Below are 57671 nucleotides of genomic sequence, written 5' to 3' on the forward strand. Positions count from 1 at the left end.
CTCCGGGGACGTGTTCCCCGGGGCGGCCGCCGTCGTCGGTCTTGTCGGCCTCACCGCGGTCGATTCGGCTTGCCACCGCAGTGCTGCAGACATTTCTCGCAGTGAAGTAGAGAGTTCGGGTGAGAAGGTTCCGGCTGGGCACCCGGTATGTGACCGGGGCTATCTTTTCGGTCGCGCAACGAACGGAAAGCGCTGTGAACTGCGGGTCTATAAATTAGGTAAGCCTTGGCGAACCTAGGTTAGGCTTGCCTCAATTCAAATGCTACTGTTCTGCCCATGCTCAGACAGCGCACAGGACCGGCTCGCGGAGCCGGCGCCCGCGGAACGTTTCGCCTGGCCGCAGCAGCGGTCCTCGTCGCCTCGCTGACCGCCTGCGGCGTCGCGGCCGGGGGCGGCGGAGACATGGCGAAGGTCTCCGGTATCCCGCTGGCCTCCGAGGTCACCGCGATCGATGATCCTCGTTCGTATCAGGGCGAACTATCTCTTCAGCTCGTCGACGACCCGGTGGCGCCGGTCGCGACCGACCCCGTGCCGCAGTTGCCGGCCGTGGTCACGGACAACCAGGGCACCGAGGTCGAGGTGGCCGACGTCTCGCGCATCCTGCCGTTGGACATCTACGGCACACTCTCGCGGATCGTCTACGAGCTGGGGCTCGGGGACAACGTCATCGGACGCGACGTCTCGTCCTCGTTCCCCGAGATCGCCGACCGTCCACTGGTCACGACCGACGGCCACCAGCTCAACGCCGAGGCGATCCTTGCGCTCAACCCCAGCGTAATCATCACCGACACCTCGCTCGGACCGTGGGATGTGGTGCTTCAGCTCCGGGACGCCGGAGTGCCCGTCGTCGTCGTCGACTCCCACCGTTCACCCGAGAACGTCGAGGCCCTCACCGAGGCTGTCGGCGCGGCGTTGGGCTTGCCCGACCAGGGGCGCGAGCTCGGCGCGCGGACCCGCGCGCAGATCACCGAGGCGGAGGAGTCGATCGCGACGATCACGCCGGACAGTGAAACCCGCCAGCTGCGCACCGTGTTCCTCTACGCCCGTGGCAGCGCCGGTGTCTACTACATGTTCGGCGAAGATAGCGGCGCCGACGCACTCATCACCGCCGCTGGCGGCTACGACGTCTCCTCGGAAGTCGGCTGGAAGGGCGCCAAGCCCGCCAACGACGAGGGGCTCATCGCCGCGCAGCCGGACGTGATCATCATGATGAACAAGGGCCTGGAGTCGGTCGGCGGAGTGGACGGGCTGCTCGAGAAGTTCCCGGCCATGGAACAGACGCCGGCCGGCGCGAACCGTCGGGTGATCTCGATGAACGACGACCTGCTGCTCTCGTTCGGCACCCGCACTCCGGCGGTGCTCAACGCGCTCGCCGTGGCGCTCTACGCCCCCGACGCGCTGTGACCGTCACCGAGGAGCGGCCCACCGCGGCACGCGCGGCGCGACGGTACACCACGGACGGTCCGGTCAAGGGGGCGGCGGGCTCGGCGAACCGGCTGCTCACCGGGGGACTCTTGGTTGCGGGCCTGCTGATTGCACTCCTGGTGCTCGCGGTGGTCGCCGCGGCCTCGGGGCAGCTCGCGATCCCGCCCGCGGAGGTGGCGTCGGGGTTCCTGCGGGGCCTCGGCCTGGACGTGGGGCCCGTCGAGAGCCACCCGCGCGCCGACGCGACGCTGTGGAGTGTGCGCTTCCCGCGTGTGGCGATGGCGATCGTCGTGGGGGCGGCCCTGTCCGTGGCGGGTGCGCTCATGCAGGGCGCGTTCGGGAACCCGCTCGCCGAGCCGAGTGTGGTGGGCGTGTCCGCGGGCGCCGCCGTGGGCGCCGCGTCCGCGATCGTGTTCGGACTGACCGCCTTCGGCGCGTGGACCAGTGTGCTGTGCGCGTTCGTGGCCGGCATCATCACCACGGCCGCCGTCTACCTTTTCAGCCGTAGTAACGGCCGGACGGAGGTCGTCACCCTCGTCCTGACCGGCATCGCCGTCAACGCGGTGGCCGGCGCCGCGCTCGCGTTCCTCATGTTCCTCGGCGACACCCAGGCGCGCGAGGAGATCGTGTTCTGGCAGCTGGGCAGCCTCAATGGCAGTCGGTGGGACCACGTGTTCGTGGTGGCGCCCCTGGCCCTGCTCGGGGTGCTGCTGGCCGCACGTCTGGCCCGCCCGCTCGACCTGTTGTCGCTGGGGGAGCGGCCCGCCCGCCACCTCGGCGTGAACGTGGAGCGACTGCGCATCTTCTCCATCGTGCTGGTGGGGCTGCTCACGGCCGCCGCCGTGAGTTTCTGCGGCATCGTCTCGTTCGTCGGACTGGTGGTGCCGCATCTGATCCGCATGGTCGCCGGCCCCGGGCACCGACTGTTGCTGCCGGCGTCCGCGCTGGGAGGGGCCGTCTGCCTGCTCGCCGCCGACATGGTGGCGCGCACCGCGGTCAATTACGCGGAACTGCCGCTGGGCATGGTCACCGCGGCGGTGGGCGGGCCGTTCTTCTTCTGGCTCCTCCACCGGACGCGCCGCACGGCAGGAGGCTGGGGATGAGTGCACAGGAAGCCCGGTCGCCGGTGCTTTCGGCGGAGGAGGTCACGGTTCGGATCGGCGGCCGGGTTCTGCTGGACAATGTTCGCCTGGATGTTCGCGCCGGCGAGGTGCTGGCGCTGGTCGGCCCCAACGGCGCCGGCAAGTCGACGCTGTTGGGCGTGGTCGCGGGCGACACGGAGCCCGCGTCCGGACGCGTCGTGGTGGACGGCCGGGACCTGCGCCAGTGGAAACTGGGGGACCTGGCGCGCCGCCGTGCACTGCTGACCCAGGCCAACTCGGTGGCGTTCCCGTTCACCGTGCGGGAAGTGGTGGCCATGGGCCGCGCCCCCTGGGCGGGGCATCCCGAGGGCGACGACGACGAGATGATCATCGACGAGTCGATCGCCGCCACCGACACCACGCATCTCTGCGACCGGACCTTCCCGACGCTGTCGGGCGGCGAGAAGGCTCGGGTGTCCCTGTCGAGGGCGCTGGCCCAGAGCACGGGCATCCTCCTACTGGACGAGCCGACGGCGGCCGTGGATCTGCGTCACCAGGAGCTCGTCCTGGGCCGGGCCCGCGATATGGCCGACGCCGGTGGCGCGGTGGTCGTGGTGCTCCACGACCTGGCGTTGGCGGCCGCGTGGTCGGACCGGATGGTGATGATCTCGAACGGTCGGGTCCGTGCGGAAGGGCCGCCCGCCTCGGTCCTCACCGCCGAGTTGATCGAAGAGGTCTACCACCAGGCGGTACTCATCCATCGGCACCCCGTGACCGGCGACCTGCTGGTCACGCCGGATCGACGCGGTCTGCGGCTGCCGGGATCCCAGGGGCTCGAGGTTCCTGTTCCCGATTCCGATCCCGCTCTCGTCAAGGAGTTCTCGTGACACACCCCAGAGTCCGTCCGGCGCAGGAACTGGCGCGCCGGCTCGTGGTGGCCGCCGTGGTGACGCTGTTCGGTGCCGGCATCCTGACCGTCGCGACCGCGGCGCCCGCGCAGGCCGCGGCCCGGTTGAGTGTGTCGAGCTCGCTGGGCGGTGCGGTCGCATCGAGTTCGGGTCCCACGACCTTCACCGTGTCCGGGTCCGGTTTCCAGGCCATCGACGGTGGCTTCGGTGGGGTGTACGTGGGCTTCGGCTGGGTCAACGGCTCCAGCTGGGGCCCGTCGAAGGGTGGAACCACCGGGAACGCCTACGACTACGTCCCCGACGATCAATCCAAGAACAACAAGGGCTATCAGGCGTTCGTGGCGTTCCCCGGCTCGTCCACGGCCGGGGAGGCCCAGGGCACGATGGGAAGTGACGGGTCGTTCCGGGTCCAGCTCACGGTTCCCGGCCCCACGTTCACCGGTGCCGGCGGCAAGCGCATTGACTGCCTCAAGATGACGTGCGGTTTCTTCACCTGGGGCGCGCACGGCGTGCGTAACGGGGCCAACGAGTCCTTCACGCCGGTGACGTTCCAGGGCGGGTCGGCACCGGCCGCCGACGAGGGGGCTGCGGCCCCCGCGGGCGAGGCGCCGGCAGCGCGGGCCGACAACGGCGGACAGTCCGGGCGCTCCGCCGCGGCCGGGCGGGCCTCGGGCCGGGCGCAGGGCTCGGTGTCGGTGCGAGGATCGGTTTCCTCGGGCTCCGCGGATGCCGGGGTGGGCCAGGCCAGCGGCGATGGTGACGCGGTCTCGCCTGAGGGCGAGGCCGCAGATGGCCCGGTGGACGCGACCGGCGGAACGCAACTGAGCGGGGCTGCCGTGGTGGAGGTCGACCGCAAGTCGGCCCGCCCCGGTGGTGCGATGGGCTTCGCCGCTGCCGGCTTCTGGCCGGGGGAGCAGGTGTACGTGGTGCTCGGTGAGGGAGACGCGGCGGTCGGCCCTGTGATCGCGGGCGTCGACGGCGAGGTCGCCGGCGTGATCGTTCTGCCCGAGGATCTCGAGCCGGGCACCCATGAGATTCGCGCGGCCGGTGCCGGATCCGCCCTGGAGGCCGAGGAGCGGTTCCCTGTCCGGGTGGCCATCGCCCCTGCGGCATCGTCCTCGGGGCTGCAGAGCTCGTTCAAGTGGATCTTCCTCGCACTGGCGGCGCTGATGTTGCTCGCAGTGGGCGCGTTGGTCATCAAGCGTCGCCAGGCGGCGGCCGATTCCGAGTCGCCGGATGGCGACAACGATGACGACGACAACAACGCCTCCGACCCGGATCTCCACACCAGGCCGGACGGCAGTCCCGAGGCTGCAGGCTCTGCATACGAGGCGTATCCGCCCACGTCGACCCCGTTCCCGCACCCGGCGATGGCCGGCGGCGCCGACAACTCCACGACCGAATTCGAGAAGAAGGATCTGCGATGAACCGGCAATCACAGTCGGCCCTTCGGCACGGCTTCGCCCTGGCAATGGTGCTTGCGCTGGTGCTGAGCGTGCTGCTCGGTGCCCCGCTCGCCCGGGCTCAGGACGGTGGTGACGGCACCTCAGCCTCTGAACTGAAGCTGGAAAACGCCGAACTCCGATGGGGACTGAACCGTGAGAGTGCGGGAATAAAGAACTTCATGGGTCACAACTTCTTAACCGCCGGAGATGCCACCGAGGTCATCAAGGGTGAGGCTGATCGCATCACCGCGACGGAGTGGAAAAACTCAGAAGGTGAAGTCCAGATCGAGAAGACCCCGGGGATCAAAGCCAATTGGCGCGATGCTGCTCCGGACAGTAAGACTTCGTCCGAAATGCAGTTCGTCTTCACGGGCGGGGAGGGAACCGTTGATCCGGACCAACAGACCGCTTCAGTGAAATGGACTGGAACTGCAAGCGTAATCTATTACTCGGGAATGTCTTTTTTCACAATTAGCGATCCGGAGTTGAAGATTGAAAAGGGGCGCGCAAAGCTGTCCGCAACCCTGGGCGGGGTGGCGTCGAGCCGAGATGGCGGGGTATGGAACCCCCTTCCTGACGAAGCTGGCGTTACGATAGCTGAACTTTCGTTAAAGGACTTGTTCAAAAAGGAGTCCGGGTTCTCGGTCGAGCCAGAATACTTTGGTGTCGTCTATTCTGCGGGCAACCAAACAGGCGGAGATTCCTTTGGGTCATTTCCGCCGGATTTTGTCGATTTCCTGCAGGAGGTCGGGATCGGCGACTACTTCTACTCGACAGGTCTGTCTGCCGATCCACGTAAGCCACCGTTGCCGCTCACAGTTAGCTGGGATTCAGACGACCGGACCGACATCGATGACGGCGGCAGCTCCAAGGGCATCCTCGGCCAGGTCTTCGACGACACGGTTGAGGACATCCTCCGCTCGGCCGGAACCGACGTCTCCGACACCGCCGCCGCCTGGATGGACGAGGCATGGAAGCCGCTCCAGCCAGGCGCGGCCAACGCTGACCAGGGGGCTCAGGGCGCCTGGGGTGAGACCGCGGTGGTCGACTCCACCGTTGACAGCGAGCTGGTGGTGGACGAGGAGTTCGCGTACGAGTACGAGGAGTACTACAGCGCTGGAACCCCGATGACCGCCGGCACGGTGGGCGCAGTGGCCGCGAACTCGAGCGGTGGTTCCGCTGGGGGCAGCACCCCCGCGGCGGCGAGCGCGGCGCCTACTTCTGTCGCGGACCCGGGCACCATGCCGGTCGCTGCGAACCTGCCGCTGACCGACGTCGTCTACTCCAACACTTCCGCCTCGTCAGACGCGGGAAACACCCTCCCACAGTGGCAATGGTGGGTCGGTGGGGTCCTGCTCGCGCTCGCGGCAGGCCTCTTCTACCAAGCAGTTCTCAGAAAGGACTGATGTGAAGTCTTCCTCCGATAGGTTCGCCCGCGCAGCTCGGCGGAGCACCGCGCTCGGCGCCGCCGCGTTGATTGCTGGCGTCGCACTGGCCCCCGCGGCCAACGCCGACAACGCGACCACCGGCACACTGGCGGACACGCTCCTGCAGATCATCGCCTCCGCCTCCGCGGCGGGCTCCGGCGAGGCCCCACAGGACGAATCTCAGCAGGCAGAGGGTCCGCGGGTGACCCTCTCGCAGTCGGTGATCAGCGCGAACGGCGAGCACGAGATCACCGTCACCGGGACTGGTTTCAAGGACGATTCGGTCGTAGGGGCCCGGCCGCCGCTCGCAGGCAAGGCCCCCGGTGTCTACGTGATCCTTGGTAAGTTCGCCGACGAGTGGAAGCCGTCCGAGGACGCAGCCTCCTCCGCTCGAAAGATCATCACGCAGCATTGGGCCGTCAACGCCGAGGACGTCGAGACAATCGGCGGTGCCGAGGACGGCGCGATCGTGCTGGGCGCCGACGGCAGCTTTACCGCGACCTTCACGGTGTCCAAGGCGCTTGTCGAGGACAAAGCTGGCGACGCTAACGGCAATCTCGGGATCTACACCTACGCAGGCAGTGGCGCGAAGCACGCAGCGTGGGAGACCTATCAGCCGATCAGCTTCGCCGAGCCCGCGACCAGTCCGCTCGGCAGTCTGACAGGGCTGTTCCCCATCTTCTGACCGGGACGCCGGTCAGATCGCACTCGGCCCCGACACCTCCTGAGTTGGTGTCGGGGCCGTGGTGTCTCTGCAGATAGTGGGTGGTGAAGGAACCAAGTACGACGACGACAACGCCCCGGGGCCGCTCACCGGACCCGGGGCGTTGCCTCGCGAAGCGTCACTTGACGCCGGCGGCCTCCAGGTCGAGGAAGATCCGGTGATTGAGGTCGAAGGCGCGGGTGGCGGCGTCGAGCGCCTCCTGTCGGTCCTCGTCGCTCAACGGGAGCGAGTTGAGCGCGCTGCGGTAGTTGTCCTTGTAGACCTTGGGCTTATCGATGTCGAACTCATAGAAGCTCAGTCCGTCCTCGAGCCCGTAGTGGCGGCGGACCATGGTCTTGATGATCTGCCCGCCCGACAGGTCGCCGAGGTAGCGGACGTAGTGATGCCCTATCAGCGCGGCCGCGTTGCCGGCGCATGCACTCAGTTCGGTCACGTAGTCCTCGACGGCGGGCACGATTGCCTCGAATGTGCGGCCCTCGACCCGATGGAACTCAAGGTCAGCTCGCAGCGCCGCCGTGCGGTCGAGCCGAGAATCGAGAATCGGTGTGATTCTTGGATCTGGGCCGACGTCTCGGCACGCGTTCTCCAGTGCCTCATAAACGAGCAGCGACTGCCGAAGGAGGGCCACCAGGCCGACCGGCGAGCCTTCCCCGCCCATCAATCGCGTGATGAAGGTGGCTGTCTCGGCGCGCTCATGTGCGTCCATCGTGGAATCGTGAAGCGCGGCGGACAGGGGGGCGGGAATTGTGGTCTCCATTGATTCTCCATGCTGGTGAGGTTTGCCTAATGAGAGTACTTCATCGGCGGCCATGAATCCATAGCGAAATTGCCGGTCGGAATCGTCGATCGACGGGTGTTCAGACAATATGGATCGGCCTCCGAATGGGGTGAATCCTCTCTCGAGTCCACTCCTCATTCGGAGGCCGTTCTAATTCGCGCGGAAAAGCGCGTTACGTCATTCGTCAGGCGTCAGAATCCAAGTGATCCGAAGATGGTGCCGAGCGAGCCGAAGATTCCGCCGCCGTTGTTGTCATCGCCGTCACCGTCGTTATCGCCACCGCCGTTATCGTCGCCGCCCGGCTCGGTGGTGCAGGACTCGGTCACGTTGAGGACGAGGGTGACATTGTCGACCTCCGCGCCCGCGCCGTAGAAGTCGCCCATCGCATCGTTGAGCTCTGCCGAGAGTAGGGCGTTGGTAGTCGTCACTGTGACCTCGCCGGCCCGCGTGAAGTCCTGGGCTGCATCGAGCGAGAAAGTAGCGCCGGTGCTCTGGGTGCCCTCGACCCACTCGAAGGGCGCCGTGGGGGTGAATCCCTCGGGCTTCTTGGCACGGTAGTCCACCTTGATCTCGCCGGCTGTGCCGTTGATCGCAACAGTGGGGTTGGACAGGGTCGTGTCCAGAACGTTCTCATGCCCGTGCATCCGGACGCTTCCGGTCCCGGAGGCCGAGGCGGAGCCGTCCTCGCCGATGGTGCCGGCTCCGTCGGCGATCGGCCACACGAACTGTCCGTCAGCGCCGCGCTCGCTGCCTTCGAAGGTGGTCCCGTCCAGCTCCCAGCCGCCGTGGGCAATCGGGCCAGCGAGGTAGCTGCGGAACGACTGCTTGACGCCCCACTTTATGGCGCCGCCATCGACGGAGTAGGTCACGTCCTCGGGGGCACAGGTGGCATCGTCAGCGACGGCGACGGCGGGGATGGCGAGAGCGGACAGGCCCATGAGGGCGGCCGAAGTCAGTGCGACGGCGCCGGAGCGAGAGGCGGAGCGGAGCATGGATGGATCCTTCGTGTTGGTCGTACCGGGCATCCGATGCGCCCGGATCGGCAACCTCAACTGAGGCGAGCCTAACCTTATCCATAGAAGGGGAGCCTAACCTTAACTAGCGATGTGCGATTTGCGACACATGGCGGTCTGGGCGGGGCGCATCCACGCGGGCCGAGAGATCGATTCGGTCGGCGTTTTGGCAGGTGGTCGGCATGAAACCCGCGCAGGAACGGACCGGCAGAGGAACCGGCCGCTGTCGAGAAAGATCCGCAGAAGTTACTCAACAGGGAGTTGCGAAAAAGTTGAAACTCTCGCGAATCCTGTTGAAGAATCTCCGTGCGAGCGGGCGCGGTGGCTGGGTGGTGGTGGCGGGTCAGTGGGCGGCGGCGACGCGCCCCATCCTCACGAAGGCTTCCGTGAGGATCTCCTCGGAGCACGCGAAATTGATGCGAACGAAGCCCTTGCCCTGGGCGCCGAACGCGGGCCCGGGGCTCAGCGCCACGCGGGCCTCGTCCAGGAAAAGAGCGGCCGGGTCGTCGCCGAGGCCCGGGTACGCGCGCAGGTCGATCCACGCCACGAATCCGGCGTCGGGCCGACGCCACCGGGCGCGGGGCAGGTGCTCGGCCAGCAGCCGCTCCATGAGGTCCAAGTTCGAGGCGAGCGCCGCCCGCATCTCGTCCAACCAGTCGAGGGAATCCACCAGTGCCGCCTCGCCGGCCAGCGCGCCGAAATGCCCGACCGCGCCCGACAGTGCCGAGCGCGGGACCGCGAACTTGCCGGGATTCCCGTTGATCACGAACGCGCACTTGAGCCCCGCCAGGTTGAACGCTTTGGACGCCGACGAGATGGCCAGCCCCACCTCGCGGGCGGTCTCGGACACTGCGAGGAACGAGCGGAAATCGACCCCGGGCATGGCCAGCGGTGCCCAGATCTCATCCGAGACCACCACGGCGTCGTACCGCGCGGCCAGGTCTGCGAGCTCGGCCAACTCGGCATCGGAGTGCAGCACGCCGGTGGGATTGTGCGGGTGGCTCAGCAGCACGGCACGTGCGCCATCGGCCAGGGCCCGCTCGATGCCGGGGAGATCGAGGCGGGGGTTGTCGTCGTCGTGGTCGATCAGCGGCACCGCCACCGGCGACATCCCCACCCGCCGGATCCACGGCCCGAACGGCATGTACACCGGCGGCGTGTACACGACGCCGGCGCCCACCGGCAGGGTCCGCGCCAGCGTCTCGCGCACCCCCACGCCCACGTCGTTGACCGGCACCACGGTCTCCTCGGGCACCTCGTAACCGAACCGCGAGTAGAAGCGCGCGCAGACCCCGGCGAACCGTTCGATCTCGGTGAAGTACCCGGTGTCCCCGTCGGCGACCGCGGCGGTCAGACGCTCCTGAATGGCGGGCGCGAGAAGCACGTCGGTCTCCGCCACGAACAGCGGCAACACGTCCTCCGGATAGGCCTGCCACTTCTGACTCCGCCGGTTGCGCAGCACGGACTCGGGAACATCCAGGGGAAATGGCACGTGGGGTCCTTTCGACCGGGGCGGGCAGGACCTCCAGGCTAGTTGCCGGTTCGCGGTCCGTCAGCTTCCGGGAATCACGCCCGGTGCCACCCACACGTCCGCGTCGTTGTACGGGCTGCCCAGCGGCATCATCGTGGAGTAGGTGGTCCCGGACCCGGTGGGGATGAAGATCCCGCCGGAGGTGTAGTCCCAGCCGTTGTCGATCGCGATCTGGTACCCGGCCCGGTAGGCGGCTCGCCCCCACGGGTCCGACGACCCGTTCCAGGCGTCGCTGAACAGGGAGAACCGTCGCAGTTCCACCGCCTGGCCGACTGGGCTGACCTGCCAGCAGCGGGTGCCGGGGACGGCCCAGTACCCGTCACACCACGCCGGTGAGTCGGCGGGGTCGTGCGACACCACCCGCATCGGAGTGGAGCCGAGCTGCCAGAACCCCGGATCGTCGAGGCCGACGGTGGCCTGGGTGCCCACATACTGCGCATCGGCGGGGATCGGTGCGGGCGGCGGGAAGGGTGGGCCCATCAGATCGGCCGGCTGCCCGGAGGCGGCGGGGGCGAGGCCCACCGCGAGGGCGAAGGCGGCGGCAGCGGTGCCGAGGGCGCGGGGTGTGAACCGTGGAGACATGTCCCCAGTCCACCACGACGGCGGCCCCCTCACGGCCCGAACGCGTCCAGGTGAGCACACCGTGACGGCGCCGTCATCGCCCGTATCGCCGGGGAAACAGCGGCTCCCTACTGTCAGCGGACACAGCGCGCCGGGACAGGCGCCGACGACGAGCGGGAGGGGTTGCGACATGACGCGTTCACACGTCATCGGGAACTGGGATCCGGAGGACACCGGCCAATGGGAGGCGGGCGGGCGGCGCATCGCCATGCGCAACCTGCGTTGGTCGGTGTTCGCCGAGCACGTCGGCTTCTCCGTGTGGACGCTGTTCGCCGTGCTGGTGCTGTTCATGCCCGAGGACGTCTACGGCCTCGGCGCCGCGGACAAGTTCCTCGTCTCCGCGGTGGTCACCCTCACCGGCGCGGTGTTGCGAATCCCGTACACGCTGGCCACGGCGGTGTTCGGCGGCCGCAACTGGACCATGTTCTCGGCGTTCGTGCTGCTCATCCCGGCCACGGCGATGCTGTGGATCATGGCCAACCCGGGCCAGCCGCTGTGGGCGTACCTGGCGGCCGGCGCGATCGCTGGCCTGGGCGGCGCCAACTTCGCCTCCTCGATGACCAACATCAACGCCTTCTTCCCCCAGGGCCAGAAGGGCTGGGCGCTGGGCCTCAACGCCGGCGGCGGCAACCTGGGCGTGGCGACGATCCAGGTGGTGGGGCTGATCGTGATCGCGCTGGCGGGTAACCGGTCGCCGCACTGGGTGATCGGCCTGTACCTGCTGCTGTTGGCGGTCGCGGGTATCGGCGCGGCGCTGCGGATGGACAACCTGCCGCACCAGCCGGTCGACGTGCAGTCCATGAAGGACGTCGCGCGCGACCGGGACGGCTGGGTGCTCTCACTCCTCTACATCGGCACCTTCGGCTCGTTCATCGGCTTCAGCTTCGCCTTCGGCCAGATGCTCACCATGACGTTCATCGGTAACGGTCAGACCCCGGGCCAGGCCGCCCTCCACGCCGCCCAGCTCACCTTCCTCGGCCCGCTGCTCGGCTCGCTCACCCGAATGGGCGGCGGCCGGCTGTCGGACCGGCTCGGCGGGTCGCGCGTGACGTTCTGGACGTTCTGCGCGATGGCCGTGACCACCCTGGCGCTGGTGTACACATCGACGCTGCAGGCGGGCGGCGACGGCACCCTGTCGGGTGGCGCGCTGGTCCTTTTCTTCGCTGCGTTCCTGACGCTGTTCGCACTGACCGGGGTGGGAAACGCCTCGGTGTACACGATGATCCCGGCGGTGTTCGAGGCGCGCAGCCGCGGCCTCGGACTGGTCGAGTCCGAGCGAGCCGCGTGGTCGCGAGCGCACGCCGGCGCGTTGATCGGGGTCGCCGGGGCGGTGGGTGCGCTCGGCGGATTCGGCATCAACATGACGCTGCGCGCGTCCTATCAGGCGTCGGGGTCGGCCACGACGGCGTTCGGGGTGTTCGCGGCGTTCTACGTGATCGCCGCGCTGGTCACCCGGGCCGTGTACCTGCGCCGGCCCGGGGTGGGCGAGGTGCCGATAACGATGACGACGACGACGCCGTCGACCGGGTCCCCGTTCGCCGGCGACGAACCGGCGGCGATTCGATGACGCGAATCGCGGAGCTGCCGACCACTCCCACCGAGCACACCCACTGCCCGTACTGCGCGCTGCAGTGCGCGATGACGGTCAACCCGCCCGCCGGGCACGCGCCCGCCCAGGTGAGCCCGGCGTGGTTCCCCACCAACCGCCGTGGGCTCTGCCGCAAGGGGTGGACGGCGGCCGAGTTGCTCGACCACCCCGACCGGATCACCACCCCGCTCGTGCGCGTGGGCGGTGAGCTCGAACCCTGCGACTGGGACACCGCGCTCGAGCGGGTCGCGGACGGCATCCGCCGTGCGCAGGCGACCGGCGGCCCGGACAGAGTGGCCGTCTTCGGCGGCGGCGGGCTGACCAACGAAAAGGCCTACCAGCTCGGCAAGTTCACGCGACTCGCGCTGGGCAGCCGGCTGATCGACTACAACGGCCGCTGGTGCATGTCGAGTGCTGCTGCCGCCGCCAACCTGAGCTTCGGCCTGGACCGGGGACTGCCTTTCCCGGTGACCGACCTTTCCCACGCGCGGGCCGTGCTGCTGATCGGCGCGAACCCCGCCGACACCATGCCGCCGTTCCTCCAGCACCTCGACGGCGCGGCCGCCGCCGGTGGCCTGGTGGTGGCCGACCCGCGGCTCACCGCGACCGCCCGGCGGGCCCTCGACGGCGGCGGGGTGCACCTTCGTCTGCGACCGGGCACCGACGCGTCGCTGCTCCTGGGGTTGCTGCACCTCGTCGTCGTCGGCGGACACCTCGACCCCTCCTACATCGCGGCACGCACCAGCGGCTTCGACGAGGCGTGGGGCCACGCTGCCGCGTGGCTTCCGGAGCGCACCGAACGGGTGACCGGCGTATCCGTGGCACAGCTCGAGCGGACCGTCGCGCTGCTCGCCGAGGGGAAACGGGACCACGGCGACCCGGCCTGCAGTGATCAGCGCTGCGACGCGCACGGCGGTTCATACGTCCTCACCGCGCGCGGTGCGGAACAGCACGCGGACGGCAGCTCCGTGGTGAGCGCGGCGATCGCGCTGGCGCTGGCGCTCGGACTACCGGGACGGCCCGGCAACGGATATGGCACGCTCACCGGGCAGGGCAACGGGCAGGGCGGCCGCGAGCACGGGCAGAAGGCCGACCAGCTGCCCGGATACCGGTCGATCACGGACCCGGCTGCCCGCGCGCACGTCGCCGACGTGTGGGGCGTGGACTCAGCGGAGATCCCGGGGCCGGGGTTGTCCGCATTCGAACTGCTCGACTCGCTCGGTACGCCCGGAGGGCCCTCGGCGATGCTGCTGCACGCCTCCAACCCGGTGGTCTCGGCGCCCGATGCGGACCGGGTCGTGGCCCGGCTGCGGGCGCTCGACACCTTGGTGGTGGCCGATTTCGTGCTCTCGGAGACCGCGGCGCTCGCTGACGTGGTGCTGCCGGTGACGCAGTGGGCCGAGGAGGAGGGCACACTGACCAATCTCGAGGGGCGCGTGCTGCGCCGGCGCCGCACCGTCACCCCGCCGGCCGGGGCGCGTGACGAGCTGTGGATCTGGCACGAGCTCGCCCGACGGCTAAGCCGCGGGCCGGAGCGGTTCCCGGTCGACCCGCGGGAGGTGTTCGACGAGCTCGCCCGCGCCTCCGCCGGCGGTCCGGCCGACTACTCGGCGATCGACTGGGACCGGCTCGATGCCGGCGAGGTCCTTCACTGGCCCTGCGGCACCGACTCGCCCGGCGGCACCCCGCGGTTGTTTCTCGACCGGTTCGCCACCCCCGACGGCCGTGCCCGCTTCGCGCTGGACGGCGTGCGGCCACCCGCCGAGCCGCCGGATACCGAGTTCCCGCTGCTGGGGACCACCGGCCGGCTACTGGCGCACTACCAGTCCGGCGCCCAGACCCGGCGCGTGACCGAACTCGTCGCCGCCGAACCGCGGATGTGGGTGCAGGTCCACCCGGTGGTCGCGCGGGCGGCGGGCCTGGACGACGGCGATCCCGCGCAGGTGGTGTCCCGCCGGGGGAGCGTCCGGGCCGTCGTGCGCTGCGACGAGGACATGCGCACCGACACCGTGTTCCTGCCCTTCCACTTCGGCGGCGACGGGCGGGCCAATCGGCTCACCCTGCCCGAGCTGGACCCGCGGAGCCGGATGCCCGAGTTCAAGGTGTGCGCGGTCCGGTTGGAGGCGGCATGAGCGCGCCGACGAAGCCGCAGCCGCAGGTGCCGAAGCCGGCGCCGACGCAGGTACCGACGATGGCGCCGAAGTCGTTGCCGACGCCGCAGTCGCCGCCCACTCGGGTCGTGGTGGTGGGCGCCGGGATGGCCGCCGCGCGCCTCGCCGAGGAACTGCGTGCGGGGCAGCCGGACCCGCGCCGGCTGGCGGTGACTGTGCTCGGCGCCGAACCGGAGGAGCCGTACAACCGGATCATGCTCACCCAGGCCGTGATCGCCGACCGCGCCCACCTGGCCCAGCTCAAGCCCGCCGGCTGGTGGGCCCGCTCGCACATCGGAATGCGTACTTCTACGTCCGTTGTGGCGATCGATCGGGTGGTGCGTCAGGTCGAGCTCGCCGGCGGCGAACGCGTGGACTACGACCACCTCGTCCTGGCCACCGGCGCCGCGCCCCGGATCCCGCCCATCGACGGCATCCGCGGGCCCGACGGTCGGCTGGCCGCGGGAGCGTTCGTCCTCCGGGACGCCGCCCACTGCCGCGAGCTGATCGCCCATCTGGCCGCGCACCCCGGCCCGGTCGCCGTGGTCGGAGGGGGTTTCATCGGTCTGGAAGTGGCCTGCGCGCTGGCCGCGGCGGGCCACGACGTCGTCGTCGTCCATCCCCGCGCGTGGCCCATGAACGGGTGCCTCGACGCCGGCGCCGGCGCGGTCCTCGTCCGCGCCCTGGGCGCGCTGGGCGTGCGCGTGGTGACCGGGGCGCGCGCCAGCAGGTGGGAGGGGGCGTCGCTCGTGCTCGACGACGGCGAGGTCCGCTGCAGCACAGTGGTTCTGGCCACCGGGTCGGCGTCTCGTGCCGAGCTCGCGCTGGCGGCCGGGCTCGAGGTGGGCGACGGCGTGGTGGTCGACGACGAGCTGGCGACGAGCGACCCCGCGATCAGCGCGATCGGCGACTGCGCAGAGCACCGGGGAGTCGTGAGCGGGCTGGTGGCGCCGGCGTGGGACCAGGCGGTCGTGCTGGCCGCGCGGTTGACCGGCTCCGATCCGTCGGCGCGATACCTGGGCGCAGCGTCCGTGACCAGGCTCAAAGCCGACGGGATTGACGTGGTGGCCCTCGGCGAGCTGGCCCCCGACCCGGTCGCCGCCGACACGGCGGTCACCACCATCAGCGAACCCGCCCGCGGCCGCTACGCTCGCGTCGATGTGGCCGGCGGACGCATCGTGGGCGCGGTGCTGGTGGGGCATCCCGAGCCGGTCGGCGTGCTGACCCAGCTGTACGAGAGCGCGCTACCGGTGCCCGACGACGTGGTGTCGGTGGTTCTCGGTCGGGCCGAGGCGGTCTCGGCCGCGTCCCCGGCGACCATGCCCGCCGGGGCCGTGGTGTGCCGCTGCAACGGGGTGAGCAAGGGAGACCTCGTGGCGGCGTGGCGGGACGGCGTGCGGGACCGGGCCGGGCTGGCCGAGCGAACGCGCGCGGGGACCGGCTGCGGCGGATGCTCGTCGGCGGTCGAGGGGATCTGCGGGTGGCTGCGCGAGGCCGGCTGAACTCGCGCAACATGGCGGCTGAACTCGCGCAACAGGCCGGCGAGTCGGGTGAAACACGGCGGAAATACAGGTGGGCCATGATGGGGGCGTGACCGACGCAGATGACAACGCTTCCGAGCCCCGCCGACCCGCAGCCGACCCGGTTGGCGAGCAGCCGCTGCTGGGGCGCACCATCGCTGTCACCGCCGCGCGGCGGTCGTCGGAGCAGCGCACCCTCCTCGAGCGTCGCGGCGCGACCGTGCTGCACGCGCCCGCGATGCGGATGATCCCGGTCGCCGAGGACCAACTGGTCCGCGAGGCGACCGAGCGCACCTTGGCCGCCCCCGCCGACATCATGGTCCTGACGACGGCGGCGGGGGTGCGCTGGTGGATGCAGGTCTGCGAGGAGTGGGGCCTGGCGGACGACCTGCTCGAGCTGATGGGCCGGATCCCGCTGTACTCACGCGGACCCAAGACCACCGGCGCGATCCGGGCCGCGGGCCTGCGCGAACACGCCTCCGCCGCCAGCGAGGCCAGCCCCGAACTGCTGGAGATGCTGCTCGAACGTGGTGTTTCCGGCCAGACGGTCTGCGTCCAGGTGCAGGGCGCCGGCTCGGGATGGAACCCCATGTCCGTCCTGCTCGACGGGCTGCGGACGGCGGGCGCAGAGGTGATCGAGGTGCCTGTTTACCGCTGGGAGCTGCCGGAGGATCTCGACGCGCTGGACGATCTCGTGCGCACGATCGCGCGGGCGGGCGTCGACGGCGTGACGTTCACCGCGGCGCCGGCGGTCATCGCCGTGCTCGAGCGGGCCGGGGCGATGGGTATTCACGACGATCTGCTGGACGCGCTCAACGGGCCGGTCGCGGCGCTGTGCGTCGGCCCGGTGACCGCGGCCCCGCTGATCGAGCTCGGGGTGGACTTCACCGCGCCGGACCGGATGAGGCTCGGCTCGCTCATGCGTCACACGACCGAGGTGGTCGCCGAGCTGACGGCGCCGATCATTGTCGCCGGCCACGAACTGTCGGTCTGCGCGGCCGCTGTGCTGGTGGACGGCCGCCCGGTCGAGATGTCCCCGGCGCAGTTGGCGCTGATGCGGGCGTTGGCCCGCCGGCCGGGGGCGTGCGTGAGCCGCGCGGAGCTGCTGGAGGCGCTCCCTGGCGACGGAACGGATCCGCACGCGGTGGAGACCTCGATGGGCCGATTACGCCGGGCGCTCGGCGTCGCGGACATGGTGTCCACGGTGGTCAAGCGAGGCTATCGCCTGAACATCTGATCGGCCGCCCGGCGGAAGGTGCCCCCCGAGGTTTGGTGGCACCACTGCGAGGAGGGGCCGGTTTTTTCGCCGTGGTGTCGGCGAGAATCGCAGTGATGTCGTCAAGGTGGAGGGTCGGCGCTCGCACCCCGGGTTCACGGCGGAGAGGCAGCGTATCCGTAGCTGGATGCGCTGCCTCTCGGCCGTGGTGGGCGGCGGAGTTCAGGGCACCGCCGCCCAGGGGAAGCGGCTCAGGCCGCGATGGAATACCGGACGGCGGCCTCTATCGCGATGACCACCGTGCCGTCACTGGCCACCCGGGCCGGGAAGACCGAGATGCCGCGCGAGGGGTCGTCGAGTCCGCGACCGTCCGCCAGTGCGTAGGCCTGCTTGCCGATGGGCGAGATCACCGCGGGAACACCGGCGCGGTCGCCGACCAGGCCGCGGCTCATCACAGCGGCGCGCGCGACCGGGTCGATGTTGCAGAGGGCGTGAACCTCGCCGTCGACCAGGTACACCGCCACCTGGCGACCGTCGGGCAGCAGCGCGGCGACACCGCGCCCGCAGAGGAGGCGGTCGACCGGGCAGACCGGGATCTCGATGGCGTCGCGGTCGGCGCGGTCGGCGCGGTCGGCGGGGTCGGCGGACGCGGCGGTGATGCGGCGTAGGGAAGTGGTCATCGGGAGTCTCCTCGGGTAGTCGGGGGATCGAAAGTCAGCAGCGGGCGGCCATGGGGCGTGCGGCCACCGCGCGGGCGGCCGCGGCCCGGGTCGTCTCGGGCGGGAGCCGCAGGTCAGGTCAGGCGGGCGCCGGCATGGCGGGGGAGCCGAGCAGTACCGGCACCTTGCGGCCGCCGCGCTGTTCGAACTGCACAGTCGGGTCGGGCGCGCCGGGCGCGTTGACGAACGAGACGAACCTGCGCAGCTTGTCGGGGTCGTCCAGCACGGCCGACCATTCGTCCCTGTACCCGGCGACGTGTGCCTCCATCCGTCCCTCGAGTTCGGCGGCCAGGCCCAGGGAGTCGTCGCACACCACGTCGCGCAGGTGATCGATCCCGCCCTCGAGCGCCTCGAGCCACGGCGCGATGCGCTGCAGCCGCTCGGCCGTGCGGACGTAGAACATCACGGTCCGGTCGATGTATCGGATCAGCTGGTCGTCGGTGAGATCGCCGGCCAACAGGACCGCGTGGCGGGGCGTCGCGCCGCCGTTCCCACCGATGTAGAGGTTCCAGCCGGTCTCGGTGGCGATCACCCCGACGTCCTTTCCGCGGGCCTCGGCGCACTCGCGGGCACAGCCGGACACGCCCATCTTGATCTTGTGCGGCGCGCGCAGCCCGCGATATCGCGTCTCGAGCAGCACCGCCATGCCCACCGAGTCCTGCTGCCCGTACCGGCACCACGAGGTGCCCACGCAGCTCTTGACCGTGCGCAGCGACTTTCCGTACGCGTGCCCGGACTCCATGCCGGCGTCCACGAGCCGCCGCCAGATCGCGGGCAGCTCGTCGACGCGCGCGCCGAACAGGTCGATGCGCTGGCCGCCTGTGACCTTGACGTACAGGTCGTGGTCGCGGGCGATCTCTCCGATCACGATGAGCTGGTCGGCCGTCACCTCGCCGCCGGGCATCCGCGGTACCACGGAGTAGGTGCCGTTCTTCTGGATGTTGGCCAGGAAATGGTCATTGGTGTCCTGCAGCGAGGCCTGCTCGCCGTCGAGGACGTGGTCCGAACTGGTCGAGGCGAGGATCGACGCGACGGTGGGCTTGCAGACGTCGCAGCCGGCGCCGCGGCCGAACCGTTCGATCAGGCCGGCGAACGTCCGGATGCCGGTCACGGTGACGATCTCGAACAGCTCCGAGCGGGACTGGTCGAAGTGCTCGCACAGCGCGGTCGACTGTTCCACGCCCTCCGCCTCGAGCACCTGCCGCATCAGGGGCAGGCATGAACCGCACGAGGTCCCGGCGCGGGTGCACGACTTGAGCTCGGCGACGTCGCAGGCCCCGCCGCAGATCGCCTCGCGCAGGTCGCCCTTGGTGACCGCGTTGCACGAGCAGACCTGGGCGTCGTCGGGCAACGAGTCCACGCCCACCCCGTCCGCACCCGAGGAGCCAGGGGTGAGAAGAGAAAGGGGCGACGACGACGGCAACGCCCGCCCCAGCAACGGCTTGAGCAGCTGATACGGGCCCGCGTCTCCCACGAACACCCCGCCGAGCAGCGTCCGGGTGTCGGGGCCCAGAACGAGTTTGGAGTAGGTGCGGGCAACGGGATCGTCGACCTTCACCTCGAGGCTGCCCGGCGTGCGCGCGTGGGCGTCGCCGAAACTGGCCACGTCCACGCCCATCAGCTTGAGCTTGGTCGCGAGGTCGGCGCCCGTGAACTCGGGTCCGTCATCGGTGCCGTCGTCGGTGCCGGGCGCGTCGGGCCGGCTGCCGGCGGAGTGACCTTCAACCTCGCGGACGATGCGGGCGGCCGCGACCTCGGCGGAAGCGTAGCCGGGGCCGACCAGGCCGTAGCAGGTGCCCTCGATCGCCGCGCACTCGCCGATCGCCCACACCCGCGGGTCCGAGGTGCGGCACGCGCTGTCGGTGAGGATGCCGCCCCGCTCCGCGAGGGTCAGGCCGGCATCGCGGGCGAGTTCGTCGCGGGGCCGGATCCCGACCGAGAACACCACCACAGCGGCGTCGACGGTCTCCGTCCGGCCCTCAGTGGTCAGGTGGACGCGCAGTGCGTCGGCGCGGGTGGCGGCATCACTGCGGGTGTGGAGATCGTTGTCGTCGTCGTTGCGGTCATCCTGCTCGATCACCGTGTCGGTCACGCCCGGGTGCACGGTGATGCCGCGGTCGTGGATGAGGTCGCCCAGCAGCGCGCCGCCACGCGCGTCGACCTGCACCGACATGAGGCGATCGTTGCGCTCCACCACGTGCGGCGTCAGGCCGAGTTGGCTGAGCGCGTTGGCCGCCTCGAGTCCCAGCAGCCCACCACCGATCACCACGCCGTGGGCGCCGGGCCGAGCGCGTTCGGCGTCGGCGCGGAGGGCGTCGAGGTCGTCGAGCGTGCGGTAGACGTGGCATCCGGGCAGGTCATGACCGGGGACGGGCGGCACGAACGCGCGCGACCCGGTTGCCAGGACCAGGGTGTCGTAGGGCAGGCACTCGCCCGAGTCGAGCTCGACGGTCCGGGCGGCGCGGTCGATCGCGGTGACGAGCCGGCCGGAGCGGACCGTCACGCGCGGGTCGGCGCTGTGGAGGGCGTCCTCCATGTGGAGCGAGGGACGATCCCAACTGCCGATGTAGGCCGACAGCCCCACCCGGTCGTAGGCGGGGTCGGCCTCGTCGCCGATCACGGTGATGGCGACGTCCGCGTGGGCGTACCGCGTGCCGAGGGTGGAGACGAAGCGGTGGGAGACCATCCCGTGTCCGACGACGACAATGTGCTCGCTCATGTGTGGGTCCTCCTCCGGGCCTGTGCGGATCAGGCTAGGAAGACCGTGTTGCGCCGATGTGGCGCCCGATCACGGGTCCGTGACGTTCCGTTCACACCGCAGCGGGGCCGGGGTGAGGTAGGGACGGGTGGCGCGCGCGGGGGGCCACGTCGGCGTAGGTGTGACGTTCAGTCGAGCGGGAGCATCCGCGTGACCTCGGCAGAGACGTCCCCGACCTTGTCGACGTTCTGACGCAGCGTCTCCCACTCACCCTCGGGGATCTGCTTGGCGGCGTCGCGCCAGACGGCCTTGTCCGGGGTCGCCCACGCGACCGGCATGGGAGAGACGAACTGGTAGAGGTTGTCGCGCCCGCGGGCACTGCGGTTACCCACCACGGCGACGCAGGCCACGCGCTCGCCGACCTTCGACGGGATGCCCTCGATCGGTGCGCACGGCCTGGCCACCAGGACCGGGATCTTGCCGGCCGAGCGCTCGACCGCCTGGTCGGCCAGCGCCAGCAGGGTCACGCCACGCGGCCGGACCTCGGCGATCACTGCGGGGATCAGCTCGGAGGTGTCGTAGGTGGACTGTACCGAGCCCATGCGGCGGGGGATGTAGATGATCATCGCCAGGCAACCGATCGCGAACGCGATCGCAACCCCGCCCACGATCCAGCCCCACGCCGCCATTTCGGAATAGATGAGGACTCCGGCGCCGGCCGCCATGACGATCAGGCCCAGGATGGCGGCCGACCACTGCAGCCGCCGCACCTCACCGAGGTTCTGGTTGTGCTTGCGCGCCCAGGCGTCATCGACGGGGATCCGGGCGAGCCGGTACGTCTCGTGCGGGTTGCGCGGGGCGCCGCGCTTCTTGCTCGCCTTCGCGGGGCGGGCATTCTTGCTGGAGGTGTTCTTGCGGGCTTTACCGTCGGCGGCCATGCCCGCCAGTATCCCAGGCCCGGGATCGTCGGGGGATCGGGCGGGGTGCCCCGGTGGGCGAGGCCAGGGTTCCCCGGTGGGCGCCTCGGTCGAGCGGCTCAGCCGACCTCGGGGATGGGCGGGCCGAGGATGTCGTCCGCGTCGACGATCCGGTAGGCGTAGCCCTGCTCGGCGAGGAAGCGCTGCCGATGGGCGGCGTACTCGGCGTCGAGGGTGTCGCGAGAGACCACCGAGTAGAAGTGCGCCTGCCCGCCGTCGGACTTGGGCCTCAGCAACCGGCCGAGCCGCTGCGCCTCCTCCTGCCGCGAGCCGAACGTCCCCGACACCTGCACGGCCACGCTGGCTTCCGGCAGGTCGATCGAGAAGTTGGCCACCTTGGACACCACCAGCGTGGTGATCTCGCCGGCGCGGAATGCCGCGAACAGCTTCTCGCGCTCCTTGTTGGACGTCGAGCCCTGGATGACGGGCGCGTCGAGCTCCTCGCCGAGCTCCTCGAGTTGGTCCAGGTAGGCGCCGATGACGAGCGTCGGCGCACCGGCGTGATTGGCGAGGATCTTCTTGACCACGGGAATCTTGGTGCGCGCGGTCGAGCACAGCTTGTACTTGTCCTCGGCCTCGGCGGTCGCGTACAGCATCCGTTCGTTCTCGGTCAGGGTCACGCGCACCTCGACGCAGTCCGCGGGCGCGATCCAGCCCTGCGCCTCGATGTCCTTCCACGGGGCGTCGTAGCGCTTGGGGCCGATGAGGGAGAACACATCGCCCTCGCGCCCGTCCTCGCGGACGAGGGTCGCCGTGAGACCGAGACGACGACGAGACTGCAGATCCGCGGTCATTCTGAACACCGGTGCGGGGAGCAGGTGCACCTCGTCATAGATCATCAGTCCCCAGTCGCGGGAGTCGAAGAGCTCGAGCGCCCGGTGTACGCCCTTCGTCTTGCGGGTGATCACCTGATAGGTGGCGATCGTGACGGGGCGGATCTCCTTGCGCTCGCCCGAGTACTCGCCGATTTCGTCCTCGGTGAGCGAGGTTCGGGCGAGCAGCTCACGCTTCCACTGTCGGCCCGCGACCGTGTTGGTCACCAGGATCAGAGTGGTGGCCTTGGCCTTGGCCATCGCGGCGGCCCCGACCATGGTCTTTCCGGCGCCACAGGGCAGCACGACCACGCCCGAGCCGCCGGCCCAGAACGAGTCGGCGGCCATCTGCTGGTAGTCGCGCAGTTCCCACTGCTCCTCCTCGGTCGACAGCGCGATCTCATGCGCCTCGCCGTCGACGTACCCGGCGAGGTCGTCGGCGGGCCAGCCCACCTTGAGCAGTTCCTGCTTGAGGCGGCCGCGCTCGGAGGGATGCACGACCACGGTGTCGGCGTCGATGTCCGCTCCGAGCATGGGGGCGATCTTCTTGTGCCGCTTGACCTCGGCCAGCACCGCCGGATCGAGCGAGACCAGGGTCAGGCCGTGGACGGGGCTCTTGACCAGCTGCAGCCGGCCGTACCGGTCCATGGTCTCGGCGATGTCCACGAGCAGCGGCTGCGGCACGGGGAAACGCGAGTAGGTGATCAGCACGTCGACGACCTGCTCGGCGTCGTGTCCGGCGGCGCGTGCGTTCCACAGCGCCAGCGGGGTGATCCGATAGGTGTGCACGTGCTCGGGGGCGCGCTCGAGTTCGGCGAACGGCGCCAGCGCCTGGCGGGCGTCGGCGGCCTGATCGTGGTCGATCTCCAGCAGCACGGTCTTGTCGGACTGGACGATCAGCGGTCCACCACTCACTTCGGGCCTCCTCGATAACTCTCGCCGGGTCCGCGTGGGCCCGACCTATCCAGTGTCCTGGAAATCGCGGGACCGCGTCGGGGCCGACCGAATCGGCCTCCCGCACGAGTTCCCCCGCCCCGGTTTGGACGACCACACGCAGGGATTTCACTCGTTTCTCGCGACTGGTGTCGTCCAAGCTCTGCCGCCTGCCGCGTGCCGCCTGCCGCCTGCCGCGTGCCGCCTGCCGCCTGCCGCCTGCCGCGTGCCGCCTGCCGCCCGCAGTTCGCTGCCCCGCCACCGCAACGGGGGCTGCGCAACGCGGCACGCGCCACCTATCAGGTTTTCGCGCCGCCTATTGCATCGTGTGCCACCCATTGGATCCGATGGGTGGCGCGCATCCTGATAGGTGGCGCGAAAATCTGATAGGCGGCGAGGTGTAGAAGGGCGGTTCCGCGATACGGATCGGCTTCCGGCGGTGGGCGCGGTCGCAGACAGCGGCAGGGCAGTGGACGCAGACGGCGGCAGGGCAGCGGGCGCAGACGGCGGCAGGGCAGCGGGCGCAGACGGCGGCAGGGCAGGGGGCGCAGACCGCGGCGGGGCATCGGGCGAAGGCGCAGGCATCGGCCACCGCCGCAGGCGCGCCCTGGCCGGCTCAGCGCGTCGGGTCGACGTCCGCCACGGAGATGACCCGGTGCAGCGGCAGGGTGACGGCTTCGGCGGTGTCGGGCTCAATGCCCTCGACGCGCCCTCCGCCCACTGACGCCGGCACGATCAGCCGCGCGGTGGACCGGCCCTGCGCGTCGACCACCGAGACGGTCACCGCGGTTCCGGTGGAGGCGGCCTCGTGCAGGCGGGCGATCGCGGCCTCGCCGGTGTAACCGCCCGCGCCGCCGGGGCCGCCCGCACCGGTGCGGGCGGCGCGGACCCGGTCGGCCGAGCGCATCGCGGCCACGGCGGCACGCAGGTCGGCGGGCCCGGGAGCGCGCGCGGGGATGCGGGGTGCGCGCCCGGGGCTGGAGGCGTGGACTCGCGCGACGGGCCGGCTCAACGCCACGACCGCCCCGGAGGTGTCCTCGACGACCGGCGCGTACCCGTCCTCGCGCAGCGCCTCGACCAGGTCGAGCGGCCGAGCCTGCGAGATGAGCACGGTCGGGGCCACCATCCGCAGGGCGCATTTCTCGGCGGCGGGCGAGCCGAGCACCTGGGCGACGAGCGACGGGTCGTCGCAGCGTACGAACGACAACGCCGTCCCCACCCGCAGTCGCCCGTGCCGGCGCGCGACGTCCTCGACGAGGTAGTCCAGCGACTGCGGCACCGGCGTGACGGAGGTGCGGGTGAGGAGGTCGCGGACCCCGGAGGCGGTGCGCCCGGCGTCGAGGGCGCGCCGCAGCGAGGACTCGGTGACGCGGTAGGTGGTGGCGGCGCCGGCTGACTCGACGTCCGCGAGCAGCGCGAACTCGGCCGCGAGCTCGGGAACGAGGGGCCCTGGCGCGAGGATCGTCAGGTCGGCCTGCACGATCACCTCGGAGACCGGGTCGGGCAGCGCCGCCGCGAGGACCGGCTCGAGTTCCTCGACGGTCGGTGCCGCGCCGGGCGCGCCGGCGGTGGTCGCGGCGGGGGAGCCGTCCACCAGCATGCGGGCGGCGCTGGTGGCGGTGGTGACGACGACGAGGCCCAGCCGCCGTGCTTCGGACACCGTCTCGGTGACCGGCGACCCGCCGGCCCGGGAGAACCACACCGGCGAGAACCAGCGCACCACCTCGGGCAGCAGTGTGTCCCCGGGTTCGGCGGCCGGGTCGAGGCGCGCGAGGGCGCCCAGGACACGCGCACGTTCGGCGGCGGGAGGCGGGCCGACGGGATCGCCGAGTGCCGGGACGGTGCCGCCGCCTTCGAGTTCGGCGCCCACCCGCCACGGTGCGCGCGGCATGGACCACCACGCCAGGAGCAGTTCGGCCCAGCGCCGGGCGGGCTCCCGGGCGGACCAGATGTCGGCGGCCTCGGTGGGAGCCCACACGGAGTCGTAGGCGATGTCCCCGACCTCGGTGTCGCCCACGGCGATGAGTCCGGCCGCCGCCAGGATCTCCAGCAGCAACGGGAGCTCGGACTCCTCCAGCTGCGCGGCCCGGGCGACGCGGCGCAGCTCGCGCACACCCACGCCGCCGGCCTTGAGCGTGGTCAACGGGATCGTCGACAGGGCGGCGAGGACGGAATCGCAGCGGTGCAGCAGGTCGAGCGCGGCCACGCCGCCCGAGGCATCGGCGTTCTTGGCGGCCTTGCCGGTGCGGCCGTCCACCGGGTCGGCCCACGCGGGCAGGTCCAGCAGTGACGGGCCGCTGGTGGCGCCGATCGTCGCGGACGCGGAGGCGGAAGCGGTGCCGGAAGCAGTCGCTGCGGAAGCGGTGGCGGGACGCGCGCCGTGGCGCGCCCGGTCCAGGGCGTGGGCGCGCGGGATGACCACCTCGCCGGGGCCCGACCCGGCCCGGTCGCCGGCCGGGCCCCGGCCGCTGGGTCCGCTGGCGCCTGCGTCCCCGCCGGTGGTGATCTCGGCGAGGCCTGCGGCGGCGAGCTCGGCGGCCGCGGCCCGGACGGACTCGGACGCGCCGGATCCCAGCGCACCGACCGGGGAACGGCCGCGGGCGATCGCCTCGAGCACACCCGACGCCGGAGCGGACAATCCCGCCCACGCCTCCTCGAGCGAGGTCCCGGCGGGTTCGCCCGGGTGCGGCGCCACCACAGGTGCGGCAGCGATTGCCGACGCGGTGACCGGAACCAGCCGGGCACCGTCCTCCTCTCCCCAGATCAGGGCGAGGTCCCGCAGACGGGCGACGGCGGTGGGGAATGGGGCGGTGTCGTCGTCCTTGCGGTTTTTCTTTGACTTGTTGCTGCCGACCCCGAGACGTTCCGCGACCGCCGACAGGGGGACGGCCCCGGAATCGGCACCCAACGCGGCGGCCGTGGCCAGCACCAGTAGCTCCGGCCACGACAGCGTGCCCATCGCCCGCGCGGTGGACGCAGGCAACCGCAGCCGCGAGGCCAACACCTCCAGCGACGCGGGGGCGGGCGTGGCCACGTCCGGGCGCAGGGTGCACATGCGCACGAGGGCGTCGTCGGACTGCTCGGCGAGCCAGGCGGGAAAGCCCGGTTCGCCGGCGCTCGGGCGGGACGTGGCGCGGGAGGTCGACATGATCCGTCCCAGCCTAGTGACGTCGGCGCGGGTGTGCGCGCGTGCGCCGGGCGAGGGCCGTGACGGTATCCGACCCACTTGCTGACACAGTGCGCCCGAGGTGAGAGACTTGCAGCGTGGCTGCCAAGAAGAAACTGACCTATGACAACCCGGGATGGCCCGACGCCTCGTTCGGCGAGCACCCGGTCACCGAACTCGCCGCGCTGGTCGCGGGCGGACTGTCGCCGTTCGGCGAGGAGCGCTTCCCGCTCCCGCACGAGCGTCTGCACTACGTCCACCCGGAGACCGTGGTCAACAAGACCGTCCGGGCCTGACGCGGCGCCGACACAGCGGACAACGAAGGGCCGCCACTCCCTGGAGGGGGTGGCGGCCCTTTCGTGTGCGTCCGAACTAGGACGCGAGGCCCGTCGCGCCGTGGGTCGGTGGCCGACCCACGGCGTTGAGCATCAGTTCAGGTAGGTCGCGAAGAAGTTGTCGACCGCGTCCTGGTTGGCGGCGTAGGCGCTGTCGATGGCGTCCTGGTTGGCCTCGTAGGTCGGCAGGACCGGCAGCGCGATACCGCGGGCCACGGCCTCGTCGTGCAGCGTCTGGGCATGGTCGGCGGCGGTGACGGCCTCGGGGGCCTCCTCGGCCGCGGGAGCGGCCGGGGCCGGAGCCGGGTTCGGGGTGAGGTTGTTCACGTCACGCGGGGTCGGCGCGGAGTTCAGGCCCAGCTTGGACGAGCAGGCGGGCCAGGCGCCCCAGCCCTGGCCGGCCAGCGTCTTCTCGGCGATCGCGATCTGCTGCTCGCGCGAGGCCTGGTTGGCGGTCGGCGCGAACTGGGTCCCACCGTAGGCGGCCCAGGTGCCCTGCGAGAACTGCAGGCCGCCGTGGTAACCGTTGCCGGTGTTGATGCCCCAGTTGCCGCCGGACTCACACTGCGCGAGGCGGTCCCAGTCGGAATCCGGGGCGGCGTTGGCGCCGGGCGCGAAGGCCAGGCCGGCGGCCGAGAGGGCGGTGCCCGCGATGACCGCCTTGACGGCGGTCTTCGGCGCGGAGGAGGTGGTGGCGGCGCGGTGGCGTCCGGTGTTCGAGGTCATGTACGCGTCAGTCCTTTTCACTCTGTGCCTACGGGGTGAGCTGTCGGGTTCGGACGAGTGTGTCCGGCCGCCGCTGGCGGCTTCACCCCAAGGCGACCGTCTGGCCGCCGGGCCCGGCGTGGGCCCTGTCGGGTCCCCCGTCTCCGCCCGGTTAATGGATTGGTCACATCGGCCGCAGGGCGGAGTTCGGGGGTGCGTCCGATGCCAACTCGCTGACGAGTCTGGAAAGAACTGTAGCGGTTCGATGCGGGATCGTCACCATTCTGAAATAAAACCTGGTGGGACGGCGCGAATCGGTGAGTTGTTATCCCCCCGTTACCTGGGGCGTTACCACAAAGGTGCCGTTTGTCACACCTTCGGCGGACGTGAACCCAGAATCGCGTACAGGAGTCCCAGGACGAATCCGGTCGGTGTGAACAGCATCGCGACCAGGTAGAGGATGGTCGGCGCGTCCCGGCCGAGGATCAACGGGGTGCCCGCAGCGATGATCGTGAAGATCACGCCGATGCTGAAGATCACCATTGCGGTGATGAAGAGACCACGACGACGAGGCGCCGTGCTGCTCGCCCCGGTCACGGAAGGGGCGGCCTCGGACCCGGCCGGGGCCCAGGGGTCGGTGGCATCTGTCGGGCGCTGGTCGTCGGAGCTCACAGGGGGCAGGGTACCGCCCCCGCCGGGACGGGTACCAACGCGGATGGCTATGTGGGTAGGGGTATTGTCGGAGCATCAGTTGAGGTCGTGGTCGCGCAGGTGCGCGTCTGTGTCTAGAGGGGGATCGCGGTGCCCAGCGGCAAGGTAAAGTGGTTCGACGCGGAGAAGGGCTTCGGCTTCCTGTCCCAGGAGGGCGGGGAAGACGTCTACGTGCGCGCCGACGCGCTGCCCGCCGGGGTCGAGACGCTGCGCCCGCGTCAGCGCGTCGAGTTCGACATGGTCTCCGGCCGCCGCGGCCCGCAGGCACTGCGCGTGGTGGTCCACGACGAGCCCGCCACCGCCGGCGCCGAGGAGCGAACCCCGCGCACCGGCCCCCGCCGCTCGGCCGACGAACTCCACGGCATGGTCGAGGACATGATCAAGGTGCTCGAGTCGACCGTGCAGCCCGAGCTGCGCCGAGGCCACCGGCCCGACGCCAAGGTCTCCGGCCGGGTCGCCTCCGTGCTCCGCGCGGTCGCCCGCGAACTGGAGCCGTAGCTTCCGGCCGGATGGCAGTCAGATAGCTGAACACAGATGCCGTGACGGCGCCGATCGAGATGATCGGCGCCGTTTCGCGTACCGGGTCAGTCGGCCGCGGTACCGGCGCTGGCGCCGGCTGCGTCGGCGTAGAGGAAGCTCATCGACCACTCGCCGTTGAGGATGGTCGGCTCGCCGGCGGCGTCGTAGACCACCGGGACCGAGCGGATGGCCAGGCCCTCGATGCGGCCCTCCTCCTCGGTCTCCACCGGGATCAGCAACTCGCTGGCGCTGTTCGCCTCGACCGTGAAGTCGCGGGTGCCACCCTCGCGCACCTCGTAGACGTTCAGCGTGGAGTCCTTCAGTTCGGTCGGCAGACGCACCGTCAGCGTGTGCTCGCCGTGGATCAGGAACTCGGGCACCGGGTTGGTGTATGAGTTACCGTCCAGGTCCGTGGCGGTGAACGGCAGCGCCGACTGCTGCCCCCGGTCGGTGGCCACGGTGATCTGCGGCAGCACCCCGAACCGCGCCTCCGACCCCTTCCACGCACCGACGATCGCGGAGATCATGATGATCACCCACGCCAGGATCGCCCAGGTGATCGGGCGGACGCGGAGGCCGGTCGATTCGGAATCGCTGCTGGAGGTCACGGCTCTATTCTGCCGACGTCGTCGTCGTCGGACTCATCGGGGTCACCAGGGGTGGGGTCCCCTGGGGCGTGGGGGACGCCGGGCTCGCGGGGTGAGTCGGGCGCGCGAGGTGCGCGGGGCGCGCCGGGACCGTCGGCGACGCGCGGCTCACCGGGGAAGCGGGGCCGGTTGCCGCCGAGGCCGGGCACGAGGGTCGAGCCGCGCGCGGTGAGCAGCGACTGGGTGAACATCACCGCGGACACCACGGCGACCACCGAGAAGCCGATCGTGAAGTCCGGCGGCAGCAGCACGCCCAGCGCCCCGCCGAACACCCAGGCCAGCTGCAGCGCCGTCTCCGAACGGCCGAACGCCGACGAGCGGGCGGCGTCGGGGATGTCGGTCTGGATCGAGGAGTCGAGAGCGACCTTGCCCAGCGCACTGCCGATCGCCGCGACGAGGGCGAACACCGCCGCCATCCAGAGGGAGCCCAGGAACGCGGCCACGACCGCCGTCGACAGTGCGGCACCCGCGGAGACGGTGGCGATCCGGCCCGGTCGGCCCAGCGGCAGACGCGCGCCCACGGCGTTGCCAGCGAAGGTCCCCAGGCCGCCCGCGGCGCCGGCGATGGCCAGCAGTCCGGCCTGCTCGATGGCGGAGGCGTTCTCCTGCGCCTTGGCCACGAACGCCAGGAACAGGGTGAGGAAGCCGGTCATGAACCGCATCAGCGCCTCGGCCCACAGAGTGGCCAGCACGCCCCGGCCCAGCGGGCGCGTGAGCACCGCCTTGAGCCCGCGCGTCAGCGAGCCGCGCTCGACGCGCAGGGTGGCCGACTCTTCGTCGTGGGAGGCCTCGGCGCGCGGGGGGATCGTCATGGCGACGTACGCGGCCACCAGCGCGACCGCGGCCAGCAGCCACAGCGCGGCCTGCGAGTGCCAGATCCACGCCACCGCCGCGGCGGCCGCGCCCGCCACGACGCTGCCGCAGACGTGACCCAGCACGGTCAGCCGCGAGTTGGTGCGCACCAGGTCCAGTGCGGGCGGCAGCACGTGCGGCGTGATGGACGCCTTGACCACCCCGAACGTCTTGGACAGCACGAGCATCCCGAGCGCCAGCGGATAGAGCAGCCACGAGTCGAAGTTCAGTGCCAGGATCACCGCGAGCACCGCGCGCAGGGTGAACGTCAGCGACACGGTCAGGCGGCGGCCGCTGCGCAGCCGGTCCAGGGCGGGCCCGATCACCGGTGCGATGAGCGCGAACGGCGCGACCGTCACCAGGAGATACAGGGCGACGTTGCCGCGCGACTCGGCGGTGGCGGCGGAGAAGAACAGGGTGTTGGCCAGCGCCACCGCGAGGATCGCGTCACAGGCGAAGTTCGCGACCGTGACGTAGCTCAGTGGTGCGAGCCCGGAGCGGTCGGCGCCGTCGGCGTGGAAGACGCGGCGGGCGCCCCGGCCGACCGAGCCGGCGGCGCGGCGCGTCGAGGCGGCGGCCCGCCGGGAGTTGCCCGCGGCGCGGCTGTCCGGGCCGGTGGCGGCCTCACGCACCGAGGCGCACCTCGTACATCGTCGGCCACATCTTGCCGGTCACCAGCAGGTTCTCCGAGTCGGGCAGTGCGGCGATGCCGTTGAACACCGCGTCGGTGTGGTCCGGCCGGGGCTGCTGCAGGTGCGAGGCATCGTAGATGTCGGTGACCACGCCCGTCGCGGGGTCGATGCGGATGATCTCGCTGGTCATGAACACGTTCGCCAGCACGGAGCCGTTCACGCACTCGAGCTCGTTGATCCACGGCACCGGCTCCCCGCCCGCGGTCACGCTCACGGCCCCGGTGGGCTCGAAGGTCACCGGGTCGCGGAACGTCAGCTGGTCGGAGCCGTTGCTCATGATCAGCTGCTCGTCGTCGTAACACAGGCCCCAGCCCTCGCCCTCGTACCGCATCTCCTCGCGCACCTCGAGGGTCTGCGGGTCGCGGTCGTGCGCGACCTGGTTCTTCCAGGTCAGGGTCCACAGAGTCTCGGGGGTCAGGGCCAGGCCCTCGCCGAACTCACGGTCCGCCATCGGCACGGACACGGAGACGTCCCCGCCATCCAGCGGCCGGCGCTGGACCTGGGAGCCGCCGTAGGTGCCGGTCGACTCGTAGATCTGTCCGTCCGCCACCTCCAGGCCCTGGGTGAAGAGCCCCGGATCGTGGGGCATCTCGCGCACGACCTCGACGGTGCCGCGGTTCGGCTGCGGCTCGACCTGGCCCACCACGACATTGGGCGGCCAGGGTGAGACTGCCTCTCCGCCACCGCCACCGCTACCGCTGCTGCCGGCGCCGGCGGGCGCGCTCGACGACGCGAGCGAGGCCTCGGTCTCGGCGGGAGCGGGCTCACCAGACGAGCACGCCGTGAGGCCCCCGACGAGGGCGAGGGACAGCATGAGCGGACCGACGGGGCCGAGGAACCTGCGCATGACCCCAGGATGCCGCACGACGGGCCGGAACGTGACGTCCCGCCGCGGATGCGCATAATGGGAGGGGTGAACACCGAGGTAAGCACGGATCAGGAGGCGGGCGTCGTGGACGTCGACGACCAGTCGGCCGCCGCGGGCACCGACCCGGAGTCGGGCTTCGACGCGGCGCTGCGTGAGCGGCTGTCCTCCGGCGTGGAGGTGGCCCGCGCGGCAGTCGAGGAGTTCGCCGGCGCCGGCGTGGGGGAGCACCTCGGGTCCGAGGTCGAGGCCGCGTTCACCACCACCCATCGTTTCGGTGCGGATCTGTCCGGGTACCGCGGGTGGTACTGGGCGTGTGTGCTGGCGTTGGTGCCGGGCGGGGAGCTGACGGTCGACGAGATCGCGTTGCTGCCCGGGGACGAGGCGCTGATCGCGCCCGAGTGGGTGCCGTGGGATCAGCGGGTGCGTGCCGGCGACCTCGGTGCGGGGGACCTGCTCCCGCCTGGTGACGACGACGAGCGGCTCGTACCCGGACACACGCTCACCGGTGACGATGCCCTGGACGAGCTGGCCGGACCCATCGGTCTCGGTCGTGAGCAGCACCTGAGTCGGGAGGGCCGCGCCCTGGCGGCCGAGCGGTGGTCGGCCGTTCGCGGGCCGGACGCCGAGATCGCCCGCAGCGCCAAGTACCACTGTGGGAGCTGCGGTTTCCTGGTGCCGGTGGCGGGCTCGCTGAGCACCATGTTCGGGGTGTGCGCCAACGAGTTCTCGGCCGACGGCCAGGTGGTGCACCTGCAGTACGGCTGCGGCGCCCACAGCGCGGTGGAGAAGCCGAAGGACACGAGTCCCGCGATCCCGGACGCGTTCGACGACGCCGCCGTCGACGTGGTGGTCCTGCCGCAGCAGCTCAAGGCCGCCGCACAGGCGCGCGCAGAGGCCGATTCCGACCGGTCCGCCGGCGCCGATGCCGATCGGCCTGCCGGCGCCGACTCCGAGCAGCCTGACGAGAAGCCGACCGGCCAGGACTCCGAATCCGCTTCCTGAGCCTCGGCCCCCGCCCGTGTGGTGGACGTACTGCTCGAGGATTCGCGGATTGTCGAGCTGGATGTCGAGTGAATCCGGGGCGACTGCTGAGCGGTGAGTGGCCGGGATGGGCGATGGCGTTGTCGTCGGAGCGGCGGTGAGCGGCGCGTGAGGTCAGTTGGCGGCGGGCTGGTCGGCGACGCGGTCGAAGTCGAGGCCCTCCTGCGCGCCCGCACTGCCCGCGATCACCGCGCGGCGCTGGAGTGCGTACACCGCGGTGCCGACCGCGCCCACGCCCACACCGACCGCGCACAGGATGACCGTGCGCATGTCACCGTCGAAGAAGAGCATCTGCGCCAGTAGCGCGATCGTCCACGCCAGGGTGCCGATCAGCATCGGCGGCCGCGGATCCAGCAGGTACGACGGGATCGGCGGCACCCGACGCTCTGGCCGGGGGTGTTCGGGGGCGGGGGACGCCTCGGACGCGGACGGGCCGTGGGGCTGCTGAGGCACATGGTGCGCCTGAGGCTCCGCTGAGTCGTCCGTCATGACCGCGACGCTACCGCAGGCCGACGGACGGTTACTCTATGACGGTTCCTCAACTCCTCGCCTGGAAGGCCGGCAGATGTCGCAGAGCACCGGGGCCCCCTCACAGCCCCCCGCGCAGATCGGCGCGCTCGATCGCTATTTCAAGATCAGCGAGCGTGGCTCGTCGGTGTCGCGCGAGGTGCGCGGTGGCCTCGTCAGCTTCTTCGCGATGGCCTACATCATCATCCTCAACCCGCTGATCCTCGGATCCGGGACGGACGTTGAGGGTAACCAGCTGTCGATCGTCGAGATCGCGGCCGTCACCGCTTTCACGGCCGGCGTCATGACGATCGCGTTCGGCGCCATCGCGCGGTATCCGTTCGCGTTCGCCACCGGCCTCGGCATCAACTCGCTGGTTGCCGTGACCATCGCGCAGCAGGTGACCTGGGCGGAGGCCATGGGCCTGGTGGTGATCGAGGGCATCATCATCGTGATCCTGGCGATCACCGGGTTCCGCACGGCCGTGTTCAACGCCGTGCCGCCGGAGCTCAAGGCGGCCATCGCGGTGGGCATCGGTCTGTTCATCGCCATGGTCGGCGTGGTGGACTCCGGGTTCGTGCGCCGCATCCCCGACGCCGCCGGCACCACCGTGCCCGTCGGACTGGGCATCGGCGGCTCCATCGCCTCCTGGCCGACCTTCGTCTTTGTGGTGGGTCTGCTGCTGTGCGGCGTGCTCGTGGCGCGCCGGATTCGTGGCGGGCTGTTCATCGGCATCGTCGTGACCGCGATCTTCTCCGTGATCGTCGAGGCCATCGCCGGCGCCGGGCCGTCCTTCGTCGACGGCGAGCCCAACCCCACCGGCTGGAGCCTCGCGGTACCCGCCATCCCCGACTCCCTCGGCGGGATCCCCAACCTGTCACTGATCGGTGAGGTCGACCTCATCGGTGCGTTCACCCGCATCGGCCCGCTGGCCGCCGGGCTGTTCGTCTTCACCCTGCTGCTCGCCAACTTCTTCGACGCGATGGGCACGTTCACCGGCCTCGGCAAGGAAGCCGAGCTCATGGACTCCAAGGGCAACCTGCCCAACATGAAGGCCGCGCTGGTCGTCGAGGGCTTCGGTGCCGTCGCCGGCGGTCTGACGTCGTCGTCGTCCAACACGGTTTTCCTCGAGTCCGCCTCGGGCATCGCCGAGGGCGCCCGGACCGGCCTGGCGAACATCGTCACCGGCACGCTGTTCCTGCTCGCCATGTTCTTCACGCCGCTGTACGAGGTCGTGCCCGTCGAGGCGGCGGCGCCCGCGCTGGTGATCGTCGGTGCGCTCATGATCTCGCAGATCAAGCAGATCGACCTGACGAACTTCGCCGTGGCCCTGCCCGCGTTCCTCACGATCGTCGCGATGCCGTACACCTACTCGATCGCCAACGGCATCGGCATCGGGTTCATCGCCTGGGTCGTCATGGCCACCGCGACCGGGAAGGCGCGAACCGTGCACCCGATCCTGTGGATCGTCGCGGCAGCGTTCGTGGTGTTCTTCGGCATCGGGCCGATCACCGACGCGCTGGCCTGAGGGACTGAGTGACTGAATTACCGAAGGTCTCGGCGGGGTTGGAGTGACCGGGATGCGAGTCGTCGACGTCACCGACCCCGCCGACCCACTTCTGGATGACCTGCGGGATCTCAACAAATCCGACCGCCGGCCCGATCTGCCCGGCGGCCGCGGCCTGGTGATCGCCGAGGGCACCTACGTCGTGGGGCGGATGCTGCTCTCGCGATTCGACCCGCACGTCATGCTGGGGACCGACTCGCGACTGGCGCAGCTGCGACGCGAGGCGGCCGCCGAGGGCTGGGACGCCGACGAGCGGGCCGGCGACGCGATCTACCTGCGGGCGTCGAAAGATCTGATCAGTGAGGTGATCGGGTTCCGGTCCAGTCGCGACATCCTCGCCGCCGCCGACCGGCCCGAGCCACTGTCCGTCGAGTCCGTGGTGGACGGGGCGCAGACGCTCGTCGTGCTCGAGGGCGTCAACGATCCCGAGAACCTCGGCGCCATCTTCCGCAACTGCGCGGCCCTCGGCGTGGACGGCGTGTTGTTCGGCGCCGCCGCCGGGGACCCGCTGTACCGCCGGGTGGTCCGGGTGTCGATGGGGCACGTGCTGCGGCTGCCGTTCGCGCACCTGCCGGGTACCCCCACCACGTGGCAGCGATCACTCGAGGGACTGCACGAGCAGGGATTCAGGACCGTCGCGCTGACGCCCTACGCCGATACACCGCTGTCCCGGGCCGTGGACGCCGAGAAGGTCGCGTTCCTGCTCGGCGCCGAGGGGCCGGGGCTCACCGAGCACGCGATGAAGGCCTGCGACGTGCGGGCCGCGATCCCGATGGCCGACGGGACCGACTCGCTCAATGTGGCCACGGCGGCCGCGGTGGCGTTCTACGAGCGGGCGCGCGAGGGCTGACGAGGCCGGCTGGGGCTGGGCGGGCCCGGGGTCAGCGGGGGGCGTACATGATCACGCCGACGCCGATCAGGCAGAGGAGCGCACCGGAGATGTCCCAGCGATCGGGCCGGAAGCCGTCCATGGCCATCGCCCAGATCAACGAACCGGCCACGAAGACGCCGCCGTAGGCCGCGAGGATCCGTCCGAAGTTCGCATCAGGCTGCAGCGTCGCCACGAAGCCGTAGGCGCCCAGCGCCGCAACACCCAGGCCGATCCAAATCCAGCCGCGGTGCTCGCGCACGCCCTGCCAGACCAGCCAGGCGCCGCCGATCTCCAGTAGCGCCGCGAAGCCGAACAGCAGGATCGACTTGGCAACGGTCATGCCTGGTCCCGGTCGTCTGGGTGCTGTCCATGGTCCCGGTCGCCGGGGTGACTTCTGCGGTCGCGCTTGCCGGCGGAGGCATCGTTCCTCCCGCGGCGCAGCGGGCTGGCGCCCTTGCGGACCACGTCGCCCACGCGACCGGCGAGCCCACCAGCCAGGCCACTCGCGACACCGCGGAGGCCGCGGCCCGAGGAGCGGGCCCGGTCGGCGAAGGGGATGCGCTCGTAGTCGTCGTCGTAATAGGGGGAGGCGGTGGTCTCGTCGTCCTCTCCGGCGTCGCGACGGGCGGCGGCGTGCAACTCCGCGCGGCCCGGGCCGTCGGCCAGGTGCAGGGCGGGGCCCGGCGGCGTGTGCTGGCGGACCTCGCGGCGGCCATCTGTGGCGAAGCCGTCGACCGGCACGTCCAGACCGCCGGGTTCGAGGTCGAAGCCCAGCCAGTCGCGGTGCGCGGCGTGCAGGAGCGCGGACGCGGAGAATGGCAGGGCGAGCGGGTTGTCGTCGGCGCCCTCGAGCGGGAACTCGCCGGCCCAGTACGGGCGCTCGAACGGCAGGGGCATGCCCTCGTCCTCGACGATCCTGTCGTCGGCGGCCGCGAAGGAACGCACCAGCGTGCCCGACTCCCAGCGGCCGAACCCGCTCACGCCCGAGTCGGGATCGTAGGAGAACTCCAGCACGGTGGGGGTGTCGACCAGCCGCAGCCATACCGGGTCGGTCTCCGAGGGCTTGACCGGGTGGCTGATCGGCGTCTGCACCACCGTCAGACCCGGGAACGACCCGATGTAGATCTCGCCCGCGCCCGCCGAGGCCGAGCGATTGAGCGGGAAGTGGCCGAGCGAGGCCACCGTGACCTTGGGATACAGCCGCGACAGCAGACGCCGGGCGAAACCCGGGTCGGAGCGGACGCCCGAGCGGAACAGCGCGGCGGGGTCGTCTGTGGACAGGTACCAGAAGGTCGCGACGTGATGGCCCATGGCGCGGCGTCAGTCGTCCTTGCTCCGGACACCGAGCAGGACGTCCTCCCACGACGGCATCGTCGGATGACGGCGCGAGGGACGACGCTCGGGTTCGGTGGGGGTGTGCTGGAGGAAGTCGTCGGCGTCGTCGTCGGACTCCTCGCGGTCCTTGTCGGAGGCGCCGGCGCGCCGGGGCTCGCCCGCGGCGGGTGCGGGACGGTCATCTCGGTCATCCAGCGAGACGGCCGGGCGCGGGGAGTCCGACCGCTCGGATGCGGGGCGCTCGTCGCGGGAGTCCGGCGGTGTCACGGCGGCCGGCGGCACGGCCGCGGGGCTGCCGCCGGCCGACGACATCCGCGGCGCGGCGGGAGGCTCGACGGCGGGGGTGGGCCGATCGGATTCCACGCGGGCCAACGAAGGAACGGAGCGTACGGGCGGCGGACCGGCCGGCAGCGGGGGCCGCGAGGACACGGTGCGCAATGCGGCCGCCTTGGACGGGTCGAGGACCCGCTCGGCCTCCTCGTCGAGCGGGCGAGCCGAACCGCCGTGGGAGTCGGGGACGAAGGACCAGGTGGCGCGGGCGTCGTCCGACAGCCCGGCTGGCCACGAGATGGCCACCACCCAGCCGCCCGAGCGGTCGCGCCAGGCGTCCCACTTCACGAGCTCCGGGTCGATGCCGCGTTGGTCGAGGGCCGCGTCCACCTTGTCCGCGAGCGTGTCCAGCGACGGCCCGTCCGACATCACCGGGTGCGCGGACCGGGCCAGGTCAGCGGCGTTCGAGCGCTCCAGCAACACCGGGATCGCGAACCCCTCGATGCGGGACAGTGACACCCCGGCGTCGGCGGCCACCTCCTCGGGGGAGGCGCCGTGCCGGATGCGGTCCTGGATCTCGCGGGGCCGGAGCGTGCCGGTCACCGGCGCACGATCAGCTCCACCGCCGGCGACGTACTCGCCACGGGCGGCAGCACGGAAGCGGTCGTCGAGCGGAACGGAGAACTTCTCGCCGGAGTCCGGGACCTCGCATTCGACCAGCGATGACTCGGTGTCGACCCCGATGATCCTCAGCTTCCGCATGCCGCCTCCTGACTCCTCACGGCCCCACCGGGGACTCGAACGGTCCACTACCCGGGGCCTGGGCGTTGGACCACATGGTAGGGCAGCGCAGCCCACCCGGCGCGCGGACGGGCCGGGTGGGCTGCGGAAATCTGCAGATCTAGAGTGACAGGCGTCAGGAGAGCTCGCCCACCACGTGGTCGATGCAGCGGGTCAGCTGCGTGACGTCCTCGGGGTCGATGGCCGGGAACATGCCGATGCGCAGCTGGTTGCGCCCGAGCTTGCGGTACGGCTCGGTGTCGAGGATGCCGTTCGCGCGCAGGGTCTTGGCGACCTTGGCGGCGTCGATCTTCTCGTCGAGGTCGATCGTGCCCACGACCTGCGAGCGGTGCGCCGGCTCCGTGACGAACGGGGTGGCGTACTCGCTGGCCTCGGCCCAGTCGTACAGGCGCGAGGAGGAGTCCTTGGTCCGCGCGACGCACCAGTCGAGGCCGCCCTGGGCGTTCATCCACTCGACCTGGTTGGCGAACATCAGCAGCGTGGCCACCGCGGGGGTGTTGTACGTCTGGTTCTTGGCCGAGTTGTCCACGGCGGTGGGCAGCGACAGGAAGTCGGGGCACCAGCGGTCGGTCGCGGCGATCTCGGCCACGCGCTCGAGCGCGGCCGGGCTCATGATGGACACCCAGATCCCGCCGTCGGAGGCGAAGCACTTCTGCGGGGCGAAGTAGTAGACGTCCGTGTCGGCGACGTCGACGGGCAGCCCGCCGGCGCCGGAGGTGGCGTCGATCGCGACCAGCGCGTTCTCCGAGCCCGCCGGGCGCGACACGGGCAGCATGACGCCGGTCGAGGTCTCGTTGTGCGCCCAGCCGATCAGGTCGACGGACGGGTCGGAGGTCGGCTCGGGGGCGGAGCCCGGGTCGGCGGAGATGACGATCGGGTCCGCCAGGAACGGCGCGCCGCCGGTGACCTTGGCGAACTTCGAGGAGAACTCGCCGTAGGTCAGGTGCAGCGACTTCTCGCGCACGAGCCCGAACGCGGCGGCGTCCCAGAACGCCGTGGTGCCGCCGTTGCCCAGGACGACCTCGTAACCCTCTGGCAGGGAGAACAGCGACGACAGTCCATCGCGCACGCGGCCCACGACGTCCTTGACCGGCGCCTGGCGGTGGCTGGTGCCCATCACGGTGGTGGCGGCCTCGGACACGGCCTCGATCTGCTCGGGGCGGACCTTGGACGGGCCGCAGCCGAAGCGGCCGTCGGCGGGCTTCAGGTCGGCGGGGATGGTGGGCAGCTGATCGCTCATGCTTCTGGGGTGCCGTTCCTTGTCGAGGGTTGGGATAGGGACATCGTAGTCGGGGGTCGCCCCCGCGCCGAGTAGCGTCTGAGGGCATGGAGGAATCCGCCCCCGATCGGGTCGCCGGAGACGACGTCGTCGTCGTCACTCCGGAGGCCCCCACCGACGTCCTCGAGCCCACCGACTTCGACACGATGCGCGTCGGGTACGGCCTGCACGAACGCCTGGACGTGGCCGACCTGCACGGCGGGTGGTTGCCGCTGTTCACCGACTGGCTCGACGAGGCCGGGCGCCGCGGCGTGCGCGAGCCCAACGCGATGGTGCTGGGCACCGTCGCGGACGGACGGCCGTCGACCCGCACCGTCCTGTGTAAGGGCGCCGACGAGCAGGGGGTGACCTTCTTCACGACGACGACGTCGCGCAAAGGCGCCCAGTTGGCCGCCTCGGGGTTCGCGTCCGTGACCTTTCCGTGGCTGGTCGCCGAACGGCAGGTCCACATGGAAGGGCCCTGCCATCGGATGAGCCGTGCGGACTCACTCGCGTACTGGCGCACCAGGCCGCGTGGGTCGCAGGTGGCGGCGTGGGCCTCGGAGCAGTCGCGGCAGGTCGGGTCGGTCGCGGAGTTGGAGGCGCGGTTCGCCGAGGCCGAGCGGAGGTTCGCCGGGCACGAGGAGATCCCGATGCCCGACAGGTGGGGCGGCTACCGACTCGAGCCCGAGCGCGTGGAGTTCTGGCAGGGCGGACGCGACCGTTTCCATGATCGCGTGGAATGCCGCCTCGACGGCGGGCGGTGGGTGGTCGCGCGGCTGCAGCCGTGATGGCGCGGCTGTAACGGGTGGGGCGCCTGTGACGATCGGGGGGAACGCGTGCCAACGCTCTTCGAAGGGTGGGTAGGCGTCACGGTAGGGTGTGGCACAGCACATTCGTGGCGGGACACAGGCCGCCGGGACCAGTCGTCGGAGAGGTAATCGCGTGACCGCAGGCTCGAACGGTTCGGACCGCAATGCAACACTGTCGTACCCCGGCGGTGAGCTGGAACTTGACGTGGTCGATGCCACCTGCGGTAGCGATGCCGTCCAGCTCGGCCCGATGCTGGCCAAGACGGGGATGACCACCCTGGACGTGGGTTTTGTCAACACGTCCTCGTGCACCTCGTCGATCACCTACATCGACGGTGGCGAGGGCATCCTGCGCCACCGCGGTTACCCCATCGACCAGCTGGCGGAGAAGTCCTCGTTCCTCGAGGTCTCCTACCTCCTCATCTACGGCGAGGACCCCACCGAGGCCCAGCTCGCCGAGTTCACCGAGAAGATCATGGGCGAGACGGCCCTGCCCGGTCAGATGATGCCGCTGCTCAAGGCCTTCCCGCTGGACACCCACCCCATGCCCGTGTTCTCGGCCGGCGTGAGCCTGTTCGGCACCCACGGCGACGACCTGGACATCGATGACCCGAAGGCCGTCGACCTGGCGACCGCGCGCCTGCTGGGCCGCGGCCCGACGCTGGCCGCCGCGACCGAGCGGATCCGTACCGGCAACGAGGCCATCGACCCGGATCCCTCGCTCGGCTACGTCGGCAACTTCCTTCGCATGACCTTCGGTCCGGAGTTCGAGATCACGGACGAGGTCGTCAAGGCGCTGGACATGCTCCTGCTGCTGCACGCCGATCACGAGCAGAACTGCTCCACCTCGACCGTCCGCATGGTCGGCTCGTCCGAGGCACCGCTGTACGCCTCCATCACCGGCGGCGTGAACGCCCTGTACGGCCCGCTGCACGGTGGCGCCAACCAGGCCGTACTCGAGATGCTCGAGCGCATCCAGTCGGAGGGCGGCGACGCCACCGATTACATGGACCGCGTCAAGAATAAGGTCGACGGCGTGAAGCTCATGGGCTTCGGTCACCGCGTCTACAAGAGCTACGACCCGCGTGCGGCGATCGCCAAGAAGCACGCGCACGCGCTGCTGTCGAAGAGCAACGATCCGCTGCTCGAGATCGCGCTGAAGCTCGAGGAGACGGCGCTGGCCGACGACTACTTCGTCGAGCGCAAGCTCTACCCGAACGTGGACTTCTACACGGGCCTGATCTACCGGGCGATGGGCTTCCCGACCGACATGTTCACCGTGCTGTTCGCGCTCGGTCGCATGCCGGGTTGGATTGCGCACTGGCGCGAGATGCGCGAGGATCCTTCCACCAAGATCAACCGCCCGCGCCAGGTCTACACCGGCCAGGACGAGCGGAACTTCACCCCGATCAGCGAGCGCTGACCGGACTTGTGTCCGGTCGGCCAGAAGCCGGGCGGACCACGACCCGGTCGGCCTGGCGTCGATCGGACATGATCCCGGGCAGTTGACGCTGACCTCGGGACCCCGGACTCCAGGAGGAGAGACCATGGAGAAGCCCGAGATCGACATGCCGGAGGGCCCCGCGCCCACCGAGCTCGTCACCGAGGACATCACGGTGGGCGAGGGCAACGAGGCCGTCGCCGGCGGAAACGTCACCGTCCACTACGTGGGTGTCGACTTCGAGAACGGTGAGCAGTTCGACTCCTCCTGGGATCGTGGTGAATCCATCACCTTCCCGCTGAACGGCCTGATCCAGGGCTGGCAGGAGGGCATCCCGGGAATGAAGGTCGGCGGTCGCCGCAAGCTGGTGATCCCGCCGGACAAGGCCTACGGCACCTCCGCGGCCCTGCACCCGCTGGGCGGCAAGACGCTGGTCTTCGTGATCGACCTGCTCGACGCCTGACCTGCCGGCTGCTGTTAGCGGCCAGGACCGGCTCGTCTGGCCACCGCTGGTTTCGCCCAGCCCCCGCACGACACGACGCCCCGCTTCCTTCCGAGGAGGCGGGGCGTCGCGCATGTGCCGAGCACAGATCCCGTGACGCCGAAACACCGGGCCGCAGCGCGAGATACTCGGGACCCACGTGCGTGCAGCCCGCGCAGCCTCCTGGGGATCCGCTGGCTCTGTGCCGCGGCGTGGACTCCCGCCGGGAAGATGCGCGCCGGGCGCGCCCAGCAGTACACCGAGCCAGCGCATCCGGCCGCAGATGTGCTGGCGCTGTGGCCTGCGCTGGCTGAGCGTACGCAGATGGGGCACTTGCGCTGGGGAGCTGGACCACCGGGGCAGCGCAAGACACCGAGCCAGCGCATCCGAGCCGGCTTGCGCTGGCCGACTGACCACCCGGCGTCCGGCTACTTCTCCCCGCGGAGGAACGGCGCGAGGACGTCCAGCACGGCCGGGTCCTCGATCGTCGACGGCACCGCCACGTCGTCCTGGCCGTCCGCGATCTGCCGCATCGTCTTGCGCAGGATCTTTCCGGAGCGGGTCTTCGGCAGCCCCTGCACCACCGTGCAGTCCCGGAACGTGGCCACGGCGCCGATCTCGTCGCGCACCATGGCGACGAGCTCCGCACGGAGTTCTTCGGGATCGCGCACCTCGCCCGACTTGAGCACGACGTAGCCGACCGGCCGCTGCCCCTTGAGCTGATCCTTCACGCCGATCACCGCGGCCTCGGCCACGGCCGGATGCTTGGCGATGACGGCCTCCATCGACCCGGTCGACAGCCGGTGCCCGGCCACGTTGATCACGTCGTCGGTCCGTCCCATGACGAAGACGTACCCGTCGGAATCGATGTACCCGCCGTCGCCGGTCGCGTAGTAGCCCTCGAAGGTCGACATGTACGAGCTGATGAACCGCTCGTCGTCGTTCCACAGTCCGGCGAGCGTGCCCGGCGCCATCGGCAGCCGGATGGCCAGGTTGCCCTCCTGCCCGGCGGGCACCTCGATGCCCTCCCCGTCGAGCACGACCAGCGCGTAGCCGGGCACGGGCACGGTCGGCGACCCGGGCTTGATGGGCATGGGCTCGAGTCCGCGCAGGTTGGAGGCGATGGGCCAGCCGGTCTCGGTCTGCCACCAGTTGTCCACGACGGGCACGCCCAGCTTGTCGGTGGCCCACTGGTAGGTGTCGGGATCGAGCCGCTCGCCGGCGCAGAACAGGGTGCGCAGCGCGGACAGGTCGTACTTGCCCACCTCGACGCCCTCGGGGTCCTCCTTGCGGATGGCCCGTACGGCGGTGGGGGCGGTGAACAACGCGGTGGCCTTGTGCTCGGCGGCGACCCGCCAGAACGCGCCGGCGTCGGGCGTGCCGACGGGCTTGCCCTCGTAGATGATCGACGTGGCGCCGACGAGGAGCGGGGCGTAGACGATGTAGGAGTGGCCCACCACCCAGCCGACGTCGGAGGCGGTCCACCACACGTCACCGGGCCGGACGCCGTACACGTTGCCCATGGACCAGGCCAGGGCCACCGCGTGGCCGCCGTTGTCGCGGACGACGCCCTTGGGCAGGCCGGTCGTACCGGAGGTGTAGAGGATGTAGAGCGGGTCGGTGGCGGCGACCGGCACGGGGTCGGCGGGGGAGACGCCGACGACGACGTCGTCCCAGTAGCTCCACGTGGTTCCCGGGGTCTCGGGCAACGTCTCGTCCGGGAACTGCTCGTGCCGTGGCGCCACGATGACAGAGCCCGGGGTGTGGCTGGTCAGCTCGAGTGCCTTGGTCACCATCGGGAAGTAGGGCACCTTGCGGGTGGGCTCGATCCCACCGTGGGAGGTGACGATGACCTTGGGCCGGGCGTCGTCGATGCGGATCGCCAGCTCGGGGGCGGCGAACCCGCCGAAGACGACCGAGTGCACGGCGCCGAGGCGGGCGCAGGCGAGCATCGCGATGGCGGCGCGGGGCACCATCGGCATGTAGATCACCACGCGGTCGCCCTTGCCCACGCCCTCGGCGGCCAGGGCGCCGGCGAACGCGGCGACCTGCTCCTGCAGCTGGGCGTAGGTGATGGTCTCCTTGACGCCGGTCACGGCGGAGTCCCAGATGTAGGCGGCCTGGTCGCCGCGGCCGGCGGCCACGTGCCGGTCGACGGCGTTGTAGCAGGTGTTGAGTTGGCCGTCGGGGAACCAGTGGTAGAAGGGTGCCTCGCTACCGTCGACGGCCCGCGTGGGCGGGGTGGTCCACTGGATCTCCTCGCGGGCGACCCCGAGCCAGAACGAGTCCGGATCGGTGATCGACTGCCGGTAGGCGGTGGCGTAGGCCGACGAGGCGGTGGTGTCCGACATCGCGTGTTCCCCTCACGTGCGCGGGTGCGGCCGCCGACTACGTCGACGGTCTTGTGACGAGCTTCACTCTAGTGGCAGTCCGAGGCCGCGATAGCGGGAGATCCGTTCCGCGTACCTCCGCTCAGGGGGACGCCGGCGCACCTCCACGACGGCGTTCGCCACGGCGTCGGCCAGGCGGTCGCAGAAGGCGGCGGGCTCGTCGGCGGCGTCGGGGAGCTCGGGCACCACGACGTCCACGATCCCGGCCTCCTGCAGGTCGGCGGACGTGATGCCCTGCGAGCGCGCGACCTCGGGGGCGCGGTCGGTCTCGTGGTACAGGATCGCGCTGGCGCCCTCGGGCGGGAGCGGGGCGAGCCAGCCGTGGCGCGCGCAGAGGACCCGGTCGGCCGGCAGGAGCGCGAGAGCCCCGCCGCCGGTGCCCTGGCCCATGATCACCGAGACGGTGGGGGTGGGCAGCGTGACGAGGTCGGCGAGACTACGGGCGATCTCCCCGGCCAGGCCACCCTCCTCGGCCTCGCGGGACAGCGCGGCGCCGCGGGTGTCGATGAGCAGGACCAGAGGGACGCCCATCTCCGCGGCGATCCGCATGCCGCGGCGAGCCGACCGCAGGGCTGAGGGGCCGAGCGGGTTCTTCTCGCTCTCGGCGTCGCGGTCCTGGGCGAGCACCACGGCCGACTGGCCCCGGAAGCGGGCCAACGAGAGCAGAAGTGCGCCGCTGTCCTCGCCCTGGCCGGTGCCCGAGAGCGGGACGCGGTCGGGGGCGACGCGGGCCAGGAAGTCACGGGCGCCGGGGCGGTCGGGGCGGCGGGAGCGGGTGATGGCGTCCCAGGCGTCGGGCCGGGCGGGTTCGTCGGCTGCGGCGGCCCCGGCAGGCGCGGCCTCGGCGGTCGGGCCGGTGAGCGGGCCGCGGGGAGGGGCGGGTTCGTCGTCGCTCGGTGGGTCCTGGCACAGCACGCGCAGCGCGCGGGCGGTGAGGTCGCGGACCCCCTCGGGCGGCAGGACGCCGTCGATCATCCCGCGCTCGGCGAGGTTCTCCGAGACCTGAACGCCCTCGGGGAACGGCGCGTCGTACAGGGCCTCGTAGACGCGGGGGCCGAGGAAGCCGATGAGCGCGCCGGGCTCGGCCACCGACACGTGCCCGAGCGAGCCCCAGGAGGCGAACACGCCGCCGGTCGTGGGGTGGCGCAGGTAGACGAGGTACGGCAGGCCCGCGGTCTTGTGGCCGGCCACCGCGGCGGAGATCTTGACCATCTGCAGGAAGGCGACGGTGCCCTCCTGCATGCGCGTGCCTCCTGAGGTGGGGGAAGCCAGGATCGGCAGTTCCTCGGCCGTTGCGCGCTCGATCGCGCCCACGATCCGCTCCGCGGCGGCGATGCCGATCGACCCGGCGAGGAAGTCGAACTCGCACGCGATGATCACCACCCGCCGGCCCTCGAGCGTGCCCTCGCCGGTGATCACGGACTCGTCGACCCCCGACTTCTCCGCCGCGCGCTCGAGCGACTCGGAGTAGCCGGGGACCGAATCGACCTGCGCGGAGCGCAGAGGCGGGCCGTCCCAGGAGTGGAACGAGCCGTCGTCGAGGACCAGGTCGAGGATCTGCCGCGCACCGATACGAGCCATGTCCACAATCGTACGGCGGCGCCCCGTCACCAGCGCCGACGGTCGATCCGCCGCTCGTGCCACCAAATCCGATTCGCGGCCTGTCCCGCGGCGCCGCTCCGCCGAAGTATCGTTTCGGTCATGATCGTCTCCCGCCGAGATGGCGCCGTCGTCGTCGTCACCATCGACCGTCACGAGTCCCGCAACTCCCTCGACGCCCGGGTCTGTACCGCCCTACGCGAGGCCGTCGAGGCGGCGGCCGCCGAGGCCGACGCCGAGGATCCGGTGCGGGCGATCGTCATCACCGGGGCCGGGACCGCATTCTGCGCGGGCGCGGATCTGTCCGGCGGCGTCTACAACTCGGACTTCGTCGACGCCCACGCCGCCATGCTGCGGGCTGTCGAGGCGGTGCCGGTGCCGGTGATCGCGGCGGTCAACGGGCCGGCGATCGGCGCGGGCGTCCAGTTGGCGCTGGCCGCGGACCTGCGCGTTGTGGTGCCCGGCGCGGTCTTCGCGGTGCCGGTGGTCAAGGTGGGGCTCGCGCTGGACAACTGGACCATCAAGCGCCTGGCCAACGTCGTGGGTGGCGGGCACGCCCGCTCGGTGCTCATGACCGCGCGCCCGGTGGGGGCGGAGGAGGCGGCCCGGATCGGGCTCGCCAACGAGATCGGCGACCTGGACACCGCGATGGAACTCGCCGCGGAGCTCGCGCGCTCCGCGCCGCTGAGCCTCCGGCACATCAAGACCGTGATCAATGACGACGACGCCCGCCTGCTCCCGCGCGACGAGCACACCGAACTGCAGCAGAAGGCGTGGTACAGCGAGGACATGGCCGAGGCGCGGGCGGCGCGGCAGGAGAAGCGGCCGCCGGTTTTCCGGGGACGCTGACCGGCGCGGAACCGTCTTGCGCGGTAAGGGCCGCGCTCGTCCCCTCCGCGCGCGTAGAGAGAGGTGGTGCCTCCGGTGGCGCGGCACGCTGGGTACTATTCCAGCGCCCGACCCGGATCCCCCTGACGTGGGCGAGTGGCACGGCCCCGGGTACCGCGTGATCAGAAAGGCCGCCACCTGATGGCCAGGCACAGTTCGTCGCCGCAGAGCTCCAATCCGACCGCCCGGCGGGTCGTGATCGTGGGGGCGGTGATCCTCGCCGTCGCAGTGGTCGCAGGGCTGCTGATCTCCGGTTTGGCCAAGGCGGGGATCGGCGGCTTCTGTGGCGATTCCGCCACGATCAGTGTGGCCGCGGAGCCGGACATCGCCGAGCATGTGCGCACGCTGGCCGAGCAGGCCGACAGCTGCCACGACTTCCGGGTGGAAGCCCTGAGTTCGGCCGATATCTCCGCCCGCGTCGCTGACCGCGGCGAGCTGCCCGACCTGTGGGTGCCCGATTCGGCGGTGCGGCTGTCCCAGGTCTCGCACGAGGTTCAGGTGCCGTTCGTCACCGTCCTCAATTCCGTGGCTGCCACGCCCGTGGTGATCGCCGCCCGCGACACCCCGCTCGACTCCTCCACGTGGGCCGCCGCACTGGCCACCCCCGGCCTGACGATGGGCGACCCGGTGCGCTCCGGAATCGCCGACGCCCCGATCCTCGCCGCCACCTCCGAGGTCGAGGCGATGCGCTCGACCGACGACGCCCTGGGGGCGTCCATGGCGGCGCTCGCCCAGGGACAGGCCGGCCGTATGGAGGTGCCGCCGTCCCAGCGCGAGATGCTCGACGCCGTGGTGGCCGACGGCGGGGCCGCGGTGGTGAGCGAGCAGCAGGCGGTGCTGGTGCAGAAGGACGCCCCCGACGCCGGGCTCGAGTTGGTGGTGCCCAGGACCGGCGCGGTGTTCCTCACCTATCCGATGGCCGTGACGGTCCAGGACCCCACCCGTCGCGACGAGGTGACCGGTGCGGCCGAGGCACTGCGTGCGGCCACCACCTCCGAGGAGCACCTCGAGGCCCTGTCCGCGGACGGGTTTCGCACCGCCGACCGCGCTCCGCTCGCCGGCGGCGCCGGGGTGGGCGAGGTCGACGCGCTCGTGGTCCGCGACCCCAACCGTGTGCACACCACGTTGCAGCGATGGCGGCTGCTGTCCATGCCGGGCCGCTCGTTGGTGTTGGTGGACACCTCCGGCTCCATGGACTTCGTGATGCCCGGCACCGACCAGACCCGCATCCAGGCGCTGGTGGGCACCGCCACCGCCGGGCTGGGGCAGTTCCCCGACGACGCCGCGCTGGGCCTGTGGGCCTTCGGCGGGGCCGCCGGCCGGAACGGGCTGCCGTATTCCGAGGTGGCGCCGCTCCAACGACTGGACGTCCCGGTCGACGGGGGTGGCGCGTACCGCGACACACTCGCCGGCGCGCTCGGCACGCTGCCGGGCCTGGTGGGCGGGGAGACCGACCTCTACCGCACCGTGCTCGATGCCCACGACATGGTCCGGGACTCCTACGACCCCAACATGATCAACTCGATCATCGTGATCTCCGACGGCGCCAACGACGCCACGTCCTCGCTCGGTCGGGAGGACTTCCTGGCGCAGCTGCGCGAACGCGTGGACCCCTCCCGCCCGGTCGTGGTGGTGACGATCGGCCTGCTCGAGGACGCCGACCCCGCGACCCTGGCCGAGATCAGCCAGGCCACCGGCGGCAGCAGCCACATCGCCAGGACCCCGGACGAGATCGTCCGGGTGTTCGCCCAGGCGATCGGCCAGAGGGGCGGTGCCTGAGGCAGCCTCAGGTAGCCCTCAGGGCGAGCCCGCCCCCATGTGAGGTGGCCGCATCCCCATGATGGGGGTGCGGCCACCGGGCATTTCGCGACGGTCGGCGGAAACTGTGCGTTTTGTGTGGGCGTCATCATGTGCTGCGTGTCACACTTCCCGGGTCAATGTCTGTGAGTCGCATCACTACCCCGGTGTGGCTTGAGAACCTGAAACGGAGGATCTCCGTGTCCCAACCACAAGACCCGGCGGCCGGGGGCGCCTCACGGCGCACACCGGATGCGGCGGAGTTCGCGGCCATGCAGGCCAGCCCAGAATTCCAGGAACTGCGCAGCAGATTCCGGGCGTTCGTGTTCCCCATGACGATCGCGTTCCTCGTCTGGTACTTCCTCTACGTGCTCCTGTCGATCTACGCGACGGGCTTCATGGGCACCAAGGTGTTCGGCAACATCACCTGGGGCCTGATCATCGGCCTCGGGCAGTTCGTCACCACGTTCCTCATCACCTTCCTGTACATCCGGTTCGCCAACCGGCAGATCGACCCCCGCGCGGAAGCCATCCGCCTCGAGCTGGAAGGTGAGGCTGCCTGATGGACTGGCTGATCAACATTCGTGAACTGGCGCCCGGCGAAGAGGTGGGCAGCACGCTGCTCAACATGGTCGTCTTCGGCATCTTCATCGTGGTGACCATGGCCCTGGTGCTGCGGGCCTCCAAGTCCACAAAGTCCGCCAAGGACTTCTACACCGGCGGCTCGAGCTTCACCGGACCCCAGAACGGCTTCGCCATCGCCGGCGACTACCTGTCGGCCGCCTCGTTCCTCGGCATCGCCGGCGCCATCGCCATCAACGGCTACGACGGGTTCCTGTACTCGATCGGCTTCCTGGTGGCCTGGCTCGTCGCCCTCATGCTGGTGGCCGAGCTCATGCGCAATACCGGCCGCTTCACCATGGCCGACGTGCTGAGCTTCCGTCTCCAGCAGCGGCCCGTCCGCATGGCGGCCGCCCTGGCCACCCTCGCGGTGTGCCTGTTCTACCTGATCGCGCAGATGGCGGGCGCCGGCGGCCTGGTGGCGCTGCTGCTCAACATCAACGACTCCACCGGCCAGGCTCTCGTCGTGGCCGCGGTCGGCGTCCTGATGATCGTGTACGTCCTGGTGGGCGGCATGAAGGGCACCACCTATGTGCAGATGGTCAAGGCCGTCCTGCTCGTCGGCGGCGTGCTGATCATGTGCCTGCTCGTGCTGGTCGCGGTCCGCGGTAACTTCTCGGCGCTGCTGGGTGAGGCCGTGGCCAACTCCGGTAAGGACCTTCTCCAGCCGGGCCAGCAGTACGGCGCCACCGAGACCTCCAAGCTGGACTTCATCTCGCTGTCCATCGCGCTGGTCTTCGGCACCGCCGGCCTACCGCACGTGCTGATGCGCTTCTACACCGTGCCCACGGCCAAGGAGGCCCGTCGTTCGGTGACCTGGGCGATCGCACTCATCGGCGCCTTCTACCTCTTCACCCTCGTCCTGGGCTTCGGCGCTGCCGCCATGGTGGGGCCTGAGGTCATCAGCTCCGCGCCCGGTGGCGTGAACTCGGCGGCCCCGCTGCTGGCCTTCGCTCTGGGCGGCGAGATCTTCCTGGGCATCATCTCCGCGGTGGCGTTCGCGACGATCCTCGCCGTGGTGGCGGGCCTGGCGATCACCGCCTCGGCCTCGTTCGCACACGACATCTACAACGGCGTGATCAAGCACGGTCAGGCGTCGGAGCAGTCGCAGCTGCGGGTTTCGCGGATCACCGTGGTGGTGATCGGCATCCTGTCGATCGTCATGGGCATCGGCGCCATGGGCCAGAACATCGCGTTCCTCGTCGCCCTGGCCTTCGCCGTGGCGGCCTCGGCCAACCTGCCGACGATCCTGTACTCGCTGTTCTGGAAGCGGTTCAACACGACCGGCGCGCTGTTCTCGATGTACGGCGGCCTGATCAGCACGCTGGTGCTGATCGCGCTCTCGCCGGCCGTGTCCGGCAGCGAGAAGTCGATGATCTCGAGCGTGGACTTCTCGATCTTCCCCCTCTCGAACCCGGGCATCATCTCGATCCCGCTGGCGTTCCTGCTGGGCATCATCGGCACGTTCCTCGGGAAGAAGGACGAGTTCCCGGAGAAGCGCGCCGAGATGGAGGTTCGCTCCCTCACGGGTGTGGGCGTGGAGAAGACGATCTCTCACTGATCGCCCACTCCACACGGGGATTTCCCACCGGCCCGCCCGGTCGTCACGAGACGGCCGGGCGGGCCGCGTCATGTCGCGAGGTGGGTGTGAGCGACTACCCTCGGTGAGCACCACAGGAGAATCGGAGGCGGTAAGACGATGTATCCCGGACAGGACGACCAGACCCGACGCATGGGGCACCAGCCTGATTCGCGCGCCTATTCGCAGATGGGCGGCGGCCAGGGTTACGACGACGGCTACGCGACAGGTAGCTACCCGGCCGATGCCGGCTACGAGCCGACCCCCGAACCCAGGCGCGGCCCGCCGGTGGACGTGGGCAAGTTCGTCGGCAGCGTGGTGGCCACCGCGCTGGTCGCGGCAATCGCCGGCTGGCTGATCGCCTGGGTGGTGGAGGCGGTGTTCAACCGCTTCGGCCAACCGTGGGCCAATGGCGGCAATACGCCCACCATGTACGCGATCTACGGTGCGGTGGCGGCGATCCTGGCCGGCCTGCTCTGGTATCTCCTGCTGGTGGGCACGGCCAACCCGCAGCAGTTCTTCTCCTGGACCGTGGGACTGCTGACCGTGGCCGCGGTGGCGCTGCCGCTACTACTGACGGTTCCGTTCCTCGACGGTGTGGCGGCGGCGATCGTCAACCTGTGTATCGGTCTGCCGATCCTGGCGCTGACGAGCGCGTTCTCGTCGACGATCAGGCGGTAGTAACCGCCGGCCGCCGAGCCCGGGGTCGGCCTCCTCGGGGACGTTCGAGCGCGGCTCAGCGAACCGCTGGGTCGCGCTCGCCGCGTGTCCCGGTCCTGGACCGCTGAACTTCTCATCTGCATCGGTTAGCGAATCGAGGCTGTTCACGGGGCCGAATCGCGGTATCGACGTTTTCCAGACACCTGTCAAACTCCGGTGCTACTTTCCGCTGATGACCCTCATCAACGCGGCCTCGGAGTCGCTGTCCGAGCCCCTTCAGCGGCAGCGCGCCGCCCACGTCGCCATCGACCCCGCCACCGCAGAGGAACGTCGCGCCCGGATCCAATCCGTGATCAACCTCGTGGTCGACCACCACGACGAGCTGGCAGAAACCATGGACGCCGACTTCGGCGGGCGTCACCACGGCTACTCGCTCATGAACGACATCGTGGGCTCCCTGGGCGCTCTCAAGCACGCGCGCGACAACCTCGAGACCTGGATGTCCGCCGACCGGCGTCCCGCCTTCGCTCCCTACGATCAGATGGGCGCGCGCTGCGAGGTGCAGTACCAGCCCAAGGGCAGCGTGCTCATCCTCGGCACCTGGAACGCCCCGCTGTTCACCCTGCTCAGCCCTCTCGCCGGGGTGCTGGCCGCCGGTAACCGGGCCGTACTCAAGCCGTCCGAGATCACCTCCCGCACTGCCGAGCTGCTCGCGCGCCTGGCCGCCGACGGGCTGGACCCAGACGTGGTGGCCGTGGTTACCGGCGACGCCGAGGTGGCCCGCGAACTCACCTCTCAGCCGTTCGACCACATCGTGGTGACCGGCAGCAGCGCCGTGGGCCGGGCCGTCATGGGCGCCGCAGCAGACAACCTGGTGCCCGTCACCCTGGAGCTCGGCGGCAAGTCTCCCGTGATCGTCGGCCGCAGCGCCGACCTCGCCGACACAGCCATGAAGATCGCCGTCGCCAAAGCCACCAACGGTGGGCAGATCTGCGTCAGCCCCGACACCGTGTACGTGGCGCGCGAGAGCGTCGACTCTCTGGTTGACGCCGTGGCCGAGGCGTTCACGACGTTGCACCCCACCGCCGGCGGGAACGCGGACGTGGTGGCTGCCGTCAACGACCGGCACGCCCAGCGCGTCGACGCCTACGTGCGCGACGCCGCCGATCGCGGCGCCCGCGTCGTCACGGCCCCGGCGGAAGAGTCGGTCGCGGGGGACCGCCGGCGCCCCCTGCGGATCGTGGTGGACCCGCCCTCGGGTACCGCGATCCGCGCCGACGAGATCTTCGGCGCCGCCATGATCGTGCAGCCCTACGACACGGTCGACGAGGTGGTGGCCGAGGTGGCCGCCGGCCCCACGCCGCTCGCGTTGTACTACTTCGGGAGCGACGACGACGAGCGCGACTCCGTCCTGGCACGCACCCGATCGGGCGGCGTCACGGTCAACAACGTGATGTTGCACCCCGGCATGAACGACGCCCCCTTCGGCGGATCCGGCGCTTCCGGGATGGGGCACTACAACGGGCGGGAGGGCTTCCTGGAGTTCAGCCACGCCCGCACCGTGTTCTTCGCACCTGACGCCGACCCGCGCGGGGAGTGGGGAATGCTGCCGCCGTACGGGGAGCACTTCACCGCCGCTATGCGGGCACAGATCACGCCCTGACCGGACCTGTTCCACTTTCGACCACCGCGGCGGTCTCCGTCTGACGCTGCTCGTTCATCGCGGTGGCGCCGAGCCGGCGCCGCCGCGGACCCACCCGTACCCCGAAGGGACACATATGAAGACCCGTGGCGCGATCATCCGCCAGGCACCCGGCACCTACGAGGTGGTCGACCTCGAACTCGACGACCCGCGGCAGGGGGAGATCACCGTCCGCATGGTCGCGGCCGGGCTGTGCCACTCCGACGACCACATCGCGAGCGGCGACCACGCCGTTGGCTCCTACCCGATCTGTGGCGGCCACGAGGGCGCCGGCGTGGTGGTGGCCGTGGGACCTGAGACACACGGCTGGACCGAGGGCGACCACGTGGTGTTCTCGTTCCTCGCCGCCTGCGGCCGCTGCCGCTGGTGCGCCCAGGGACTGCAGAACCTGTGCGACCGCGGCGCCGCGATCATGGGCGGAACCCGGCCCGACGACCCCACCAGCTTCCGTATGGACCTCGACGGCGCGCCCGTCGCGCAGACGTGCGGGCTGTCCACCTTCAGTGAATACACGACCGTGAGCACCGACTCCGCCGTCAAGGTGGACCCCGAGCTGCCGCTCGAGGTGCTGTGCCTGCTCGGCTGTGGCGTGGGCACCGGCTGGGGTGCCGCCGTGAATTCCGCCGAGGTGTACCCGGGGCAGACGGTGATCGTGCAGGGGATCGGCGGGATCGGAATCAACGCTGTGCAGGGCGCGGCCCACGCCGGGGCCTCACGGATCATCGCCGTCGACCCGGTCGAATTCAAGCGGTCCAGCGCGCTGGAGTTCGGCGCCACCCACGCCGTCGCCGGGATGGACGAGGCCACGGAACTGGCCCGATCGTTCACCAACGGGCAGGGCGCCGACGCCGCGATCGTCACCGTGGGCGTGACCACCGGTGAGCACATCGCGCAGGCGTTCTCCGCGATCCGTAAGGCGGGCACGTGCGTGGTGACCGGGCTCGGCTCGATGACCGACGTGGGGATCCCCATCAGCCCCATGGAGCTGACGCTCTATCAGAAGCGACTGCAGGGATCGCTGTACGGCTCGTGCGCTCCGACGTCCGACATCCCGTGGCTGATCGACCTCTACGGGGCCGGCAAGCTCAAGCTCGACGAGCTGATCACCCGGACCTACACGCTTGACGAGATCAACCAGGGCTTCACTGACATGCGTGAGGGTCGCAACCTCCGCGGCGTCATCAGCTTCTAACCCGCGCCCGCCCGGAGCGGATGACTTCCCGGGCGGGCGGCGGTCCCGTCTTCTCCTCGACCCTCCTCTCGAAAGGCACTCGTGAACACGTCGTCCATCCGCACCGTCTCCGCGCTCGGATTCACCGCTGCACTGGTCCTGGCCTCCGGTGGCACTGCAGGCGCCGCCGATATCGCGACCAGCGCCGTCACCGCGTCGGGATCCGTCGAGACCGCCTCAGGCAGCATCGGTAGCTCCGAGCCGGTGGACGATCACGCGCGGCAGATCGCGCTGAAGGGCGCCATCAACGTGCGCGAGCTCGGCGGGTACGCGACCGCGGACGGTCGGTCCGTTGCCTGGGGCGAGGTCTTCCGCGGCGGGGACCTGAGCGGCCTCACCACCACGGACGTCGAGAAGCTGCAGTCGGCGGGCTTGACGACGGTGGTGGACTTCCGCGGCGCCGATGAGATCGCGAAGGACGGCTCGGCCCCCGTGCCGGGCACCATCGATCTGGTCAACATCCCGGTGCTGGACGAGACCACCCAGGCACTGGCCGAGGCGCTGACCGGTGTGCTGCAGGGCGGAGACCCGGCGGTGGTCGAGGAGATGCTCGGTGGCGGCGAGTCCCAACGGATCAAGGACGAGAGCTTCGTGGCGCAGCTCGACCAGCCCGAGGCCATGGCCGGCTATGCCCGCACTCTCGAGTTGATCGCCGAGCGGCCGGGCGCGCTGATCTTCCATTGCACCGCGGGTAAGAACCGCACCGGCATGATGAGCGCGATCCTCCTGGGGATCCTGGGCGTGCCCGATCAGACGATCATCGACGACTTCGTCCTGTCCAACGAGTACCTCCGGGAGCACTACGCCAAGACGTACGCGTTCCTAGAGAGCAAGGGCGTGGACGTGGAGTTGATCCGCCCGCTCACCGAACAGTCGCCGAGCAACATCCAACCGGTGCTGGACGCCGTCCACGACCAGTACGGCGGGTGGGACGCATTCGCCACCGAAGTCATGGGGCTGGACTCGGCAACCCTGGACACGCTGCGGACCACACTCCTGGTGTGAGGGGGCGGGGCGAGCCCGGCGTGGGGACTACGACGGCGTGGGGTTGGTGAGCCACCAGACCACCACCTCATTCGCCAGCTTTCGGATGGGGTCTTCGCCTGTCGAGCCGTCGCCCCATCGCGGGAGGTCCACCCAGAGTCGCATCGGTGCTCCGCTGCCCACCGGGACATCGACGTGGGCGAGCGGGCGCGGCGTCGACCCCAGATCGTGTCGGCTATCAGTCCAGCAATTGATCACCGGGACGAAGCCGGTCAGGCAGATCACCTCATCGCGAGGGCCCACCGGTGTCAGGACCCGGGTGCCGGGGACAGCCGGATTCCAGAACGCCGGGTCTGCCGGCCCCAGCACATCGTTCACGGCCTGGGGCAGACCGCGGGCCGGGCCCGGCATCGGCGCCGCTGCGGTTACCGGAGCGGCCACAGCGGCAGCGGAGGCCAGCAGGCCCGCTGCTCCGGCGGATGCCACAGCGATGCGGAGTGGATGCCGCGAGCGGCCGATGGTGCGGGCCTGCGGCCCGGGGCGGTTTCTCATTCACCTACTGTCACAGAGTTGATCAGGCAGCGGGCCTGATTCCTTGACCAGCGATCATCACTCCGCAGAGATGCGGAAGGCGTCATCGGCGACGTGATGGTGGAGTCGACCGAAGATGTCGGCGTGCTCACGGGCACGGTCGGCGAGGGTGGTGAACAGCTCCACGGGCAGGCCCAGGTCCGGCGCGAGCGCGGCGAGGGTCTCCCAGCCGCCGAGCTTGCCCACCACGGCGCTACGCATGAGCTCCACCTCCAGCACCGGGGTCATGGGGGAGCTGGTCAGGCGCTCGTTGAGCTTGAGCCGCCCCGCCTTCTCCGCGACCGCGGCTACGGCCTGCCGGTGGGGGCGCCGGCGCAGGTGTAGGGAATCGATCAGCTCGGCCAGGAACTGGCGCTCGCTGACGATGTCCTCGGCGACCGTCGCCAGATCCGGGCCCAGATCGGTGTCCGCGAAGTCCCGGGCCATCCGGCGGGCCCGGCCCAGGCCGGCCGTCGCGCCCGTGAGGTGGTCCGACAGGTACAAGGCCAGCACGTCGCGCTCCAGGTGTGCCGGCAGACGATGGGCCGAGGATTCCTCGCCAGGGCCCGTGACCCCGGACGGGTCGGCCCCGCCGGGCGGCGACTGATCCACCGGCCACTGCTCACGCGGCCGCATCGGCGGGCTCGCGGTGCCCTGTCCGTCAGCGATCCCGGTCAACAACTCACGCAGCGTCTCCGCTGCCTCGTGCCGCGGCTGCCACCCCAGCTCGTCGCGGGCCCGCGAGCAATCCATCAACGGAACCCGCATCCCCATGTCCAGCCAGCCCGGATTCGCGGCCACCGCCCGGGCCTTCCACGCGACCGCCACCGCGGGACGGATCAGCGCGGCAGGCACCTCGAGGTACCGGCCGCTGTCCACGACGTCGGCCAGCTCCTGCGCCCGGAGTACCGGCTCTGTCGCCACGTTGAACGCCCCCGTGGCCCCCTGCACCAATACCCGACAGAACGCGTCGGCCAGATCGTCCGCGTGTACCACCTGCACCCGGATCCCCGCCGGCACCGGCAACAGTGGGAGAGTGCCCGGCCGCAGCGCCGCCGCCGGCACCAACGCGCCCAGGAAGTAGCGGGTGATCTCGGCGCCGGCATCGGCATCGAACACCAGCGCCGGGCGAACCCGGGTGATCAGCAGGTCAGGGTGCTCGGTCTGCATCTCGTCCAGGACCCGCTCCTGCGCCGCCTTGTCC

At 70.7% G+C, this 57671-nt stretch carries 49 protein-coding genes and 1 riboswitch (1 of these 50 running past the window's edge); of the genes, 26 read left to right on the forward strand and 23 right to left on the reverse strand.

What is annotated here, in order from left to right:
• Positions 1-276: 276 nt before the first annotated feature.
• Genes ACWIE7_RS05725 through ACWIE7_RS05750 form a run of 6 tightly spaced genes read left to right on the forward strand, consistent with a single transcriptional unit; the run spans position 277 to position 6972 of the window.
• Positions 277-1404, forward strand: a complete 1128-nt coding sequence (locus ACWIE7_RS05725) for a heme/hemin ABC transporter substrate-binding protein (RefSeq protein ID WP_454068780.1) — start codon at positions 277-279, stop codon at positions 1402-1404.
• Positions 1401-2528: a FecCD family ABC transporter permease gene (locus ACWIE7_RS05730; RefSeq protein ID WP_454058879.1), complete on the forward strand. Its 1128-nt coding sequence runs from the start codon at positions 1401-1403 to the stop codon at positions 2526-2528. The genes ACWIE7_RS05725 and ACWIE7_RS05730 overlap by 4 nt, the downstream gene beginning before the upstream one ends.
• Positions 2525-3394 carry a heme ABC transporter ATP-binding protein gene (locus ACWIE7_RS05735; RefSeq protein WP_452099084.1) on the forward strand — a complete coding sequence of 290 codons (870 nt, stop codon included), beginning with the start codon at positions 2525-2527 and terminating at the stop codon, positions 3392-3394. Before ACWIE7_RS05730 ends, ACWIE7_RS05735 begins: the two co-directional genes overlap by 4 nt.
• Positions 3391-4842 carry a hypothetical protein gene (locus ACWIE7_RS05740; RefSeq protein WP_454068781.1) on the forward strand — a complete coding sequence of 484 codons (1452 nt, stop codon included), beginning with the start codon at positions 3391-3393 and terminating at the stop codon, positions 4840-4842. Before ACWIE7_RS05735 ends, ACWIE7_RS05740 begins: the two co-directional genes overlap by 4 nt.
• Positions 4839-6266, forward strand: a complete 1428-nt coding sequence (locus tag ACWIE7_RS05745; protein ID WP_454068782.1) for an HtaA domain-containing protein — start codon at positions 4839-4841, stop codon at positions 6264-6266. Before ACWIE7_RS05740 ends, ACWIE7_RS05745 begins: the two co-directional genes overlap by 4 nt.
• Position 6267: 1 nt before the next feature.
• Positions 6268-6972, forward strand: a complete 705-nt coding sequence (locus tag ACWIE7_RS05750) for a hypothetical protein (RefSeq protein ID WP_452099087.1) — start codon at positions 6268-6270, stop codon at positions 6970-6972.
• Between the two features lie 157 nt (positions 6973-7129).
• Here ACWIE7_RS05750 and ACWIE7_RS05755 read toward each other — a convergent pair whose 3' ends face one another.
• From ACWIE7_RS05755 to ACWIE7_RS05770, 4 genes are all read right to left on the reverse strand, one after another.
• A complete protein-coding gene (locus tag ACWIE7_RS05755; RefSeq protein ID WP_454068783.1) occupies positions 7130-7822 on the reverse strand; it encodes a biliverdin-producing heme oxygenase in 693 nt (230 codons plus the stop codon).
• 158 nt (positions 7823-7980) lie between these two features.
• The gene (locus ACWIE7_RS05760; protein ID WP_452099089.1) at positions 7981-8781 is read right to left on the reverse strand and encodes an HtaA domain-containing protein; all 801 of its coding nucleotides are present in this window, start codon (positions 8779-8781) and stop codon (positions 7981-7983) included.
• Between the two features lie 364 nt (positions 8782-9145).
• Positions 9146-10294: a MalY/PatB family protein gene (locus ACWIE7_RS05765; RefSeq protein WP_452099090.1), complete on the reverse strand. Its 1149-nt coding sequence runs from the start codon at positions 10292-10294 to the stop codon at positions 9146-9148.
• A gap of 60 nt (positions 10295-10354) precedes the next feature.
• Positions 10355-10915, reverse strand: coding sequence for a hypothetical protein (locus ACWIE7_RS05770; RefSeq protein ID WP_454068784.1), 561 nt, complete (start codon positions 10913-10915; stop codon positions 10355-10357).
• A 169-nt stretch (positions 10916-11084) separates the two neighbouring features.
• Here ACWIE7_RS05770 and ACWIE7_RS05775 point away from each other — a divergent pair, with 169 nt between their 5' ends.
• The 4 genes from ACWIE7_RS05775 (at position 11085) to ACWIE7_RS05790 (ending at position 17449) form a co-directional block, all read left to right on the forward strand.
• On the forward strand, positions 11085-12521 hold the full coding sequence (locus ACWIE7_RS05775) for an MFS transporter (RefSeq protein WP_454068785.1): 1437 nt from the start codon (positions 11085-11087) through the stop codon (positions 12519-12521).
• On the forward strand, positions 12518-14674 hold the full coding sequence (locus ACWIE7_RS05780) for a molybdopterin oxidoreductase family protein (RefSeq protein ID WP_454068786.1): 2157 nt from the start codon (positions 12518-12520) through the stop codon (positions 14672-14674). Before ACWIE7_RS05775 ends, ACWIE7_RS05780 begins: the two co-directional genes overlap by 4 nt.
• Complete coding sequence (locus ACWIE7_RS05785; RefSeq protein WP_454068787.1) at positions 14671-16194, forward strand: FAD-dependent oxidoreductase; 1524 nt, start codon at positions 14671-14673, stop codon at positions 16192-16194. The genes ACWIE7_RS05780 and ACWIE7_RS05785 overlap by 4 nt, the downstream gene beginning before the upstream one ends.
• Positions 16195-16282: 88 nt before the next feature.
• Positions 16283-17449: a uroporphyrinogen-III synthase gene (locus ACWIE7_RS05790; protein ID WP_454058581.1), complete on the forward strand. Its 1167-nt coding sequence runs from the start codon at positions 16283-16285 to the stop codon at positions 17447-17449.
• 230 nt (positions 17450-17679) lie between these two features.
• Here the strand turns inward: ACWIE7_RS05790 and ACWIE7_RS05795 are convergent, their stop codons facing one another.
• From ACWIE7_RS05795 to ACWIE7_RS05815, 5 genes are all read right to left on the reverse strand, one after another.
• Positions 17680-18108 carry a nitrite reductase (NAD(P)H) small subunit gene (locus ACWIE7_RS05795; RefSeq protein WP_454068788.1) on the reverse strand — a complete coding sequence of 143 codons (429 nt, stop codon included), beginning with the start codon at positions 18106-18108 and terminating at the stop codon, positions 17680-17682.
• Between the two features lie 118 nt (positions 18109-18226).
• The gene (gene nirB, locus ACWIE7_RS05800; RefSeq protein ID WP_454068789.1) at positions 18227-20866 is read right to left on the reverse strand and encodes a nitrite reductase large subunit NirB; all 2640 of its coding nucleotides are present in this window, start codon (positions 20864-20866) and stop codon (positions 18227-18229) included.
• Between the two features lie 167 nt (positions 20867-21033).
• Positions 21034-21783: a DUF3239 domain-containing protein gene (locus ACWIE7_RS05805; protein WP_452099099.1), complete on the reverse strand. Its 750-nt coding sequence runs from the start codon at positions 21781-21783 to the stop codon at positions 21034-21036.
• Between the two features lie 98 nt (positions 21784-21881).
• A complete protein-coding gene (locus ACWIE7_RS05810) occupies positions 21882-23549 on the reverse strand; it encodes a DNA repair helicase XPB (protein WP_454058578.1) in 1668 nt (555 codons plus the stop codon).
• 634 nt (positions 23550-24183) lie between these two features.
• Positions 24184-26715 (reverse strand): helicase-associated domain-containing protein, encoded by a 2532-nt coding sequence (locus ACWIE7_RS05815; protein WP_454068790.1) that lies wholly within the window; start codon positions 26713-26715, stop codon positions 24184-24186.
• A gap of 116 nt (positions 26716-26831) precedes the next feature.
• Between ACWIE7_RS05815 and ACWIE7_RS05820 the strand changes: the two genes are divergently transcribed.
• Positions 26832-27029: a hypothetical protein gene (locus tag ACWIE7_RS05820; RefSeq protein ID WP_230930117.1), complete on the forward strand. Its 198-nt coding sequence runs from the start codon at positions 26832-26834 to the stop codon at positions 27027-27029.
• Positions 27030-27161: 132 nt separating this feature from the next.
• On the opposite strand, the gene ACWIE7_RS05825 is transcribed toward ACWIE7_RS05820, so the two are convergent.
• Together ACWIE7_RS05825 and ACWIE7_RS05830 are read right to left on the reverse strand one after the other, a co-directional pair.
• A complete protein-coding gene (locus ACWIE7_RS05825; RefSeq protein ID WP_230930118.1) occupies positions 27162-27794 on the reverse strand; it encodes a transglycosylase family protein in 633 nt (210 codons plus the stop codon).
• 13 nt (positions 27795-27807) lie between these two features.
• Positions 27808-27962: riboswitch (cyclic di-AMP (ydaO/yuaA leader) on the reverse strand.
• Between the two features lie 180 nt (positions 27963-28142).
• Positions 28143-28445: a hypothetical protein gene (locus ACWIE7_RS05830; protein WP_230930119.1), complete on the reverse strand. Its 303-nt coding sequence runs from the start codon at positions 28443-28445 to the stop codon at positions 28143-28145.
• A 129-nt stretch (positions 28446-28574) separates the two neighbouring features.
• Between ACWIE7_RS05830 and ACWIE7_RS05835 the strand changes: the two genes are divergently transcribed.
• Complete coding sequence (locus ACWIE7_RS05835; RefSeq protein WP_452099103.1) at positions 28575-28982, forward strand: cold-shock protein; 408 nt, start codon at positions 28575-28577, stop codon at positions 28980-28982.
• 86 nt (positions 28983-29068) lie between these two features.
• On the opposite strand, the gene ACWIE7_RS05840 is transcribed toward ACWIE7_RS05835, so the two are convergent.
• From ACWIE7_RS05840 to ACWIE7_RS05850, 3 genes are read right to left on the reverse strand one after another with little or no spacing between them, the layout of a single operon-like run.
• A complete protein-coding gene (locus ACWIE7_RS05840; protein WP_452099104.1) occupies positions 29069-29611 on the reverse strand; it encodes a DUF2771 family protein in 543 nt (180 codons plus the stop codon).
• Positions 29608-31134 (reverse strand): MFS transporter, encoded by a 1527-nt coding sequence (locus ACWIE7_RS05845; RefSeq protein ID WP_454068791.1) that lies wholly within the window; start codon positions 31132-31134, stop codon positions 29608-29610. The genes ACWIE7_RS05840 and ACWIE7_RS05845 overlap by 4 nt, the downstream gene beginning before the upstream one ends.
• Positions 31127-32041 carry a glutaminyl-peptide cyclotransferase gene (locus ACWIE7_RS05850; RefSeq protein WP_454068792.1) on the reverse strand — a complete coding sequence of 305 codons (915 nt, stop codon included), beginning with the start codon at positions 32039-32041 and terminating at the stop codon, positions 31127-31129. Before ACWIE7_RS05850 ends, ACWIE7_RS05845 begins: the two co-directional genes overlap by 8 nt.
• 57 nt (positions 32042-32098) lie before the next feature.
• On the opposite strand from ACWIE7_RS05850, the gene ACWIE7_RS05855 reads away from it, so the two are divergent.
• A complete protein-coding gene (locus ACWIE7_RS05855) occupies positions 32099-33064 on the forward strand; it encodes a DUF3027 domain-containing protein (protein WP_454058574.1) in 966 nt (321 codons plus the stop codon).
• Between the two features lie 153 nt (positions 33065-33217).
• On the opposite strand, the gene ACWIE7_RS05860 is transcribed toward ACWIE7_RS05855, so the two are convergent.
• Positions 33218-33592 (reverse strand): DUF2530 domain-containing protein, encoded by a 375-nt coding sequence (locus ACWIE7_RS05860; protein WP_452099108.1) that lies wholly within the window; start codon positions 33590-33592, stop codon positions 33218-33220.
• 76 nt (positions 33593-33668) lie between these two features.
• On the opposite strand from ACWIE7_RS05860, the gene ACWIE7_RS05865 reads away from it, so the two are divergent.
• Positions 33669-35138 (forward strand): NCS2 family permease, encoded by a 1470-nt coding sequence (locus ACWIE7_RS05865; protein WP_452099109.1) that lies wholly within the window; start codon positions 33669-33671, stop codon positions 35136-35138.
• Positions 35139-35190: 52 nt separating this feature from the next.
• The gene (locus ACWIE7_RS05870; RefSeq protein ID WP_454068793.1) at positions 35191-36027 is read left to right on the forward strand and encodes a TrmH family RNA methyltransferase; all 837 of its coding nucleotides are present in this window, start codon (positions 35191-35193) and stop codon (positions 36025-36027) included.
• A gap of 31 nt (positions 36028-36058) precedes the next feature.
• Here the strand turns inward: ACWIE7_RS05870 and ACWIE7_RS05875 are convergent, their stop codons facing one another.
• The 4 genes from ACWIE7_RS05875 to serC form a co-directional block, all read right to left on the reverse strand.
• The gene (locus ACWIE7_RS05875; protein WP_454058573.1) at positions 36059-36388 is read right to left on the reverse strand and encodes a YnfA family protein; all 330 of its coding nucleotides are present in this window, start codon (positions 36386-36388) and stop codon (positions 36059-36061) included.
• Complete coding sequence (locus ACWIE7_RS05880; RefSeq protein WP_454068794.1) at positions 36385-37359, reverse strand: DUF6928 family protein; 975 nt, start codon at positions 37357-37359, stop codon at positions 36385-36387. Before ACWIE7_RS05880 ends, ACWIE7_RS05875 begins: the two co-directional genes overlap by 4 nt.
• 9 nt (positions 37360-37368) lie before the next feature.
• Positions 37369-38415, reverse strand: coding sequence for a septation protein SepH (gene sepH, locus ACWIE7_RS05885; protein ID WP_454068795.1), 1047 nt, complete (start codon positions 38413-38415; stop codon positions 37369-37371).
• A 154-nt stretch (positions 38416-38569) separates the two neighbouring features.
• Positions 38570-39694 carry a phosphoserine transaminase gene (serC, locus tag ACWIE7_RS05890; RefSeq protein ID WP_454068796.1) on the reverse strand — a complete coding sequence of 375 codons (1125 nt, stop codon included), beginning with the start codon at positions 39692-39694 and terminating at the stop codon, positions 38570-38572.
• Between the two features lie 86 nt (positions 39695-39780).
• Here serC and pdxH point away from each other — a divergent pair, with 86 nt between their 5' ends.
• From pdxH to ACWIE7_RS05905, 3 genes are all read left to right on the forward strand, one after another.
• Positions 39781-40503, forward strand: coding sequence for a pyridoxamine 5'-phosphate oxidase (gene pdxH / locus ACWIE7_RS05895; RefSeq protein ID WP_454068797.1), 723 nt, complete (start codon positions 39781-39783; stop codon positions 40501-40503).
• A 154-nt stretch (positions 40504-40657) separates the two neighbouring features.
• Positions 40658-41947 carry a citrate synthase gene (locus ACWIE7_RS05900; protein ID WP_454068798.1) on the forward strand — a complete coding sequence of 430 codons (1290 nt, stop codon included), beginning with the start codon at positions 40658-40660 and terminating at the stop codon, positions 41945-41947.
• A 124-nt stretch (positions 41948-42071) separates the two neighbouring features.
• Positions 42072-42428, forward strand: a complete 357-nt coding sequence (locus tag ACWIE7_RS05905; RefSeq protein WP_230930133.1) for an FKBP-type peptidyl-prolyl cis-trans isomerase — start codon at positions 42072-42074, stop codon at positions 42426-42428.
• A 446-nt stretch (positions 42429-42874) separates the two neighbouring features.
• On the opposite strand, the gene ACWIE7_RS05910 is transcribed toward ACWIE7_RS05905, so the two are convergent.
• Both ACWIE7_RS05910 and ACWIE7_RS05915 read right to left on the reverse strand, forming a co-directional pair.
• Entirely contained in the window at positions 42875-44797 is a 1923-nt protein-coding gene (locus ACWIE7_RS05910; protein WP_452099117.1) for an acetate--CoA ligase, read from the reverse strand.
• 63 nt (positions 44798-44860) lie between these two features.
• The gene (locus ACWIE7_RS05915; protein WP_454058568.1) at positions 44861-46417 is read right to left on the reverse strand and encodes a carboxyl transferase domain-containing protein; all 1557 of its coding nucleotides are present in this window, start codon (positions 46415-46417) and stop codon (positions 44861-44863) included.
• Positions 46418-46537: 120 nt separating this feature from the next.
• Between ACWIE7_RS05915 and ACWIE7_RS05920 the strand changes: the two genes are divergently transcribed.
• The 8 genes from ACWIE7_RS05920 (at position 46538) to ACWIE7_RS05955 (ending at position 55918) form a co-directional block, all read left to right on the forward strand.
• Positions 46538-47284, forward strand: a complete 747-nt coding sequence (locus ACWIE7_RS05920) for an enoyl-CoA hydratase (protein ID WP_452099119.1) — start codon at positions 46538-46540, stop codon at positions 47282-47284.
• A gap of 180 nt (positions 47285-47464) precedes the next feature.
• Positions 47465-49102 (forward strand): substrate-binding domain-containing protein, encoded by a 1638-nt coding sequence (locus tag ACWIE7_RS05925; RefSeq protein ID WP_454068799.1) that lies wholly within the window; start codon positions 47465-47467, stop codon positions 49100-49102.
• Positions 49103-49392: 290 nt separating this feature from the next.
• A complete protein-coding gene (locus tag ACWIE7_RS05930; protein WP_452099318.1) occupies positions 49393-49683 on the forward strand; it encodes a DUF485 domain-containing protein in 291 nt (96 codons plus the stop codon).
• Entirely contained in the window at positions 49683-51302 is a 1620-nt protein-coding gene (locus ACWIE7_RS05935) for a solute symporter family protein (protein WP_295649163.1), read from the forward strand. Before ACWIE7_RS05930 ends, ACWIE7_RS05935 begins: the two co-directional genes overlap by 1 nt.
• Positions 51303-51440: 138 nt before the next feature.
• Positions 51441-52001, forward strand: coding sequence for a hypothetical protein (locus ACWIE7_RS05940; RefSeq protein WP_295649165.1), 561 nt, complete (start codon positions 51441-51443; stop codon positions 51999-52001).
• Positions 52002-52212: 211 nt separating this feature from the next.
• Entirely contained in the window at positions 52213-53643 is a 1431-nt protein-coding gene (locus tag ACWIE7_RS05945) for an aldehyde dehydrogenase family protein (RefSeq protein WP_454068800.1), read from the forward strand.
• A 115-nt stretch (positions 53644-53758) separates the two neighbouring features.
• Complete coding sequence (locus tag ACWIE7_RS05950) at positions 53759-54874, forward strand: NDMA-dependent alcohol dehydrogenase (RefSeq protein WP_452099122.1); 1116 nt, start codon at positions 53759-53761, stop codon at positions 54872-54874.
• A gap of 81 nt (positions 54875-54955) precedes the next feature.
• On the forward strand, positions 54956-55918 hold the full coding sequence (locus ACWIE7_RS05955) for a tyrosine-protein phosphatase (RefSeq protein ID WP_454068801.1): 963 nt from the start codon (positions 54956-54958) through the stop codon (positions 55916-55918).
• A 27-nt stretch (positions 55919-55945) separates the two neighbouring features.
• On the opposite strand, the gene ACWIE7_RS05960 is transcribed toward ACWIE7_RS05955, so the two are convergent.
• Both ACWIE7_RS05960 and ACWIE7_RS05965 read right to left on the reverse strand, forming a co-directional pair.
• The gene (locus ACWIE7_RS05960; RefSeq protein WP_454068802.1) at positions 55946-56449 is read right to left on the reverse strand and encodes a hypothetical protein; all 504 of its coding nucleotides are present in this window, start codon (positions 56447-56449) and stop codon (positions 55946-55948) included.
• Positions 56450-56506: 57 nt separating this feature from the next.
• Positions 56507-57671 carry the 3' portion of an NAD-dependent epimerase/dehydratase family protein gene (locus tag ACWIE7_RS05965; protein ID WP_454068803.1) on the reverse strand. The gene runs 464 nt beyond the window's last position, so only the last 1165 of its 1629 coding nucleotides appear in the window; its start codon lies off the right edge, out of view — the gene reads right to left on this strand; it ends in the stop codon at positions 56507-56509.

Source organism: Dietzia sp. NPDC055343 (genome assembly GCF_053645265.1).

Bases quoted from the DNA above. Each gene is read 5' to 3' on its own strand.
- ACWIE7_RS05940 (WP_295649165.1), top strand. From the start codon at position 51,441: ATGTATCCCGGACAGGACGACCAGACCCGACGCATGGGGCACCAGCCT.
- ACWIE7_RS05815 (WP_454068790.1), bottom strand. From the start codon at position 26,715: ATGTCGACCTCCCGCGCCACGTCCCGCCCGAGCGCCGGCGAACCGGGC.
- ACWIE7_RS05760 (WP_452099089.1), bottom strand. From the start codon at position 8,781: ATGCTCCGCTCCGCCTCTCGCTCCGGCGCCGTCGCACTGACTTCGGCC.
- ACWIE7_RS05735 (WP_452099084.1), top strand. From the start codon at position 2,525: ATGAGTGCACAGGAAGCCCGGTCGCCGGTGCTTTCGGCGGAGGAGGTC.
- ACWIE7_RS05770 (WP_454068784.1), bottom strand. From the start codon at position 10,915: ATGTCTCCACGGTTCACACCCCGCGCCCTCGGCACCGCTGCCGCCGCC.
- ACWIE7_RS05925 (WP_454068799.1), top strand. From the start codon at position 47,465: ATGGCCAGGCACAGTTCGTCGCCGCAGAGCTCCAATCCGACCGCCCGG.
- ACWIE7_RS05725 (WP_454068780.1), top strand. From the start codon at position 277: ATGCTCAGACAGCGCACAGGACCGGCTCGCGGAGCCGGCGCCCGCGGA.
- ACWIE7_RS05915 (WP_454058568.1), bottom strand. From the start codon at position 46,417: ATGGCTCGTATCGGTGCGCGGCAGATCCTCGACCTGGTCCTCGACGAC.
- ACWIE7_RS05870 (WP_454068793.1), top strand. From the start codon at position 35,191: ATGCGAGTCGTCGACGTCACCGACCCCGCCGACCCACTTCTGGATGAC.
- ACWIE7_RS05945 (WP_454068800.1), top strand. From the start codon at position 52,213: ATGACCCTCATCAACGCGGCCTCGGAGTCGCTGTCCGAGCCCCTTCAG.
- serC (WP_454068796.1), bottom strand. From the start codon at position 39,694: ATGAGCGATCAGCTGCCCACCATCCCCGCCGACCTGAAGCCCGCCGAC.
- ACWIE7_RS05855 (WP_454058574.1), top strand. From the start codon at position 32,099: ATGGGAGGGGTGAACACCGAGGTAAGCACGGATCAGGAGGCGGGCGTC.
- ACWIE7_RS05935 (WP_295649163.1), top strand. From the start codon at position 49,683: ATGGACTGGCTGATCAACATTCGTGAACTGGCGCCCGGCGAAGAGGTG.
- ACWIE7_RS05860 (WP_452099108.1), bottom strand. From the start codon at position 33,592: ATGACGGACGACTCAGCGGAGCCTCAGGCGCACCATGTGCCTCAGCAG.
- ACWIE7_RS05755 (WP_454068783.1), bottom strand. From the start codon at position 7,822: ATGGCCGCCGATGAAGTACTCTCATTAGGCAAACCTCACCAGCATGGA.
- ACWIE7_RS05775 (WP_454068785.1), top strand. From the start codon at position 11,085: ATGACGCGTTCACACGTCATCGGGAACTGGGATCCGGAGGACACCGGC.
- nirB (WP_454068789.1), bottom strand. From the start codon at position 20,866: ATGAGCGAGCACATTGTCGTCGTCGGACACGGGATGGTCTCCCACCGC.
- pdxH (WP_454068797.1), top strand. From the start codon at position 39,781: ATGGAGGAATCCGCCCCCGATCGGGTCGCCGGAGACGACGTCGTCGTC.
- ACWIE7_RS05960 (WP_454068802.1), bottom strand. From the start codon at position 56,449: ATGAGAAACCGCCCCGGGCCGCAGGCCCGCACCATCGGCCGCTCGCGG.
- ACWIE7_RS05930 (WP_452099318.1), top strand. From the start codon at position 49,393: ATGCAGGCCAGCCCAGAATTCCAGGAACTGCGCAGCAGATTCCGGGCG.
- ACWIE7_RS05850 (WP_454068792.1), bottom strand. From the start codon at position 32,041: ATGCGCAGGTTCCTCGGCCCCGTCGGTCCGCTCATGCTGTCCCTCGCC.
- ACWIE7_RS05785 (WP_454068787.1), top strand. From the start codon at position 14,671: ATGAGCGCGCCGACGAAGCCGCAGCCGCAGGTGCCGAAGCCGGCGCCG.
- ACWIE7_RS05865 (WP_452099109.1), top strand. From the start codon at position 33,669: ATGTCGCAGAGCACCGGGGCCCCCTCACAGCCCCCCGCGCAGATCGGC.
- sepH (WP_454068795.1), bottom strand. From the start codon at position 38,415: ATGCGGAAGCTGAGGATCATCGGGGTCGACACCGAGTCATCGCTGGTC.
- ACWIE7_RS05795 (WP_454068788.1), bottom strand. From the start codon at position 18,108: ATGACCACTTCCCTACGCCGCATCACCGCCGCGTCCGCCGACCCCGCC.
- ACWIE7_RS05780 (WP_454068786.1), top strand. From the start codon at position 12,518: ATGACGCGAATCGCGGAGCTGCCGACCACTCCCACCGAGCACACCCAC.
- ACWIE7_RS05745 (WP_454068782.1), top strand. From the start codon at position 4,839: ATGAACCGGCAATCACAGTCGGCCCTTCGGCACGGCTTCGCCCTGGCA.
- ACWIE7_RS05950 (WP_452099122.1), top strand. From the start codon at position 53,759: ATGAAGACCCGTGGCGCGATCATCCGCCAGGCACCCGGCACCTACGAG.
- ACWIE7_RS05805 (WP_452099099.1), bottom strand. From the start codon at position 21,783: ATGGCCGCCGACGGTAAAGCCCGCAAGAACACCTCCAGCAAGAATGCC.
- ACWIE7_RS05920 (WP_452099119.1), top strand. From the start codon at position 46,538: ATGATCGTCTCCCGCCGAGATGGCGCCGTCGTCGTCGTCACCATCGAC.
- ACWIE7_RS05905 (WP_230930133.1), top strand. From the start codon at position 42,072: ATGGAGAAGCCCGAGATCGACATGCCGGAGGGCCCCGCGCCCACCGAG.
- ACWIE7_RS05880 (WP_454068794.1), bottom strand. From the start codon at position 37,359: ATGGGCCATCACGTCGCGACCTTCTGGTACCTGTCCACAGACGACCCC.
- ACWIE7_RS05875 (WP_454058573.1), bottom strand. From the start codon at position 36,388: ATGACCGTTGCCAAGTCGATCCTGCTGTTCGGCTTCGCGGCGCTACTG.
- ACWIE7_RS05910 (WP_452099117.1), bottom strand. From the start codon at position 44,797: ATGTCGGACACCACCGCCTCGTCGGCCTACGCCACCGCCTACCGGCAG.
- ACWIE7_RS05825 (WP_230930118.1), bottom strand. From the start codon at position 27,794: ATGACCTCGAACACCGGACGCCACCGCGCCGCCACCACCTCCTCCGCG.